This is a genomic window from Micromonospora inositola (genome assembly GCF_900090285.1).
GTDB lineage: Bacteria > Actinomycetota > Actinomycetes > Mycobacteriales > Micromonosporaceae > Micromonospora > Micromonospora inositola.
Genome location: NZ_LT607754.1, coordinates 2,699,517 through 2,755,632, shown reverse-complemented (window position 1 = coordinate 2,755,632; position 56,116 = coordinate 2,699,517). Strand labels below are relative to the sequence as shown.

The following is a 56,116-nucleotide window of genomic DNA, read 5'->3' as shown; positions in this document are numbered from 1 at the left end:
AGACGCTCTCCAGGTAGTCGGCCACCTCGACGGACCGGTCGATCGACCGGTCCGGGGCGCCCTTCGCCACCTTGGTGGTGACCGCGCTGAACACCGGCCGTCCCTTGTGTTCCCCCGTGGTGACCCGGAACTTCCCGATCACCACCGTGCTGAGGTAGCTGGCCATCGGCGCGCCCTCGGACCACATCCAGGTGGTCCAGCCACCCTGGGTGCTCCGCCCCTTCGGCACGCCGTTGCTGACCGCCGTCAGTCCCTTCGGCACGGTGATCTCGAAGTCGTAGGTGGCCTTGTCCGACGGGTGGTCGTTGACCGGGAACCAGGTGCTCGCCGACTCCGGCTGGCCGAGCGCGATCGCACCGTCCGAGGTGTGCAGCCAGCCGCTCTCGCCGAGCACGTCGTTGTCCAACGCGGCCGGCTTGCCGTCGTACCGGATCTCCGCGACGAAGCCATTGCCGGAGCTGAGGCCGGTCGCCGGGGTGACGATCAGCTCATTGTCGGCGCGGGCGTGGGCGGCGCTGACGCCGTCCACCGTCGCCGAGCGCACGGTCAGCCCCGCCAGGTCCAGGTGGAACGCAGAGAGGTTCTCGGTGGCGGTGGCCCGCACCATGGTGGTTCCGGTCAGCCGGTCCTGCGCCGGGTCGTACCGCACCTGGACGGTGTAGTGGGCGACGTCGTAGCCGCCGTTGCCGTAACTGGGGAAGTAGGGATCGCCGGCGCCGGCCGCACCGGGCGCGAACGTCCGGGCGGCCGTCGGCGAGGCCTGCGCCGGCGCCAGTGACGTCCGTTCCGGGCCGGCCGAGTCGCAGCCGACGAGCGCCAACGTCCCCACCACCAGCAGCCCGAGGCCCCGTCGCACGCCCCGCCGCGTCAGCGTCATCGTCTCGACCCTCCCCGGGAACGACCGCGGCGGCCCCGCCCGGCCGCTCCGCCCGCGGCAGCCTACCGAGCGGCCTGCGGGTCCGCATCACGGCAGGGCCGGGGCGGTGCCGCCGACGAGCCAGGCGTCGAGGAGCGCGCGCAGCGGCCGCCCGCCGACCCGTTCGGCGTACCCGACGAAGTCGGCGGTGGTGGCGGCGCCGTCCCGACGCTCGGCCGTCCAGCCGCGCAGGATGCGGAAGAAGGTGTCGTCGCCGACCGCGCGGCGCAGGGCGTGCACGGCCAGCGCCCCCCGCCGGTAGACGGCGTCGCCGAACATCGCCGGCCGGCCCGGGTCGAGCGACGGGCGGGTCCAGTCGGTGGCCGCGTACTCGGTGGCGAAGGCCCGCCCCACGGTGCGGCCGCCGTCGTGCTCGGTCCAGAGCCATTCCGCGTACGTCGCGAAGCCCTCGTTCAGCCAGATGTCGCTCCACCGGGCCACCGAGACGCTGTCGCCGAACCACTGGTGGGCCAGCTCGTGCGCGACCACCCGGGTGTCGGGCCGGCCGGCGCGGAAGAAGCCCGGACCGTAGACCGGCCGGGACTGGGTCTCCAGGGCGTACCGGATGCGGTCGTCGGCGACCGCGATGCCGCCGTACGCGTCGAACGGGTACGGGCCGAAGCGGCCGGCCAGGAAGTCGGCGATCTCGCCGGTGCGGGCGAGCGAGGCGGCTGCCGGCCCGTCCGCCGGCAGCCCGGCGGCCACCGCGGTGACCATCGGCTTCCCGGCATGGGTGCCGGTCGACACGCGGTAGTTCCCGATCACCAGGGTGGTCAGGTAGCTGGCCATCGGCGAGCCCTCGGACCAGCTCCAGGTGGTCCAGCCGTCCCGGCCCGCCCGGGACCGCAGCACCCCGTTGCTCAGCGCGGCGAGCCCGTCCGGGACGGTCACCTCGACGTCGTAGGTGGCCTTGTCGGAGGGGTGGTCGTCGACCGGGAACCAGGTGCTCGCCGACTCCGGCTGGCCGAGCGCGATCGCGCCGTCCCCGGTGGCCTGGAAGCCGCCGCTGCCCAGCTCACCGATGGGCAGCGGCTGCGGCACCCCGGCGTACGCCACGTCGACCGTGAACCGTCGTCCGGCCGGCAACCCGTGCGCCGGGGTGACGATCAGCTCGGCGTCATCCCGGCGGTGCTTCGCCGGGGCGCCGTCGACGTCAACCCGGTCGACGGTGAGGCCGGCGAGGTCGAGGTTGAACCGGGACAGGCCGGCGGTCGCGGTGGCGGTGATCGTCGCCTCACCGGTGAGCCGGTCACTGCCCGGGTCGTAGCGGACCTTCAGCCGGTAGTGCTCGACGTCGTACCCGCCGTTCCCGGCCCCCGGCACGTACGGGTCGCCCGCGTCGACCGCGCCGGGGCGGAACCGGTCGTCGTCGCCGCCGGTGCAGCCGCCCAGCAGCAGCGCCACGACCTGCGCCGCCGCGTACCACCGCCCGCGCGTCACCCGCCGAGCCTAGATGCGCGACGGCGCGGGTGGGACCGGAATCCACACCCGCGCCGTCGGTCGCTCGCGTCGCCTCAGCGGTCGAGGACGAGGCCGACCTTCTGGAACTCCTTGAGGTCGCGGTAGCCGCACTTGGCCATTGCGCGGCGCAGGCCGCCGAAGAGGTTGAGCTGGCCGTCCGGCTCGTCGGCCGGGCCGAAGAGGAGCCGCTCCATCGAGCCGAGCGGCTCGCCGGCCACCTCGAACGCGCCACGGGGCAGCGACGGGTGGCTGGCGGCGGAGTGCCACCAGGCGCCACCGGCGGGGGCCTCCTCGCAGAGCGAGAGCGCCTCGCCGAGCATCACCGCGTCCGCGCCGCAGCCGAGCGCCTTGGCGATGTCGCCGGAGGTCTGGATGTCGCCGTCGGCGATCAGGTGCACGTACCGGCCACCGGTCTCGTCGAGGTAGTCCCGGCGGGCCGCCGCCGCGTCGGCGATCGCGGTGGCCATCGGCACCCGGATGCCGAGCACCGACTCGGTGGTCGACCAGTCGTCGCCGCCGATGCCGACGATCACGCCGGCCGCGCCGGTGCGCATCAGGTGCAGCGCGGTCTTGTAGTCGGTGCAACCGCCGACGATGACCGGCAGGTCGAGGTCGGCGATGAACTCCTTGAGGTTGAGCGGCTCGTCGGTGGTGGAGACGTGCTCGGCGGACACGATGGTGCCCTGGATGACCAGGATGTCCACGCCGGCGTCGAGGATCACCGGGGCGAGCGCCAGGGTGTGCTGCGGGGAGACCCGGACGGCCACCGTGCCGCCGCCGGCCCGCAGCTCACGGACCCGCTCGGCGATCAGGTCGGGGCGGATCGGCTCGGCGTACACCTCCTGGAGCCGCTTGGTGGCGCGGGCGTCCTCGTCGAGGCCGGCGAGCTCCTCCAGCACCTTGGTCGGGTTCTCGTACCGGGTCCAGAGGCCCTCGACGTTGAGCACGCCGAGCCCGCCGAGCTGGCCGAGCCGGACGGCGGACGAGGGGCTCATCGTCGCGTCGGAGGGGTGCCCGAGGCAGGGGATGCCGAACTGGTACGCGTCGAGCTGCCAGGCGGTGGAGACGTCGTCGACGTCCCGGGTCCGGCGGCTCGGCACGATGGCGATGTCGTCCAGGTGGTAGCCGCGCTGCGCGGTCTTGCCCAGCCCGATCTCGACCACGTCACGCATGGGGACTCCAGTTGTTTGGGGGTGATGGTCAGCGGGAGTGGTAGTTCGGCGCCTCGACCGTCATCTGGATGTCGTGCGGGTGGCTCTCCTTGAGCCCGGCCGCGGTGATCCGGATGAGCTGGCCCCGCCGGTGCAGCTCGGGGATGCTCTCCGCGCCGACGTAGCCCATCGCGGCCCGCAGCCCGCCGATGAGCTGGTGGGCGACCGCGGAGAGCGGGCCACGGTAGGGCACCTGGCCCTCGACGCCCTCGGGGACCAGCTTGTCCTCGGCGAGCACGTCCTGCTGGAAGTAGCGGTCCTTGGAGTAGGACTTGGCCTGGCCGCGGGACTGCATCGCGCCGAGCGAGCCCATCCCCCGGTACGCCTTGTACTGCTTGCCGTTGATGAAGATCAGCTCACCGGGGCTCTCCTCGCAGCCGGCCAGCAGGCTGCCGAGCATCACCGTGTCGGCGCCGGCCACGAGCGCCTTGGCGATGTCGCCGGAGTACTGGATGCCGCCGTCGCCGATGACCGGCACGCCGGCCGGCCGGGCGGCCCGCGCGGCCTCCATGATCGCGGTGATCTGCGGTACGCCGACCCCGGCGACGATCCGGGTGGTGCAGATCGCGCCCGGGCCGACACCCACCTTGATGCCGTCGGCGCCCGCATCGACCAGCGCCTTCGCGCCGGCGTACGTGGCCACGTTGCCGCCGACGATGTCGATGGCGACGTCGGACTTGAGCTGGCGGACCATGTCCAGCACGGCCCGCTGGTGCCCGTGCGCGGTGTCCACGATGAGCACGTCCACGCCCGCGTCGACCAGAGTGCGGGCCCGCTTGTACGCGTCCTCGCCGACGCCGACCGCGGCGGCGACCCGGAGCCGGCCGGCGGCGTCCTTGGTGGCGTTCGGGTACTGCTCGCTCTTGGTGAAGTCCTTGACGGTGATCAGGCCGCGCAGCCGGCCCGACTCGTCGACGATCGGCAGCTTCTCCACCTTGTGCCGGCGCAGCAGGTCGAGCGCGTCGTCCTTGCTCACCCCGACCGGGGCGGTGATCAGCGGGGGCCGGGTCATGATCGAGTGGACCGGGGTGGCCGGGTCGGAGACGAAGCGCATGTCGCGGTTGGTGACGATGCCGACCAGCTGGCCGTCGGCGTCGACCACCGGCACGCCGGAGATCCGGTACCGCCCGCAGAGCTCGTCGACCTCCCGGAGGGTGTCGTCCGGGCTGGCGGTGACCGGGTTGGTGATCATGCCCGACTCGGAGCGCTTCACCAGGTCGACCTGGAGCGCCTGGTCCTCCAGGGAGAGGTTGCGGTGCAGCACGCCGATGCCACCCTGCCGGGCCATGGCGATCGCCATCCGCGCCTCGGTGACGGTGTCCATCGCGCTGGAGAGCAGCGGCACGGTCAGCTCGACGTTGCGGGTGAGCCTCGTGCGGGTGTTGACCCGGCTGGGCACGACGTCCGACTCGCCCGGCTGGAGCAGCACGTCGTCGAAGGTCAGCCCGAGCGGCACCACCCGCGCCGAGCCGGCGGGCAGCTCCGGCAGGTGACCGCCCAGCTCGCCGTTGTCGGCGCCGGCCGGAAGATCGGTGCTGGGCGAATTTTCCACGATTGCTCTCCTGAGCTGGTCGGACGGGCTTCAGCGAGGCGGCGCGTGCGGGCACCGGCGCACGCCGGGGCGACGGCGCGTCGCTTCATCGTACCCATTGAGCTGGGCCGGCCCCGGCAGTGGCGGCGGGGATGAGCGGCGCCACCGTGAGCGTCGGGGGCGGACTTCCCTCGCCGGTTGGGACTACGGTGAGGGGGTGCACGACGAGCCCATCGACCCGTTCAACGGCGACCCGGCCGATCCGACCGCCGGCTTGCAGGATCCGCGCGAGGATGACCCGCTGGACCCGCTGACCGAGGTCGAGCGTCAGGACGTCCTGGAGGATCTCGCCGACCTGGAGATCTACCAGGCCCTGCTGGCGCCGATCGGGGTGCGCGGGCTGGTCATCGAGTGCGAGGACTGCCGCGAGCCGCACTACTTCGACTGGGACCTGCTCCGGGGCAACCTGCGCCACCTGCTCAGCTCCGGTCGGCCGCGGGTGCACGAGCCGGCCTACGACCCGGACCCGGACCACTACGTCACCTGGGACTACGCCCGCGGCTACGCCGACGGGGTGCACGACACACTGACCGAGGGCACCGAGGAGGACGACTCCTCGGACGCCTGACCCGCCGGGCCCGGCCCGCGGGTGGCACGGTCGCCGGCGGTGGGGCGGCTCAGGCGACCAGTCCGGCGCGGAAGCCGGCGGCCACGGCGTGCGCCCGGTCCCGGGCGCCGAGCTTGCGGAACAGCCGCCGGGCGTGGGTCTTGACGGTGTCCTCGGAGACGAACAACTCCCGGCCGATCTCCGCGTTGCTCTTCCCCTCGGCCATGCCGAGCAGCACCTGGAGCTCCCGTTCGGTCAGGCCGACGGGGTTCCGGCCGGTTCGCGCGCCGGCGCGCTGCTGGCCACTCGGCGGCGCGGGTTCCGGCTCACCGGCGGCCGGCTCGGGCTCGTCGTCGCCGCGCTGCACCGGCACCACCGTCGGCACCCCGCCCGTTCCCTCCCCGGGGACGGTCGCCCAGCCGGGCGCCGGCCGCCCCGGCGCCGCGGGCCGTACCGGCCCGCCGACGGCCGCGGCGTCCCGGGCCGGGTCGGTGACCCGGTGCCGGGCCGGCCGTCCGGGCGCGGCGAGCAGCAGCAGCGCCTTCGCCACCGCGCTGGTGAGGTCGTGGTCGGCGCCCTGGATCAACCCCCGCGCCCCGGCGCTGATGGTGGCCGCGGCCGCCTCGGACTCCTCGGTGCCGAGCAGCAGCACCGCGGCCTGGGGCGCCCGGGCGAGCACCCGGCGTACGAAGCCGGCGCTGTCGGGCCGGGTGAGGGCGGTGTCGGCGAGCACGACGTCCACCGGACGCTCGGCGAGCCGCAGCATCACCTCGGGATCGGAGACGGCGGTCCGGACGATCGCGGACAGCCCGAGTCGGGCCGCCGCGGAGGTCAGCTGCTGGGCCGCGGTCGGTGTCCGAACGCACACGAGAACGGTACGCACAGTGGTCTCCTCTCCGCCTCAGAGCAGACCACGGTCGGGTCGCGTCGCGAGGAGGTTCCGGGCAAACATCCGAACTTTTCCGGCAGATGGGGCATATGCCGCTAGTTGTCCGAGGTTTTCGATCACAGATGTGTGAGCGCGGGAAAGCCCGGGTACCGAGACGCCAGGCCGGAAACGGTGCGCCTGCGCGGACCGCCGCCCGGTAGCTGGCCATGAAGGATTCTCCGCGGTGCCGCGCGGGAGGAGGGGTGCTGATGTCGAACGTACGTAGACTGCCCGGACCCATCGTCGATCTCTGGGACTGGCAGCGGCTCGGTGCCTGCCGGGGCCGGGACAGCGCCCAGTTCTTCCACCCGGACGGCGAGCGCGGCTCGTCGCGGCTGCGCCGCGAGTCCGGCGCCAAGGCCGTCTGCCGGGCCTGCCCGGTGCGCGCCGAGTGCGCCGCGCACGCCCTCGCGGTCCGCGAGCCGTACGGCGTGTGGGGCGGATTCAGCGAGTCCGAGCGGCTCCGGCTGCTCGCCCTCGGCTGGGAGGACCTGGCCGACCGCCGGCAGAGCCGGGTCGACGTCGCCCGACTGGAGGCCCGCCTCGGCCGGCCGCACAAGTCGACCGTGCCGGACCAGCGGAAGATCGCCTGACCCCGGCCGCCCAGACGCACCGGCGCCGCGTCCCCACCCTCGGGGGCGCGGCGCCGTCGTCACAACGCAGGCGCCGGAGCCGCCGAGTCGGAACTCCGGTGCGGTCGGTACGAGGCTGATGACGCGAATGGATCGGCACGACGACCGATTCATCGACGACATCAGCTTCGTAGCGTCCGACAGCCACTCTCCCTTCCGCTCCGTCACCCCGGCGCCATCGCCGGGCGCGGTACGGAACCAGGCGGCGACCGCGCGGATCAGCGGATCAGCGGACCGTGACCTTCACGCTGTGCCAGCCGGTGGCGCCGTCCGGCTCGACCGGCCGGCGCTCCGGCGTCTGGGTGACGCCGTCGGCGTCCGTGGCCCGCACCTGGAGGGTGTGCTCGCCCGGGGTGGCCGCCCAGCGCCAGGACCACTGCACCCAGGTGTCCACCGAGACCGTCGGGGCGAGCGTCGCCTCCCGCCAGGGGCCGCCGTCGACGCGTACCTCGACCTTGCGGATGCCCCGGTGCTGGGCCCAGGCCACCCCGGCGACCATCACCGGACCGGCGGTGAGCCGGTTGCGCGACCGGGGCGTGTCGATCCGCGACTCGGTCTTGATCGGCCCCTGCGCCGACCAACCGCGCGGCACCCAGTACGCGTCGAAGTCGGCGAAGCTGGTCAGCTCCAGCTCGGTCACCCACTTGCAGGCCGAGACGTAGCCGTACAGCCCCGGCACCACCATCCGCACCGGGAAGCCGTGCTCGACCGGCAGCGGCTCCCCGTTCATCCCGACCGCGAGCAGCGCGTCCCGCCCGTCCCGCAGCACCGCGGTCGGGGTGCCGCAGGTCCAGCCGTCGACCGAACGGCCGACCACCTGGTCGGCGTCCTCCTCCGGTTCGGCCTCGTCGAGCAGCTCCTTGATCGGCACGCCCAGCCAGCGCGCGTTGCCGATCAGGTCCCCGCCCACGTCGTTGGAGACGCAGGCCAGGGTGACGTACCGCTCCACCATCGGCCGGGCGAGCAGGTCGGCGAAGCTCAGCTCGATCTCCCGGCGCACCCGGCCGTGGATGCGCAGCCGCCAGGTCGCCGGGTCCACCTGCGGCACCACCAGGGCGGTGTCGATCCGGTAGAACCCCGAGTTCGGGGTCACGTACGGGGCGAGCTGGGCCAGCGAGAGGTCGGCGCCGGCCGGTACCGCCGGCCCGGCGGCCAACGGGGTCGGCAACGCGACGGCCCGCCGGGCCGCCGACACGCCCCGCCGCCCGGCCAGCCAGTGCCCGCCGATCCCGGCCACCGCGGCCACGCCCATCAGCGTCCCGACCCCGGTCAGGAAGCGCCGCCGCCCGTCGGGGTCGACCTCGTCGCCACCGGCTGCGGGTCGCACCGCCGGCTCGACGGGCCGGTCCTCGGCCTCGGCCGGCTCGCCGGGCCGGGCAGCCGCCGCGGTCTCCGCGCCCGGGCCCGGAGCCGGTTCCCGGCCGGGTGGGACCGGCGGCGCCGGGGCGGCCGGTGGCGACCACGACCAGAGCTCGGGTTGCAGCGGCCCGGCCAGGAGCAGCCAGAGTGCCATCGCGCCGAGCGCACCGCCGATCAGCGAGGGGAGCGCGTCGAAGACGTTCGCGCCGGCCCGGGTCAGCGCGGCGGCCACCCCGAGGGCGGCGAAGGCCGCGATGCCGGCCAGCCCGATCCAGAGCCGGCGGGCGGCCAGCACCCCCAGCACCGCGGCGAACCCGGCCAGCAGCACCGCCGTCCCGACCAGCAGGGCGATCTTGTCGTACGTGCCGAAGAGCGAGATGGCGAACTGCTTCAGGGTCTCGGGGACCACGTCGACGATCAGCCCGCCGACCGCGATCAGCGGCGCGGAACGGGCGCCGGTGAGGACGGCCACCGGTTCGGCGGCGCCGATCGCCACGGCGGCGGCGGTGATCCCGGCCAGCGCGGCGTACCCGCGGGACGTGGTGGTCATCGGACCAGTCTTGTCGATCACGGCGCCGGACCGGTAGCGGCGTCAGCGTTCCGTAACCAGATACGGGTCAGGGCACACCGTCGGCGTGACGGTGTGCCCTGACGTCGTCCGTACGGCGTCGGGTCAGAAGCCCGGGCCGTGCTGGTGACCGTGGCCGTGGCCGTGGCCACCGGCGGCGGCCGGCTCGGCCTTCTCCGGCTTCTCCACCACGAGGCTCTCGGTGGTGAGCAGCAGGCCGGCGATCGACGCGGCGTTGGTGACCGCGTTGCGGGTCACCTTCACCGGGTCGATGATGCCGGACTTGACCAGGTCGACGTACTGGCCGGCGGCGGCGTCGAGGCCGTTGCCCCATTCCTTGCCGGCGACCTTCTGCACCACCACGTAGCCGTCGTGGCCCGCGTTCTGGGCGATCCAGCGCAGCGGCTCGACCAGCGCCTTGCGCACGATCGAGACGCCGGTCTTCTCGTCACCGGTGAAGCCCAGGTCGTCGTCGAGCACCGGCAGGATCTGGGCCAGGGCGGCGCCGCCGCCGGGGACCGTACCCTCCTCGACCGCGGCCTTGGTCGCCGCGATGGCGTCCTCGATGCGGTGCTTGCGCTCCTTCATCTCGACCTCGGTCGCCGCGCCCACCTTGATGACCGCGATGCCGCCGGAGAGCTTCGCCAGCCGCTCGGCCAGCTTCTCCCGGTCCCACTCGGAGTCCGAGGCCTCGATCTCCTTGCGGATCTGGGCGATCCGGTCGGCGACCTCGGAGGCCTGGCCGCCACCGTCGACGACGGTGGTGTTCTCCTTGTCGACCACCACGCGCCGGGCGGTGCCCAGCACCTCGAGGCCGACCTGGTCGAGCTTGTAGCCGAGCTCGGGCGCGACCAGCTCGGCGCCGGTCAGGATCGCCATGTCCTGGAGCATCGCCTTGCGACGGTCACCGAAGCCGGGGGCCTTCACCGCGCAGACCTTGAGGGTCTTGCGGATGGCGTTGACCACCAGCGTGGACAGGGCCTGGCCCTCGACGTCCTCGGCGATGATCAGGAGCGGCTTGTTGTTCTGGAGGACCTTCTCCAGCAGCGGCAGCAGCTCCTCGATCGCCGAGATCTTCTGCGTGGTGATCAGGATGTACGGGTCCTCCAGGACCGACTCCTGCCCCTCCACGTCGGTGACGAAGTTCGGGGAGATGAAGCCCTTGTCGAACTGGAGACCCTCGGTCACCTCCAGCTCGGTGGTGAGCGCGGAGCCCTCCTCGACGGTGATGACACCGTCGCGGCCGACCTTCTCCATCGCCTCGGCGATCAGCTCGCCGATGGTGGCATCCTGCGCGGAGATCGTCGCGACGTGCGCGACGGACTCCTTGTCGGCCACCTCGACGGCCCGGCCGAGCAGCGCCTCGGAGACCTTGGCGGCCGCCGCGTCGATGCCCCGCTTGAGGCCGGCCGGGTTGGCGCCGGCGGTCACGTTGCGCAAGCCCTCGCGGACCATCGCCTGGGCCAGCACTGTCGCGGTGGTGGTCCCGTCGCCGGCGACGTCGTTGGTCTTGGTCGCCACCTCCTTGACCAGCTGCGCGCCGAGGTTCTCGTACGGGTTGGTGAGCTCGATCTCCTTGGCGATGGTCACGCCATCGTTGGTGATCGTCGGCGCACCGAATTTCTTGTCCAGGACGACGTTGCGCCCGCGCGGGCCGAGGGTGACCTTGACCGTGTCCGCGAGGGCGTTGACACCGTGCTCGAGCAGGTGTCGGGCGTCGTCCGAGAAGCTCAGGATCTTCGCCATGAATGTCCCTTCGAAGCGACGTTGCCCCGGCCCGGCGAGCCGGACCGGGGCAACGACACTGATCGGTTGCTTACTTCTCGATGACCGCGAGGACGTCGCGGGCGGAGAGCACCAGGTACTCCTCGCCGGCGTACTTGACCTCGGTGCCGCCGTACTTCGAGTAGATGACGGTGTCGCCGACCTTGACGTCAACCGGGATCCGGTTGCCCTTGTCGTCGACTCGGCCCGGGCCGACAGCGAGGACGGTGCCCTCCTGCGGCTTCTCCTTGGCGGTGTCGGGGATCACGATGCCCGACGCCGTGGTGGTCTCAGCCTCGTTCGCCTGGACCAGGATCCGGTCCTCGAGCGGCTTGATCGCAACCTTGGTCGCGGTAGTCACGGGCATACCCTCCTGGGGTACTGGTTTCGTTGCCGGACGGCAAGCCGAACGGCGTCAATCTGCCACATGCCACCGGGCGGGGCCGTCGTCGCGGGTGCCGGTCCGCCTGGCGTTCAGCGCCCGGGCCGAGGCCCGGAAGCTGGCACCCTCGATGGGAGAGTGCTAATCGCAGGTTATTCCTCGGCTAGCACTCCGTCAAGGAGAGTGCCAATCCACCGCCCGGCGCGTCGCCCCGACTAGCATGATCGACTCCGCTTGCGGAAGGACGCGGCATCCCGGCGGCCGACACCCCGACCTGCCGCACCCGGGCCCCCGCCCGGCCGGCCCGTGCGCGCGGACGGGGAGAATGGCGCGGTGGATCTCGACCAGCTGGCCGCGCTGCGTACCGCCGAGGGGTCGGCCGCGCTCGCCGCGGCCACCGAGGTGGCCGGCGGCGACCCGCTGGCCGCGGCCGCCGCGCTCCGCTCGGCCGGCGTGCCGGCCGGGCTGGCCGCCGCCGCGCTCACCCAGGCCGAGCTGCGCCGCCGCGCCGCCGGCAAGTTCGGACCGGCCGCCGCCGGGATGTTCCTCACCCGGGCCGGGCTGGAACAGGCCACCCGCCGGGTGGTCGCCGACCGGCGGGCCGCGCGGCTGCGCGCCGCCGGGGTGCGCACCCTGGCCGACCTGGGCTGCGGCCTCGGCGCGGACGCGCTCGCCGCCGCCCGCGCCGGGATCCGGGTGTACGGCGTGGAGGCCGACCCGGTGACCGCCGCGATGGCCGCCGCCAACGCCGAGGCGGCGGGGCTCGCCGAGTCGTTCACGGTGGAGTGCGGCGACGCGACCGCCTTCGACGTCAGCCGGGTGGACGGGGTGTTCTGCGACCCGGCCCGGCGCAAGGCCGGCACCGGGCGGCGGATCTTCGACCCGAACTCCTACTCACCGCCGTGGGACTTCGTGACCGGACTCGCCGAGCGGGTGCCGCACACCGTGGTCAAGGTGGCCCCGGGACTGGACCACGCGCTGATCCCGGCCGGCGCCGAGGCGGAATGGGTCAGCGTGGACGGCGACCTGGTCGAGGCCGCGCTCTGGTGCGGCCGGCTCGCCGAGGTCCCCCGCCGGGCCACCCTGCTGCGCGGCGACACCCCGCACGTGCTGACCGGATCCGGCGCGGCGGAGGCCCCGGTCGGACCGGCCCGCCGGTTCCTGTACGACCCGGATTCGGCGGTGGTCCGCGCGCACCTGGTCGCCGAGCTGGCCGGGGAGCTGGACGCGACCCTGGCCGACCCGAGCATTGCCTACCTGTACGCCGACTCCCCGGTCCGCACCCCGTACGCCCGCTGCCTGGAGGTGACCGACGTGCTGCCGTTCTCGCTCAAGCGGCTGCGCGCCCTGCTCCGGGACCGCCGGGTGGGCCGGGTGGAGATCCTCAAGCGCGGCTCGGCGCTGGAGCCGGAGAAGCTGCGCCGGGACCTGCGGCTCTCCGGCGAGGCGGCGGCGAGCCTGGTGCTGACCCGGGTGGCCGGCGCGCCCACCGTGCTCGTCGGCCACCCGGTGCCCGCCTGAATTTCGGCTCGCCCGGCGGCCGGGTCCGGGTTAGCTTGGCGGCATGGCGGGACAGGGCACTCCGGCGACCGCGCTGCTCGCGAAGCAGAAGATCACCCACAGCACCCACCCATACGACGTCTCCCCCGCGGCGCCGAACTACGGCGCCCTGGTCGCGGCGGCGCTCGGGGTGCCGCCGGAGCGGGTGTTCAAGTCGCTGGTCACCGAGGTGGACGGCGGGCTCACCGTGGCGGTCGTGCCGGTCACCGGGGAGCTGGACCTCAAGGCCCTGGCCGCCGCGGTCGGCGGCAAGCGGGCGACCATGGCCGACCGCACGGTGGCCGAGCGGGCCACCGGGTACGTCCGCGGCGGCATCAGTCCCCTCGGCCAGCGCAGGCGCCTCCCGACGGTGGTCGACGCCTCGGCGCTGGACCACCCGACCGTGTACGTCTCGGCGGGGCGCCGCGGGCTCCAGCTCCAACTGAACCCCACGGACCTGATCGCCCTGACCGCCGCGGTGACCGCCCCGCTCGCCGTCCGCTGACCGCGGGGCGCGACGGCGGGCCGGCGACTGCCGGATGGGAACCGGTGTCCGGCAACCCGGGAGGAACCGGAGGTCAGTTGCGTTGCCGAATTGTTACTGGCGGCAACAAACCGCTGACCAGTACGGTCTTGTGCGCCCGTGCGGCGAACAATAGGTTGCCCGGAACAACAAACCGCTGGCGGCGCGGCAGCGGCTCACCGGCGCACCCTCACCCACCACGCCCCCTCGAGTTCCGTCCCCCTTGAAAGGAACCGTGCAGAATGCGCAGAGGGATCCTCACCGTCGCCGCAGTCGGCCTGCTGGCCGCGGGAAACCTCACCGCCTGCGGTAACGACGCCGCTGAGGATGCCGCGAGCCGCCCCAAGCCGAAGATCGGCGTCATCCTGCCAGACAGCGCCTCGTCGAACCGGTGGGAGACCGCGGACCGCAGATACCTGGAGGCCGCGTTCAAGGCGGCCGGGGTGGACTACGACATCCAGAACGCCCAGAACGACAAGGCGCGATTCGTGACCATCGCCGAACAGATGATCACGAATGGGGTGACCGCCCTCATGATCACCAATCTCGATTCGGGTACCGGGAAGGCGGTCCTGGACAAGGCGACCCAGAAGGGCGTCGCCACCATCGACTACGACCGGCCCACCCTGGGCGGTTCCGCGCAGTACTACGTCAGCTTCGACAACGTCGCGGTCGGCAGACTGCAGGGCGAGGGCCTGGTCAAGTGCCTCACCGACAAGGGCGTGCAGAATCCGGTGGTCGCCGAGCTGAACGGCTCGCCGACCGACAACAACGCGGCCCAGTTCAAGGAGGGCTACGACTCGGTCCTGGCGCCGAGGTACGACGCGAAGGAGTACCTCAAGGGCCCCGACCAGTCGGTGCCCGAGTGGAACAACACCACCGGCGGCACGATCTTCGAGCAGATGCTGACCCAGACGAACGGCCGGATCGACGCCGTCGTCGCCGCCAACGACGGGCTGGCCAACGCCGTCATCTCCGTGCTGACGAAGAACAAGGTCAACGGCAAGGTCCCCGTCACCGGCCAGGACGCCGACGCCCAGGCCCTGCAGCACATCCTCTCCGGAGACCAGTGCATGACCGTGTACAAGCCGGTCAAGACGGAGGCCGAGGCGGCGGCCGACCTGGCGATCGCGCTGGCCAGGGGCGAGAAGAAGAAGACCGAGCAGAGCTTCCGCGACCCCAAGGGCAACCGGAACGTCCCCGCCGTGCTGCTGGGCGCCCAGGCCATCACCAGGGAGACGGTGAAGAACGTCATCGCGGACGGCTACGTCGACAAGGCCGACGTGTGCACCGCGAAGTACGCCGACCTGTGCGCCCAGGCCGGCATCGGCTGAGCCGACCGGACCGCGCGGACGGCCGGACACCCACCCGAAGGAGACATCCGTGCCCGAGACACCCCTGTTGGAACTGCGTGGACTCGACAAGAGCTTCGGCCCCGTGCAGGTGCTCCACGATGTCGCCTTCTCGGTGTATCCGGGCCAGGTGACCGCGCTCGTCGGCGACAACGGAGCCGGAAAGTCGACGCTGGTCAAATGCATCAGCGGCATCTACGGCACCGACGCCGGCGAGTTCTTCTTCGAGGGCCGGCCGGTGACCGTCAACGGGCCCCGGGACGCCGCCGCTCTCGGCATCGACGTGGTCTACCAGGACCTCGCGCTCTGCGACAATCTCGACATCGTGCAGAACATGTTCCTCGGCCGGGAGCGGCGCTCCGGCCTCGTGCTCGACGAGCCGGCCATGGAGGAACTGGCGGCCAGGACGCTCGCCGGGCTCTCGATCCGGACGATCAGTTCGCTGCGGCAGCACGTGTCCAGCCTCTCCGGCGGCCAACGCCAGACGGTGGCGATCGCGAAGGCGGTGCTCTGGAACAGCCGGCTGGTCATCCTCGACGAGCCGATGGCGGCCCTCGGCCTGGCCCAGACCGCCCAGGTCCTCGAACTGGTCCGGCGACTCGCCGACAACGGGCTGGCGGTCGTCCTCATCTCGCACAACATGAACGACGTCTTCGCGGTGTCCGACCGGATCGCGACGCTCTACCTCGGTCAGATGGTGGCCCAGGTCCGGACCACCGACGTCACGCACGCCCAGGTGGTCGAGCTGATCACGTCGGGGCGCAGCGGCTCGCTCGGGACAGCCACCACGAACGACAGCGGTTACCGGAGCATCGGGACCAGGGGAGCCGAGAAATGATCACGCAAGCTGACGTGGCCCACCCGAACACGGGGACGGCCGTCCCCCGGGCCACCCTCGGCGTCCACGTACGCGGCTACCTCGCCCGACTGCGGGGCGGCGAGATGGGCGCCCTGCCGGCGATCCTCGGGCTGGTCGTGCTCTGCGTGTTCTTCTCGATCCTCCGGCCCAACTTCCTCACCGCCGGCAACTTCGCGAACCTGTTCACCCAGGGCGCGGCCGTCGTGCTGATCGCGATGGGGCTGGTGTTCGTCCTGCTGGTGGGCGAGATCGACCTCTCCGCCGGCTTCGCGAGCGGGGTCTGCGCGGCCGTGCTGGCCAACCTGCTGACCCTGCAGGGCTACCCGTGGTACGTGGCCACCCTCGCCGCCCTCGCCACCGGCGCGGTCATCGGGCTGGTGCTCGGCTTCCTGGTGGCGAAGGTCGGCATACCGTCCTTCGTGGTCACGCTGGCCGCGTTCCTCGCCTTCCAGGGCATCATGCTGATGCTGATCAAGGGCGGCACCAACGTCTCCGTCCAGGCCGCCCCCATCGTCGCCATCGAGAACCGGAACCTGCCGCCGCTGGTCGGCTGGCTGCTGGCCGCCGCCGCCGTCGGCGGGTACGCCGCCACCCAGTTGCTCCGGTACCGCAACCGCCGGGCCCGTGACCTGGCGACCGATCCGATGTCGATGGTGCTGATCCGGATCGGCAGCCTCGCCGTCGTCGTCGGCGTCGCGGTGTACGTGCTCAACATGGAACGCAGCCTGAACAGCCTGATCAGCTCGAACCGCGGCATGCCGGTCGTCGTGCCGCTGGTCGGGCTGCTGCTCGTCGCGCTGAGCTTCGTCCTGTCCCGCACCGCGTACGGGCGGCACATCTACGCGGTGGGCGGGAACCGGGAGGCCGCGCACCGGGCCGGCATCAGCGTCGACCGGATCCGGATCTCGGTCTTCGTGATCTGCTCCTCGATGGCGGCGGTCGGCGGCATCGTGGCGGCCAGCCGGTTCAGCTCGGTGGACGCCCGAACCGGCGGCAGCGACGTGCTGCTCTACGCGGTCGGCGCGGCGGTGATCGGCGGCACCAGCCTCTTCGGCGGCAAGGGTCGGGTGGTCGACGCGGTGCTCGGTGGCGCGGTGGTGGCGGTCATCGACAACGGCATGGGCCTGATGGATGCGAGCTCCGGGGTGAAGTACCTGTTCACCGGGCTGGTGCTGCTGCTGGCCGCCGGCGTCGACGCGCTGTCCCGGCGCCGGGCCCTCGCGACCGGAAATCGCTGAGCCCGGTCATGCGCGCGGGTCCGAGCCAGGAGGAGATTCGGCGGCAGAATCTCGGCGCGTTGCTGCGCCACGTCCACGTCCACGGAGCGATGTCGCGGGCCGAACTCACCTCCGCCCTCGGGCTCAATCGCAGCACCATCGGCGCGCTGACCGCGGACCTGGCCACCGCCGGCCTGGTCAGCGAGGCGACACCGAAGCAGCGGGGGCGGGCCGGGCGACCCTCGCTGGTCGTCCGGCCCGAGTCCGCCCGGGTCCACGCGTGGGCGTTCAGCGTCGAGGTGGATCGGTTGTCGGCCGCCCGGGTCGGGCTCGGTGGGGTCGTACTCGATCGACGTGAGCTGGGCCGGCCGCGCGGTCTGGTCGCCGCGGAGACCGCGCCGCTGCTGGCCGGGGCGCTCAAGGAGATGCGACAGGCGGTGCCACCGGGGACGATCTGCGTCGGGGCCGGGATCGCGGTCTGCGGCATGGTGCGCCGCGACGACGGCCTCGTCCGGCTCAGCCCCCACACGGGCTGGATCAACGAACCGATCGGCGCCACCCTGGCCACCGAGCTCGGCGCGGAGACGCCCGTCGTGGTGGCCAACGTGGCCGACGTCTGCGCCTTCGCCGAACACGCCCGCGGCGCCGCGGCCGGCCGCGACAACGTCATCTACCTCTACGGGGACGTCGGCGTGGGCGCCGGCATCATCGCCGGCGGGCGCCGGTTGACCGGACACGGCGGCTACGGCGGCGAGGTGGGCCACATGGTGGTCAACCGGAACGGGTCCCGCTGCGAATGCGGGTCGCACGGCTGCTGGGAGACCGAGATCGGCGAGTACGCGCTCCTGCACGCCGCCGGTCGTCCGGCGGCCTCCGGCCGGGAGGCGGTGCTCGCGGTCATCGACGCCGCCGACCGGGGGGACGCGCGGGCCCAGGCGGCGGTGCGGCGGGTCGGCGACTGGCTGGGCTTCGGCGTGGGAAACCTGGTCAACATCTTCAATCCGGAGATGGTGATCTTCGGGGGCACGATGCGGGACCTCTACCTCGCGGCGGCGGCGCAGGTGCGCAGCCGACTCAACTCGGTGGGTCTCTCGGCGTGCCTGGAGCACGTCCGGCTGCGCACCCCGCAGCTGGGGCAGGACGCCGCCCTGGTCGGAGCGGCCGAACTGGCCTTCGAGCGGCTGCTCGCGGATCCGCTGGAGACCTGACGGGGCAGGCCTCGGCCCGCGGGCACCGGGACTCGGGTGAACTGATCGGGTCGATGATCCGTACCAGTGTCCGGACGGGCGGCCGGCGGGGTGCGGCCGTCCGCGACACACGCGTTCGGTCCGGACCGAGGAGGCACCGCAACGATGGCACCGCTGGAATCCGCACGCCGCCGGCCAGCGCACCGGACCCACCGGGTGGCGCTGCTGCTCATCACGCTCGTCGCAGGGCTCGGCGTCCTCCCCGGGGTGGCCGTCGCCGCGCCGGGCGCGCAGCTGAACGCCGCCGACATGACCCTGCTCAACGGCGTACGGCTGGCCGGGCTCTGGGAGATGCCGGCCGGTCAGATGGCCGCCGAGAAGGGCCAGTCGGCACGGGTACGCCAGATCGGGGCGGAGATCTCCCGGCAGCACGGCGTCCTCGACCAGCTCGTGGTGGACGCCGCCAACAAGCTGGGCGCCACCCTGCCGACCGACCCGACCACCGAGCAGAAGGGGTGGCTGGCCGAGATGCAGAACTCGACCGGCGCCCGGTTCGACCAGATCTTCGTCACCCGGCTCCGGGTCGCCCACGGCAAGATCTTTCCGGTCATCGGGGCGATCCGGGCCAGCACCCGCGACGCCACCGTCCGCAAGCTCGCCGACGCGGCCAACAAGTTCGTCTCCGACCACATGGCGATGCTGGAGAGCACCGGACTGGTCCGCTGGCAGCAGCTGCCGCCCGCCGCGCTGCCCCCGGCGCAGAGCGATTCGCTGGTCGCCGCGGCGGCCGCCAACGTCGGCAGCGGCGGCCGCGGCGCCGAGGTCAGCACCACGGTCGTCTGGCTGGTCTTCCTCGTCGCCCTCGGCACCGGCGGCATCGCGACGTACCGCATCCTGCGCCGCAGCTGACGCCCGGCCACCGCGGGCCCCCGCCTCCCCGGGCGGGGGCCCGTCGCATCCGTCAGCCGTGCCAGGAGCGCCACAGGGCCGCGTAGGAGCCGCCCGCCGCGACCAGCTCGTCGTGCGAACCCAGCTCGGTGATCCGGCCGTCCTCGACCACCGCCACCCGGTCCGCGTCGTGCGCGGAGAAGAGCCGGTGCGCGATCGCGATCACCGTCCGCCCGTCGAGCACGGCGGCGAGGGAGCGTTCCAGCTCCCGGGCGGCGTGCGGGTCGATCAGCGAGGTCGCCTCGTCCAGCACCAGGGTGTGCGGGTCGGCGAGGACCAGCCGGGCCAGCGCGAGCTGCTGCGCCTGCGCCGGGGAGAGCGGGTGCCCACCCGAGCCGACCGGCGTCGCCAACCCGTCCGGCAGCGCCTCCGCCCAGCCCAGCGCGTCGACGGCCGCCAGCGCGGCCCGGACCTCGGCGTCGCCCGCGTCCGGCCGGACCATCGCCACGTTCTCCGCCAGGGTGCCGATGAAGACGTGGTGCTCCTGGCTGACCAGCGCGACGTGGGTGCGCAGCTCGGCCAGGGGCAGCTCGGCCAGGGGCCGGCCGTCCACGGTCACCGAACCGGAGCGCGGCGCGTGCACCCCGGCCAGCAGCCGGCCCAGGGTGGACTTCCCGGCGCCGGACGGGCCGACCATGGCCAGCTTCTCGCCCGGCCGCGGCACCAGGGTCACCCCGTGCAGCACGTCGTGCCCCTCCCGGTAGGCGTACCGGACGTCCCGGGCGGCGAGGCGGCGCTCCCCGTCCGTCGGTGCGGACGCGGCGGGCGCCGCCGGCGCCGCCGGCCCGTCGACCGCCACCCCGAGCAGGCGGGCCATCGAGGCGCCACCGACCTGGAGCTCGTCCAGCCAGGAGAGCAGCCGGTCGATCGGGTCGACCAGCTGCTGCACGTACAGGGTGGCAGCGGTGACCTGACCGAGGCTGGCCCAGCCCTTCAGGTGGAACCAGCCGCCGATCACCAGGGTGGCGACCACCGGCACCACGTACCCGATCTCGGCCACCGGGAAGAAGACCGTGCGCAGGTTGAGGGTGTAGCGCTCGGCGGCGTACGACCGGCGGATGTCGGCGTCGCTGCGGGCCCGGCGGCGGGCCTGCTGCCGCAGCGTCTCGGTGGTCCGCGCCCCCTCCACGGTCTCGCTGATCCCGTCGGTGATGTCCGAGTAGGCGGCGTTCTCCCGCAGGTAACCCGCCGGGGCCCGGCGCAGGTACCAGCGAGTGCCGGCCCAGAGCACGGGCACCGCGAGCAGGCAGGGCAGCGCCAGCAGCGGGCCGGTCAGCAGCAGCGCGCCGACGACCAGCGCGACCGTCACCACCGCGATCAGCGTCTCCGGCACCGCGAACCGGACCGTCCGGGACAGCGCCGAGACGTCCCGCGAGGTCCGGGTGAGCAGGTCACCGGTACCCGCCCGCTCCACCGTGGACAGCGGAAGCGCGAGCACCCGGTCCACGAAGTCCTCCCGCAGCTCGGCCAGGACCCGCTCGCCGAGCCGGGCCGAGGCGAGGTGCGCGAACCGGACCAGCACCGACTGGACGACCACGAAAGCCGCGATGGCCAGCGCGACCCGGTCGACGGTGACCGCCGACACGCCGCGCGAGATGCCCTCCACCAGGTCGCCCAGCAGCCGGGGCGCCACCAGGCCGGCCGCTGCGGCGAGGGCGTGCAGGCCGAGCGCCCCGGCCAGGCCACGCGGGTGCCGGCGGACCAGCGTGCGCGCGTACCGGCGGACCTGGTCGGCGTCGGCGACGGGCAGCGCGTTGCTCATCGCGCCTCCTCCCGGCTGACCGTGGCCGCGTAACGCGGCTCGGCGGCCAGCAGCTCGTCGTGCCGGCCCTCGGCCACCACCTTGCCGTCCTCCACGAAGACCACGTGCTCGGCCCGGCCCAGCACCAGCGGGCTGGTGGTGCAGACCAGGGTGGTCCGGTCGCGCCGGGCCGCGCCGAGCCGGTCGGCGATCCGCGCCTCGGTGTGCGCGTCCACCGCGCTGGTCGGCTCCACCAGCACCAGCGTCTCCGGGTCGGCGACCAGCGCCCGGGCCAGCCGCAGCCGCTGCCGCTGCCCGCCGGAGAACTCCCGCCCCCGCTCGGCCACCCGGCCGTCCAGCCCGTCGGGCAGCGCGGCCACGATGTCCGTCGCGCTCGCCGCGACCAGGGCCGCCTCGACCGCCGACCGGTCGGCCGCGTCGTGCGGGTCCAGCTCTGACCGGAGCGGGCCGGTGAAGAGATGTGCGTCGTTGTCGGCCACCAGGATCCGCTCGCGCACCGTCGCCACCGCCAGGTCTCGCAGCGGTACGCCGTGCAGCGTCACGTCCCCGTCCCCGTCCACGTACCGGCCGAGCCGGTCGGCGATCGCGGCCGCGTCCTCCGGGGCGGTGGCCGCCAGCGCGGTGAACCGGCCCGGGCGCAGCACCAACCCGGACTGCACGTCGACCAGCTCACCGGGGCCGGCGGGCAGCGCCGCCGGGCGGACCGTGTCGACCAACTCCGGGGTGAGCCGGAGCAGCCGGACCACCCGCCGGGCGGCGACGTGCCCCCGGGTCAGCTTGTCGGCCGCCTCGGTCAGGTTGCGCAGCGGGCTGACCAGGAAGGCGGTGTAGCCGTAGAAGGCGACGAGCTGGCCGGCGCTGATCTCGCCGCGCAGCGCGAACCGGGCGCCCAGCCAGGTCACCAGCACCACGAACGCGCCGGGAAGCAGCACCTGCGCCGCCTCCAGCAGCGACTCGACCCGGGCCACCCGGAGGCCGTCGGCGCGCAGCGCCTGGGACTGCGTCCGGTACCGGGCGGAGAGCATCGGCTCGCCGCCCACGCCGCGCAGCACCCGCAGCCCGGAGACGATGTCGCCGGCCCGGGCGGTCAGTCGCCCCTCCGAGTCCCGGTACGCGTGCTGCTGCCGGTGCAGCGGCCGGATCAGCAGCCCGACCAGGCCCATCAGGAGCGGCACGCCGAACACCACCACCAGCCCGAGCGGCAGCGAGGCGTCCAGCAGGATCACCGCCACGGTGCCGATGGCGACGATCGAACCGGCACCCCGCGCGGTGATGTCGACGGCGCTGCCGATGTGCTCGATGTCGGCCGTACCGATGCTGACCACCTCGCCGGCGGCGACCCGGCGGGGCAGCGCGGCGCCCAGCCGGTTGGTGGCCTCGACGGTGACCTGCACGGTCCGGTAGGCGGCGGCCAGCCAGTTGTGCACCGCGCAGCGGTGCCGCAGGATCCCGGCCACCGCCTGGAGCACGCCCAGCCCCAGCAGCACGGCGCCCCAGGTCAGCAGGGCGTCCGGGTCGCGGTGAGCGAGGCCGGCGTCGACCGCCCGGCCCACGGCGGCCGGCATCAGCGCCTGGGCGACCATCCAGACGATGCCGAGCGCGATGCCGGAGCCGAAGAGCAACGGGTGCCGGCCGGCCAGCCACACCAGGTAGCGGGTGGCGGACCGGTCGTCGGGGATGCCGGGATCGCCGGCCGGTGAGAAGCGCATGACGACCCGACGCTAGGCGGCCGCGACTTCCCGCCGCATCCGAATTCCCGCCGGCCAGCGCCGATTGCGACGCAGGTCGCACCGCCGGCGAGGACGGCGGGACCACCCCGTTCGCCAGTGGTCGCTACGCTTCCGGCGGGACGCGGCAGGTCCGGGTCCCTCCACAGTCGACCGGGAACGGGGTGGCCACGTGACCGACCAGTACGACCGACCGGACGGCCCGCTGGGCCGCTTCACCGCCGCCCGGGGGTCCGGTGACGCGGCGGGCGGCCTGGTGCACGTCGAGCTGGACGGCACCGGCGACCTGACCGCCCTCGACCTGGACCCGCGGGTCATGCGGCTGCCCGCCGAGGACCTGGCGGCGGCGATCCGCGAGGCGTTCGGCACCGCCCGCGCCGCGCTCCAGGCGGCGCTGCAGGAGCAGCTCGCCGCGCAGCCGGTGACGCTGCCGCAGGGGCTCGGTCCGCTCCTCAACGACCTCGGCTTCGGCGCGCAGCGCCGGCTGGACGACCTGACCGCCGCGGCGCAGCAGATCGCGGACCGGCTGGACCGGATGGGCGGGGCGGCGCCGCGATGATGAAGCCGATGCACACCGAGCCGGAGGTGCTGGCCGGGGCGGCCCAGCAGATCGCCGGGGCGGCGGTGGAGCTGGAGACCGGCCTCGGCGCCCTGGAGGCGACGGTGACCACCCAGAACCCGTGGGGCGCCGACGAGCCGGGGACGGTCTTCGGGGCGGCGTACACCGAGGTGCTGTCGCACGCGCTGGAGACGTACGGCTCGCACGTGCAGCTGCTGATCACCGCCGCCGAGGGGCTGGCCGACTGGGCGCAGCAGGTCGTCGAGGCCGACCAGGAGTCCGACGCGCTCTTCACCTCGCTGCACGGCCGGTTGGGGGCCTGACCCGTGGGGCTCGAACTCCCGGCCGAGCTGACCGAGCCGCTGAGCTGGATCGGTCTGGAGTGGCCGCAGGCCGACGAGGAACTGCTCTTCGCCGCCGGACAGCACTGGCTGTCGTTCGGGATGACGTTGCAGGCCGCCGCGGAACGCGCCAACGGGGCCGCCGAGGCGGTCGGCCGGTACAACACCGGCGACACCGTCGACGCGTTCGAGGCGTGGTGGCGGCGGGACGACGGCCCGCAGCTGCGGCTGCTGGAGGACGCGATCGCGGCGCAGCTGATCGGCGCGGTGCTGATGGTCTTCGCGGCGATGACGTTGGCCATGAAGATCGCGTTCATCGTCCAGCTCATCATCCTGCTGGTGCAGGTCACCATGGCGATCGCCGCCGCGGTCGCCACGTTCGGCGCCTCCACCGCCACCGTGCCGGGCTTCATCGCGGTCACCCGGATGGCCTGCCAACGCCTGATCAAAATGATCGTGCAACAGGTCCGTACGGTGCTCAAACACATTCTCGAGCAGGCCAAGCGGCTGCTCAAGCTGGCCCGCAAGGTCGGGGCCAAGCGGGCCGCCCGCAAGGTCGAGCGGCAGATCGCGCACGACCTCAAGCGGGTCAACCCGAAGTTCAACCCGCCCCACCCGGACTACTCGGCGAACTGCACCCACTGCGTGCAGACGTACGAGCTGCGCCGGCGGGGCATCGACGTCGAGGCGACCGCCCTACCGAAGCAGTTCCACAACTGGGGCGGCCGGTCGATCGGCGACATCGAGAACACCTGGGGCCGCCGGTTCACCGGCGGCGGCCAGGGCGACATCGAGCAGGCCTTCCAGAACTTCGGCCCGGGCTCCCGCGGTGTCGTCGCGATCCGCTGGAACAACGGCGGTGGGCACGTCTTCAACGTGGAGAACGTCGGCGGCAAGGTCCGCTTCATCGACGGCCAGAACGCCGGCCGGGACGTCGCCGACTACTTCGCCAAGGGCCACAGCACCTCGTTCGTCCGGCTGGACGACATCCCCATGCCCGGCGGGCTCACCGAGTTCGTCCGGCCACCCGGTTAGGATCACGCGTCATGGCTGTCACCTACGAGCAGGCCCGGGACATCGTCCGCCGGGCGACCGAGCCGGACTGGCCGGTCGGCACCTACTGCCTGGACGACCGGAAGATCGTCGAGAACGACGCCTTCTACGTGTTCGAGGTGGGCGCCCGGGAGTTCCTGGTGGGCGGCGACATGTCGTACATGATGGCCGGCTCGGTGCCGGTGGTGTACAAGGCGGACGGTCGGCTGGAGTTCGTGCCGTCGTTCCAGATCGGCACCGACCCCTCGGTCCGCAACCGGCCCAACCCGACGCCCACGCTCCGGGACTGACCGACCGTGGGTCGACCGCCGGCCGTCGGGTCAGCGGTCGACCTGGGCGAAGTCCCAGGAGTGCGGGGGCCGGGCCACCAGCCGCATCGGCGGTTCCGGCAGGTCCCGGGGGCTGCTCCGCCACTTGGAGATCACCACCAGCCGGTGGTCGGTGGAGGAGAAGACCTCGCTGGACAGGTGCAGGGGGTCGTGCTCGAATTCGGGCAGGGCGGTGTCGCAGACCCAGGAGATCAGGTCGGCGAACCCGTACGGCTCGGCGCGTGCCTCCCACATCCGTACGATCACGTCGTCCCTCTCGTCAGCGGCCGGCGGCACGTCAGACGCTGACCACGGTCAGCGGCATGGCGGAGTCGGCGGGCAGGTCGAGGCGGCTCGGCGCGACGCCCGAGGCCACCAGGTGTGAGCCGAGCGCGGCGACCATCGCGCCGTTGTCGGTGCAGAGCTTCGGCCGGGGCACCCGGACCCGGATGCCGTGCTTCGCCGCGCGGTGCTCGGCCATCGCCCGCAGCCGGGAGTTGGCGGCCACTCCCCCGCCGATCACCAGCGTCTCGACACCCTTCGTCCGGCAGGCGTCCAGCGCCTTGCTGACCAGCACGTCGCAGACCGCCTCCTGGAAGGACGCGGCCACGTCGGCCACCGGCACCGGCTCACCGGCCCGCTGCCGCGCCTCCACCCAACGGGCCACCGCGGTCTTCAGCCCGGAGAAGGAGAAGTCGTACCGGTGGGCGGCGAGGTCCTTGGCGGCGGTGAGGCCGCGCGGGAAGCCGATGGATCTGGCGTCGCCGGCCCGGGCCTCCCGGTCGATCCACGGCCCGCCCGGGAAGGGCAGCCCGAGCAGCCGGGCCACCTTGTCGAACGCCTCACCGGCGGCGTCGTCGATGGTCGAGCCGAGCGGAGTCACGCCGCGGGCCAGATCGTCGATCAGCAGCAGCGAGGAGTGGCCGCCGGAGACCAGCAGGGCGATCGCCGGCTCGGGCAGCGGCCCGTGTTCCAGGGTGTCCACGGCGACGTGCGCGGCGAGGTGGTTGACCCCGTACACCGGCTTCTCGGCGGCGACGGCGTAGCCCTTGGCCGCCGCCACGCCGACCAGCAGCGCCCCGGCCAGGCCCGGGCCGGAGGTGACCGCGATCGCGTCGATGTCGGCGATGGTCACCCCGGCCTCGGCGAGCGCGCGGTCCATGGTCGGCACGATCGCCTCCAGGTGGGCCCGGCTGGCCACCTCGGGCACCACGCCGCCGAACCGGGCGTGCTCCTCGACGCTGGAGGCCAGCGCGTCGGCGAGCAGGGTGTGCCCGCGCACGATGCCCACGCCGGTCTCGTCGCAGGAGGTCTCGATGCCGAGGATCAGGGGTTCGTCAGCCATGCTCATCAATCCTCGTTGCGCCGCATGACCAGCGCGTCGGTGTTGCTCGGTTGGTAGTAGCCCCGCCGCACCCCGATCGGCTCGAAGCCGTAGGTGGCGTAGAGCCGCTGGGCCGGGCCGTTGTCCGCCGCGACCTCCAGCAGGGTGCTGCGGGCGCCGCGCCGGTCCGCCTCGGCGAGCAGCGCCTCCAGCAGGAGCCGACCGATGCCGCGGCGCTGGGCGTCCCGCCGGACCGCGATGTTCTGCACCCAGGCCTCGTCGGGTGGCACCACGGTGAGCCCTGCGTAGCCCAGCAGCTCACCGTCGTCGGTGGCGACCAGGTAGTGGTGCCCGTTGGCCAGCTCGTTCCAGAACATCGCCGGGGTCCACTGTTCGGCGCCGAAGAGGTCCGCCTCGATCGGCAGCACCTGGTCGATGTGCCACCAGCGGAACCGGCTCAGCCGTACCGCGCTCACGGTGCCACCTCGGTTCGCGACTGCGGGGCTCGCAAACCCAGCTCACTCCTCGCGCTCACGGTAGGACCGGCTTGTGCCCGGTCGCCGCCACCGCGTCCGGGCGGCGCAGGTAGAGCGGGGTGAGCGGTTCGCCGGGGGCGCCCGCCCGGATCCGCTCGGCGGCCAGCGCGGCCAGCACGGTGGCGTCCGGGTAGCGCGGCTCGGCCCGCAGTGGCAGGCCGAGGACGTCCGCGTACCGGTGCGCGCCGTCGCCCACCGCGACGGTGACTGCCAGGTCGCGGGCGCGCTCGGCGGCGACCGCGGGGGCGTCCACGTTCGGCCCGGCGATCCGCTGACCGGCGCCGTCGTAGACGGCCCAGTAGACCTCCCGGCGGCGGGCGTCGCTGGCGGCCAGGACCGGCTCGCCGGCCGCCACCGGGTAACCGAGGCCGTCCAGCGAGCAGACGCCGTACGTGGGAATGCGTAGCACCTGGCCCATGGTGGCGGCGGTGACCAGGCCGACCCGCAACCCGGTGAACGGCCCGGGGCCGAGTCCGGCGACGATCGCGGCCAGGTCGGCCGGCCGGGCGTCGGCGTCGGCCAGCACGGCGTCGACCTGCGGGGCGAGCAGTTCGCCGTGCGCCCGGGCGTCGACCGTGCACCGCTGGGCGCGGGCCGCGACGCCGTCCGCCGTGACCTCGACCAGCGCCGCGGTCACCGCGGGCGTCGAGGAGTCCACCACCAGTACGAGCACGGTATGCCAGCCTAGTCGGCTCCCCGCTCATGCCCGGTCACACCCCGTCCCGGCCGGACGGGGACCGCGACCAGCGACGGCCGTCCCACGTCGGCGCCCGGTCCGGAGCCGCCGCCACCCTTCGCCGGGTGCGGGACACCCGGCTAGTGACCCAGCGGGCGCTGGCCGACCTGGCCGGGGCGAGTCAGGCCGCGGTGGCCCGGGTCGAGCGGGGTGACCGGATGCCCAGCATCCCGCTGGTCGAGCGCCTCCTGGCTGCGCTCGACCTCCAACTTTCCGTCGCCGTCGAGCCGCTGGACGCCCACCTGGACGCCAGGATGGCGGAGCTGGCGGCGCGGTCGTTGGCCGACCAGATCGACGCTCTGGGGGCGACTCGGCCCGGTTCAGCGCCTGGCTGAGAGCCGCGTACGGACAGCGCCGGAACGCCCGGTGGGAGGAGTTCGGCGGTCTCCATCTGGAGCCGGAGGAGCCGGGCGAGCACCGCTGGCGGACCCGGTACGGCGAAATCCGGGCTCAGCTGTGCGACGAGCTGCCCGAGTCTATCGAGGTACGGCACGCCGGCCGTTCCTATCGGGTCGTGCCGCTGCTCCAGGTGGAGCTGACCGATCCGCGCGCCGCCGACCTGCTGCGCCGCCACCGCCAGCGGTCAGCCGGCTGAGCGCTCCCACTCGATGGTGGGCAGGCCGGCGTCGGCGAGCGCCTTGTTGGCCGCGCTGAACGGGCGGCTGCCGAGGAAGCCGCGCGGGTTCATCGGGCTCGGGTGGCCGGCCTCCAGAACCACGTGCCGCGGGTTGGTGACAAGGGCCGCCTTCTTGCGGGCGTACCCGCCCCAGAGCAGGAAGACCACCCGCTGGTCGAGGGCGTCCAGGGCGCGGATGGTGGCGTCGGTGAACTCCTCCCAACCGGAGTTGGCGTGCGAGCCGGGGGTGGCCTGCCGGACGGTGAGCACCGAGTTGAGCAGCAGCACGCCCTGCGCCGCCCAGCCGTTCAGGTTGCCGCTGCCCGGCTTCGGCACGCCCAGGTCCTCGCCCAGTTCCTTGAAGACGTTGCGCAACGACGGCGGCACCGTCACCCCCTCGCGCACGCTGAAGCTCAGCCCGTGCGCCTGCCCCGCCTTGTGGTACGGGTCCTGCCCGAGGATCAGCACCCGGCTTTCCGCCGGCCCGCACAGCCGGTAGGCGGAGAAGAGGTCCTCGACCGGGGGGAAGACGGTCCGGGTGGCGTACTCCCGGGCGACGAACTCGGCCAGCGCCGCGGTGCGGGCCGGGTCGAGGTGCGGGTCGAGCACGGTCCGCCACTCATCGGGGAGGAGCGCCAGCAGGTCGAGGGTGGGGGCGTCGTCGGGCATCGGCAACCTTTCGCAGTCGGTCCCGGGCACTGTAGGCAGCGGGTACGACAGCCGTCAGTCGAGGGTGGCGACGCGCTCCGCCCAGTCACCGCCGACCGATTCCAGGGTCACCACCCGGGTGTCGTCCTCGCGCCGGTCGATGCGGATGCGCAGGTGGGCGTCGACCAGTTGCTCGACCATCCCCTCACCCCACTCGACCACGGTCACCGCCTCGTCCACCGAGGCGTCCAGGTCGAGGTCGTCGATCTCGGCGCGCGGGTCCGCCGACTCCCCCAACCGGTACGCATCGGCGTGCACCAGGGCGACCGTGCCGCCCCGGGCCGGGTCCGGCCGGTGCACCCGGGCGATCACGAAGGTCGGCGAGGTGATGTCGCCGCGCACTCCGAGGCCGGCGCCGATGCCCTGGGTGAGCGCGGTCTTGCCCGCGCCGAGCGGGCCACTGAGCAGCAGCAGGTCACCGGCGCGCAGCACACCGGCCAGCCGGCGGCCGAACTCGTGGGTGTCATCGACCGTCTTCAGCTCGATGACGACGCCGCTCACAACCCCTCCAGGAAGTTCTCGAGCGCCGCGTTGACCTCGTCGGCGTGCTCCAGCATCACCACGTGCCCGCTGTCGTGGATCTTCACGAACTCGGCGTGCGGCAGCCGCCGGACGATCTCCTCGGAGTGGGTCACCGGAGTGAGCATGTCCTTGTCCCCGACGATCACCAGCACCGGCGTGCCGGCCAACGCGGCCAGCGCCGGGAACCGGGAGTGGGTGGCCAGGGTCCGCAGGTAGCGGGTCACCGTGTCGGCCGAGGTCCGCGAGTTCATCGTCTCCACGTACGAGACCAGGGCCGGGCTGGGCTTCGGGGTGCCGAAGCCGTACCTGCGGGTCAGCAGCCAGGCGACGTTGGTGGTGGACTTCCGGGCCTTGTCGATCACCGTGCCGCCGTACCGGGTGGCGTTGCTCATCATGTAGAGCACCGGGGCGCCGACCCGGCCGATCAGGGCGGGCGCCACCAGCTTGGTCTCCGCGAGCAGGCCGCCCGAGGTGGCCATCAGCACCGTGCCGACCACCCGGTCGCCGAACATCTCCGGGTACAGCTCGGCCAGGGCCATGATGGTCATCCCGCCCATCGAGTGGCCGACCAGCACCAGCGGCCCCTCCGGCGCGGTCTCGTCGATCACCCGGCGCAGCGTCCGGCCCAGGGCGACCAGGTCGTACTCCCCGGTCTCCAGCCGGCCCGACCGGCCGTGCCCCGGCTGGTCGTACGCGACGATCCGGTGGTCGCCGCGCGCGGCGAGCATCTTCCGCTGGAAGTGGAAGGTTCCCATGTCCAGGCAGAAGCCGTGCACCAGCACCACGGTCGGGTGCCCGGCGACCGGGCGGGTCGGCTCGACCACCTCCACGTGGATGTCGGTGCCGTCCGGCATCTCGAACCGGTACGACTCGTCGTACCGCTGCTCGCCGAAGACCTCGTGCGCGTACGGATCGGCGGGGTCGTCCTTGAGCCGGCGGATCAGGACCCGCTCGCTCACCACGCCCGCGGCGAGCCCGGCGGCGGCCACGCCGACGGCAGCCCCGACCACGCCCGCGACCTTGCCGGCCGCCGTCCGGGGACGGGGGATGCGGAACCGCTGGCTCACGGTGCCACCTGGGCTCGCGACTGCGGGGCTCGCAACCCCGGCTCACTCCTCGCGCTCACGGTGCTACCTCGGCTCGCGACTGCGGGGCTCGCAACCCCGGCTCACTCCTCGCGCTCACGGTGCTACCTCGGCTCGCGACTGCGGGGCTCGCAACCCCGGCTCACTCCTCGCGCTCACGCCCGCTCGCCGTCGAAGACGCGGGGCACCCGGACCCCGCCGAACCGGGTCACGATCTCGTAGTTGATGGTGCCGACCGCCTCGGCCCAGTCGTCGGCGGTGGGCTCGCCGTCCGCGCCGCTGCCGAAGAGCGTCGCCACGTCACCGGCGGCCACCTCGTCGTCGCCGCAGTCCAGCACGAACTGGTCCATGCAGACCCGGCCGGAGATGGTCCGCCGCTTGCCGCCGAGCTGCACCGGGCCGGTGTTGGAGGCGTGCCGGGGCACCCCGTCGGCGTAGCCGAGCGGCACCACCGCCAGGTTCGCCTCCCGCTCGGTGAGGTAGGTGTGGCCGTACGAGACGCCGGTGCCGGCCGGCACCCGCTTGGTCAGCATCACCCGGGCCCGGGCGGTCATCGCCGGGCGCAGCCCGTACCGCTCGCCTGCCACCGGGGAGAGGCCGTAGATCGCCAGCCCCGGGCGGACCAGGTCGAAGTGGGTGTCCGGGCGGGTCAGCGTGGCGGCGGAGTTGGCCAGGTGCCGGTAGCGCGGGCGCAACCCGGCCCGCTCGACCATGGCCAGCCCCTCGTGGAAGACGGCGAGCTGCCGGTCCGTGGTGGGGTGGCCGGGTGAGTCCGCGTACACGAAGTGGCTCCACACGCCGACCACCTCGACCAGGCCGTCGGCCTGGGCCTTGGCGGCGGCCTCCAGCAGGGTGGGCCAGTCGGCGACGGTGGCCCCGCCCCGGGACAACCCGGTGTCGATCTTCAGGTGCAGGCGGGCCGGGCGGTCCGCGCGCCGGCTCGCCTCGATCATCTCGTCCAGCTGCGGCAGGCTGGCGCAGCCCAGGTCCACGCCGACGGCGACCCCGTCGTGCAGCGGCAGCCCCGGGCTCAGCAGCCAGGCCAGCACCGGCGCGGTGATCCCCTCCCGGCGCAGGGTCAACGCCTCGTCGAGGGTGCAGACACCGAGCCAGTCGGCCCCGGCGTCGAGCGCGGCACGGGCGGCCGGGACCATGCCGTGGCCGTACCCGTCGGCCTTCACCACCGCCATCAGCTCGGCGCTGGTGCCCGACTTCAACCGGGCCACGTTCTCCCGGATCGCGTCCAGGTCGACGCGCACCTCCGACTGCCACATGCCTCCAGCGTACTTCCGTCGGTGATCACGCCGGGTCGCAGCCGCACGGTCCGGCCCGCCGGACGCGGCCCGGCCGGGCGGTCAGGGCAGTCGGGCCAGCACCGGGCGCAGGGCGGCGGCCACGTCGGGCGCGGTCACCGGACCGCCCCGGGCGGCCTCCCGGCCGGCCAGCCCATGCAGGTACGCTGCCGCGGCGGCCGCCCGGTCCGCCGGCACCCCGGCGGCGAGCAGCGAGCCGAGCAGCCCGGCCAGCACGTCGCCGGTGCCCCCGGTGGCCAGCACCGGGGTGCCGGTCGGGTTGACGTACGCCCGGCCGCCCGGCGTGCCGATGATCGTGCGGTCCCCCTTGAGCAGCACCACCGCGTTCATCCAGGCGGCCAGCCGCAGCGCCGCCGCCACCCGGTCCACGCCCGGGCTCTCGCCGCAGAGCCGGGCGTACTCCCGGTCGTGCGGGGTCACCACGATCGGGGCGTCCCGATCGCGCAGCCGGTCGGCCAGCTTGCCGTCCACCAGCAGGGTGAGCGCGTCGGCGTCGAGCACCACCGGCACCGGCGCCGACAGCACCGCCCGCAGCTCGGCGGCCGACTCCTCGCCGATCCCCAGCCCGGAGCCGCAGACCCAGGCCTGCACCCGGCCGGCGTCCGCGACCCGGCCGGTGGCGATCACCGACGGGTGCTGGTGCAGCACCTCCGCGCGCGCCCCGCCGGCGTAGCGGACCATGCCGGTCGGCCCGGCCAACGCGCCACCGACCGAGAGCACGGCCGCCCCCGGGTACGTCGCCGACCCGGTCGCCACCCCGACCACGCCCCGGGTGTACTTCTCCGAGGACGCGCCGAGCCGCGGCCACCAGTCGACCACGTCCGACCACTCGGTCACCCGCAGCGCCGGCGACCCGCGCAGCCACGGCGCCAGCCCGATGTCGACCAGCTCGACGTGCCCGGCCAGCTCGGCCGCCGGGCCGACCACCAGCGCCGGCTTCAGCGCGCCGAAGGCCACCGTCACGTCGGCGCGCACCGCGCTCGGCCCGCCGGACGCGGTCAGCGGCACGTACCCGGTGTCCACGGCGACGCCGCTCGGCACGTCCACCGCCACCACGACGGCCCGGTCGCCGTCCCGCCCGCAGTACCGGAGCAGGCTCGCCGCCAACTGGTCGGCGGTCTCCCGCAGCCCGCCGGTGCCGCCGATCCCGACGATGCCGTCGAGCACCAGGTCGACCACGGCGGGCGGCCGGTCGACCAGCCGGCCGCCGGCGGCGCGGAACGCGGCCAGCCCCTCGGCGTGCGCCCGACCAGGGGCGAGCAGCAGCGCCGACACGGCCGCCCCGCGCCGGGCCAGGCGCTCGCCCGCGTACAGGGCGTCACCGCCGTTGTCACCGGAGCCGACCAGCAGCAGCACCCGGGCCCCGTAGACCCCGCCCCGGTCGGAGAGGAGGAGCGCGCAGCGGCGGGCCAGCCCGGCGGCGGCCCGCTGCATCAGCGTCCCGGGCGGGAGGGTGGCCATCAGCCCCGCCTCCGCCGCGCGTACGTCGCCGACCCGCCACACCGGTTTCATGCCAGCCCGTCCCATCCCCGGCGGGTCGGCCCGCCGGTCAGCTCACCGTTCCGCCACCACCATCGCCGACGCGATCCCGCCGTCGTGCGACAACGACAGATGCCAGCGGTTGATCCCGCGCTCGGCCGAGGCGGCGGCGACCGTGCCGGAGACGGTCAGCCAGGGCCGGCCGTCCGGGTCCGGGACGATCTCGCAGTCGTGCCAGCTCAGCCCGGCGGGGGCGCCGAGCGCCTTGGCCACCGCCTCCTTGGCCGCGAAGCGGGCGGCCATCGACTCCGGCGAGCGCGGGTTGCCGGAACGGGTGTAGCGCTCGGGCTCGGTGAAGAGCCGGTCGGCGAGCAGCGGCGTCCGGGCGAGGGCCCGGGCGAACCGGTCCACCAGCACGACGTCGATGCCGACAGCCACGATCACGGCACTCACCCTACCGGCGGTGGGGGTCGCAGATTAGCCACCGGGTCCGCGATGGGCAACGCCTGTGGACAATCCGCCGGTACGACCACCGCCCGTCGTCCACAGGGCCGGTGCCCGGGGGCGGCCGTTGCCTAACGTCGTCCCCGTTGCCCGCCCGACCCGGACCCGTCGCCGGGGTGGGCGTCGATCCGCCGCCCGACGTCCCGTCGGCGGCAGCCGAGCCGGGGAGCCCGCCGATGACCGAGGTGCCGTTGACCGTCGAGCTCGAACTGCTGCGCGAGGTCGCCCGGTCGCTCGGGGAGGACGCGTACCGGCTGGCCTGCGGGCTGGCCGGCACGCCGGGGCTGGTGGTGCCGGCCGAGGGCTGGCGCGCCGGGGTGGCGCTGGCCGAGTTGGAGTCGGCGGTGCATCGCTGGTGCGGGGCGCTGGCGGCCCGGGTGGCGGGCACCGCCGACGCGATCCGCGTCGCGGCGGAGGGCTACGAGGCGGTCGACGACCGCGCCGCCCGACGCCTGGCCGGAGTGCCCCGGTGAGCCGCCGCCCCGCGCCCTCGGCAGCCCGGCGCGTCGCGCCCCCGGGCGCCGGCCCCGCCGCTCCGCCGGAGGCGGTCGGGTACGCCCAGCTCTGGTCCGTCGACCCGGCCGCCTGGGCCGCCGCCGGGGCGGCCTGGCGTGGGCTGACCCGCCCGATGGGCCGGCGGGCCGACGGGCTGGACGCCCGGGTGGCCGGCCTGCGTCCGGCCTGGTCCGGCGCGGCCGGCGACGCGGCGCGGGAGCGGGTCACCGCGCTGCGCACCGAGCTGACCGACGTGCTGCCCGCGCTGATCGAGGTCGACCAGGTGCTCGCCGAGTTCGCCGCCCGGTTGCGCGGGGCGAAGGCCCGGCTCGCCGCCGCCGTCGCCCTGGCCGACCAGGGCCGGCTGCTGGTCGACCGGGCGGGCCGGGTCCGGGCGGATCCGGCGGTGCCGCGTCCCGCCGAGCGGGTCGGCCCCGGGGTGGCCCAGGTGGCGGCGGCGGTGCGACGGGCGGTGGAGCTGGCCGCGGCGGCGGACCGGGAGGCGACCGCCCGGTTGGCCGAGCTGTCGGCGGCGGCCGGCGTGGGCTGGGTGAGCGTCCCGCCCGGCCGGCGGCCGCCGGCGGGTGCCGGCCCGGCAGAGGTGGGCCGCTGGTGGGCGGGGCTCACGCCGGCCGAGCGCCGGTGGCTGGTGGCGCACGAGCCGGCCCTGGTCGGTCGCCTGGACGGGGTGCCGGTGACCGCTCGGGACCAGGCCAACCGGCTGCTGCTGGCCGCGCGGCGGGCGGCGCTGCTGGCGCGGCAGCGAGGGCTGCTGAGCCGGGCGCCCCTCGGTGCGGTGGAGGTGGCCGGGCTGGCCCGGGTCGCGGCGGCGCTGCGCGGGCTGGACGCGCTCGCCGAGCGGTTGGCCGCGCCGGGGCCACCCCGGGCGTACCTGCTCGGGCTCGACCCGGCCGGCGACGGGCGGGCGATCGTGGCGCTGGGCAACCCGGACCGGGCCGGCGCGGTGCTGACGTACGTGCCGGGGATGACCGCGGACCTGGCCGACGCCCCTGGTGAGCTGGGCCGGGCCGCTCGGGTGCTGGACCGCTGCGCGGCGCTCGCCCCGGCCGAGGAGACGGCGGCGCTGCTCTGGCTGGACTACGACGCCCCGGATTTCCTCCACGAGGCGGCGCGGGGCGGGCAGGCCCGGGACGCGGGGCCGGCGCTGCACCGGTTCCAGGAGGGGCTGCGCGCCTCCCACGACGGGCCGCCGGCCCGGCACACCGTGCTCGGGCACAGCTACGGGTCGGTGGTGGTGGGCACGGCCGCCCGCGACCACGGGTTGAGCGTCGACGCGCTGGTCTTCGTGGGCTCGCCCGGGGTGGGCGTGGCGCACGCCGCCGAGCTGCGGATGCCGGCTGGTCAGGTGTGGGCGAGCACCGCGCCGGACGACGTCATCCGGCTGGCCCGGCCGCCCGACGAGCTGGCCCGCCGGGCGGTGCTCGGCGCGACGCCGCTCGGCCCGGCGGCGGCGCTGCTCGACCGGGCCGGGCACGAGCTGTGGTTCGGGCACGACCCGAGCGATCCGGGTTTCGGCGGCCGACCCTTCCCCAGCGGCCGGTACGGCCACACCGGCTACTGGGACCCCGGCAATCCCGCCCTGGACGGGATGGCCCGGATCGTGCTGGGCCGGTGAACGCGCGGGGCCCCTCCACCGGGCGGTGGAGGGGCCCCGGAGCGGACGGGAGCTGGCTACTCGACGGTGACCGACTTGGCCAGGTTGCGCGGCTGGTCGACGTCGTGCCCGCGCGCGGCGGCGATCTCGGCGGCGAGCACCTGCAGCGGCACCGTGGTGACCAGCGGGGCCAGCAGGGTCGGCGTACGCGGCACGTAGATCAGGTGGTCGGCGTAGCGGACGACCGCCTCGTCGCCCTCCTCCGCGATCACGATGGTCCGGGCGCCACGGGCGCGGACCTCCTGGATGTTGGAGACGACCTTGTCGTGCAGCATGCCCCGGCCGACCGGCGACGGGACGACGCAGATCACCGGCGTGCCCTTGTCGATCAGCGCGATCGGGCCGTGCTTCAGCTCGCCGGCGGCGAAGCCCTCGGCGTGCATGTACGCCAGCTCCTTGAGCTTGAGCGCGCCCTCCAGGGCCACCGGGTAGCCCACGTGCCGGCCGATGAAGAGCACCGTCGGCTCGGACTTCAGCTCGCGGGCCAGCTCACGGACGGGCTCGATCCGGTCGAGCAGCTCGCGCAGCTTGCCCGGCATCTCCTGGAGCTGGGCGACCACCGCGCCCACCTCGTCGGCGAACTTGATCCCGCGCACCTGGGCCAGGTGCAGGCCGATCAGGTAGCAGGCGACGAGCTGGGTGAGGAACGCCTTGGTGGAGGCGACCGCGATCTCCGGGCCGCCGTGGGTGTAGAGCACGGCGTCCGACTCGCGCGGGATCGTGGAGCCGTTGGTGTTGCAGATGGCCAGCACCCGGGCCTTCTGCTCCTTGGCGTGGCGCAGCGCCATCAGAGTGTCCATGGTCTCGCCGGACTGCGAGATCACCACGATCAGGGTGGACCGGTCGAGGACCGGGTCGCGGTAGCGGAACTCGCTGGCCAGCTCGACCTCGCAGGGGATGCGGGTCCAGTGCTCGATGGCGTACTTGGCGGCCAGCCCGGAGTGGTACGAGGTGCCGCAGGCGACGATGAAGATCTTGTCGACGTCGCGCAGGTCCTGCTCGCTGAGGCGGACCTCGTCGAGGGCGATCTCACCGGTCTCGGTGAGCCGGCCGAGCAGCGTGTCGGCGAGCGCCTGCGGCTGCTCCTCGATCTCCTTGAGCATGAACCAGTCGTAACCGCCCTTCTCGGCGGCCGAGGCGTCCCAGTCGATGTGGAAGTCCTTGCCGGTGGCGGGCTGCCCGGCGAAGTCGGTGATCTCGATGCTGTCCGTGGTGATCAGGACGATCTGGTCCTGGCCCAGCTCGACCGCGTCGCGGGTGTGCTCGATGAACGCGGCCACGTCGCTGGCCAGGAAGTTCTCCCCGTCGCCGCGGCCGACCACCAGCGGCGAGTTGCGCCGGGCGCCGACCACCGCGCCGGGGATGCCGGCGTCGGCGGCGAGCAGGGTGAACGCGCCCTCCAGCCGCTGGCAGACCACCCGCATGGCGGAGGCGAGCAGCTGCGGGCTGTCCACCTCGCCGGCCGAGCGCAGGTCGGCCAGCGCGGCGGAGAGCAGATGCGCGGCGCATTCGGTGTCGGTGTCGCTGGCGAACTCGACGCCGTCGGCCTCCAGCTCGGCGCGGAGCTTGGCGAAGTTCTCGATGATGCCGTTGTGGATCACCGCGACCCGGCCGTCGGGGGCGACGTGCGGGTGGGCGTTGCGGTCGGTGGGGCCGCCGTGGGTGGCCCAGCGGGTGTGGCCGATGCCGGTGGTGCCGTCGCCGATGCCGATCGGGCTGGCGGCGCAGGACTCCGGGTCGACGGCGGCCCGCTCGGCGAGCACCTTCTCCAGGTTGGCCAGCTTGCCGGCCTTCTTCTCGATCAGCAGCTCGTCGTCGCACACGATGGCGACGCCGGCCGAGTCGTAGCCGCGGTACTCCAGCCGCCGCAGTCCGTCGAGCACGATGCCAAGCGCCGGGCGCGCGCCCGCGTAACCCACGATTCCACACATGGCCCCGAGCCTAACTCAGTTTCGCTCATCGTGCGTGCGCGGAAGCCCGGTAAACGATCACTGAATTTGAGCGATCAGGTGAACACCGCCGAAGGACCGGACATACCACCCATCACGAACGGTCACCGGCGCGGTGGTCGCGTGGTCGACGGCGGGCTTGCGGCGTCGGCGCCGGCCCGTAGGCTGGCCCGCGTGACGACGACGGACCCCCTGGTTGCCCGGATGCGGCCGTTCGGCACCACCATCTTCGCCGAGATGTCCGCGCTCGCCGTGCGTACCGGCGCGGTCAACCTCGGGCAGGGGTTCCCCGACACCGACGGTCCGCCGGAGATGCTGGCGGCGGCCGCCGAGGCGCTGCGCTCCGGCCACAACCAGTACCCGCCGGGCCCGGGGATCCCGGCGCTGCGCGCGGCCGTCGCCGCCCATCAGCGCCGGTTCTGGGGCCTGGCGTACGACCCGGACCGCGAGATCGTGGTGACGGCGGGCGCCACCGAGGCCATCGCCGCCAGCATCCTCGCGCTCTGCGAGCCGGGCGACGAGGTGGTCTGCTTCGAGCCGTACTACGACTCGTACGCCGCCTCGATCGCGCTGGCCGGCGCGGTCCGCCGCCCGGTCACGCTGCGTCCCGGCGCCCACGGCCGGTACGCCTTCGACCCGGCGGAGCTGCGCGCCGCCTTCGGGCCGCGGACCCGGCTGGTGCTGCTCAACTCCCCGCACAACCCGACCGGCAAGGTGTTCACCCCGGACGAGCTGGCGCTGGTTGCCGAGCTCTGCCGGGCGCACGACGCCTACGCGGTCACCGACGAGGTCTACGAGCACCTGGTCTTCCCCGACGCCGCCGCACCGCACGTGCCACTGGCCACGCTTTCCGGGATGCGGGAGCGGACGCTGCGGATCTCCTCGGCCGGCAAGACGTTCTCCTGCACGGGCTGGAAGGTCGGCTGGGTGAGCGGGCCCGCGCCGCTGGTCTCCGCGGTGCTGCGGGTCAAGCAGTTCCTCACCTTCGTCAACGCCGGCCCGCTGCAACCGGCGGTCGCCGTGGCGCTGGCCCTGCCGGACGCGTACTTCGCGGAGTTCGCCGAGAGCATGCGGCGGCGGCGGGACCAGCTCGTCGACGGGCTCACCGACGCCGGCTTCGAGGTGTACGCCCCGGAGGGGACCTACTTCGTCACCGCCGACGTCACCCCGTTGGGCGGCCGGGACGGGGTGGAGTTCTGCCGGTCGCTGCCCGAGCGCTGCGGCGTGGTGGCGGTCCCGACGCAGGTCTTCTACGACGACGCGGAGGCGGGCCGCCGGCTGGTCCGGTTCGCCTTCTGCAAGCGACCCGAGGTGCTGACCGAGGCGGTGGTCCGGCTGCGCCGACTGAAGGAGAACCGATGACCGACGGGTACGCCGATCGGGTCCGCCGGGTGGCGGCGCTGCGCGCCTGCGACACCGTGCTCGCCGGGGTCCGGCCGGCATCGGTGGCCGAGCAGCTCGACACGATCCGGGCGACCGCGACCGACGAGCTGCTGCCCGACTTCTACGGCGAGGGCGGGGCGGTCGAGGCGGTGGAGCTCCGGGTGGCCGAACTGCTGGGCACGGAGGCGGTCGCGTTCTTCCCCACCGGCACGATGGCCCAGCAGGTCGCCATGCGGTACGGCGCGGAGCTGACCGGCCGGGACGCCGTCGGCCTGCACCCGCTGAGCCACCCGCTGATGCACGAGCGGGACGCGTACGCCGTGCTCGGCGGCCTGCGTGCGGTACGGACCACGGGCGCGCCGCGCAACCCGACCGCCGAGGAGATCGCCGGGCTGGACGAGCCGGTCGGCACCCTGCTGCTGGAGCTGCCGCTGCGGGACGCGGGTTTCGTCCTGCCCAGCTGGGACGAGCTGGTCTCGGTGGTCGGGGCGGCCCGGGACCGTGGCTTCCGGGTGCACCTGGACGGTGCCCGGCTCTGGGAGTCCACCGTCCACCTTGGGCGCTCGCCGGCCGAGGTCGCCGGGCTGGCGGACAGCACCTACGTCTCGTTCTACAAATCCCTCGGCGGCCACTCGGGCGCGGCCCTCGCCGGCACGGCCGAGCTGGTCCGCTACGCCCGGGCCTGGCGGCACCGCTACGGCGGCAACCTGTTCCAGCAGTGGCCGGCGGCGCTGGCCGCCCTGGCCGGCCTGGACCGCGAGCTGCCCCGGCTGCCCGGCTACGTCGCCCACGCGAAGCGCGTGGCGGAGGCGCTGGCCGGGCTGCCGGGCGCCCGGGTCCACCCGGCGCCGCCGCACACCCACCAGTTCCGGCTCTGGCTGCCCCACCCGGCGGACGCCCTGAACGACGCCAACCTCGCGCTCGCCGAGGAGGAGAAGGCCTGGTTCGTCAGCGGCTGGCGCGACACCGAGGTGCCCGGCGTGGCGACGGCCGAGGTGACGGTCGCCGGCCCGGCCCTGGAGCTGGACGCGGACCAGATCACCGACCTGGCGGGCCGCTTCCTGCGCCGGGTGTCCACGGCCTGACCGCCGCCGTCAGACGGTGTCCCCACCGGGCCCGGAGGCACGCTGACCGGCCGTGCCCGAGCGACCGAGCGGCGGCCGGCCGCCCGACCGAGCACGGAGCCGGCCGAGCCGCCGGGTGGTCAGCCGGCTCCCTGCTCGGGCCGGGTGCTCAGCCGGCGACCGCCGGCTGGTCAGCCGGCCGCGCGGGCCGGGCCGGTGCCCTCCGTCGGCGCGGCGGTCCCGGCGCTGCCCGCCAGCGTGCCGAGCACCGCGCCGCCGTCGGCGAGCAGCGCCGACTCGGCGTCGTCGACGAAGGCGAGGTCGGCCTCCACGTGCCGGCTGGCGGCCGAGAGGAGCAGCCGCACCACCGGGTCGTCCGCCCGGCGGCGCAGCCCGTCGAGGTTGCGCAGCTCCCGCATTAGTTGCCCGCGCTGATTACCGAGCACGGTCCGGACGGTCACCGCCTCGCCGGTGCGGGCCGCGGCGGTGACCTTGAGGAAGAAGTCGTCGCGGAAGCCGCCGCTGCGCGGGCTCGGCTCGGCGAGCCAGCGGTCCAGCTCGGCCCGACCGCCGTCGGTGATCTCGTAGACCACCCGGTCGGGCTTGACCGGCTGGGCCTGCCGCTCGGCGACCACCAGGCCCTCCCGGGAGAGCCGGTCGAGGATCTGGTAGAGGTGCCCGATGTTGAGCGGGCCCCACTGCGGGCCGACCGCCTGCTCGAAGGCGCCCTTCAGCTCGTAGCCGTGGCTGCGGCCACGCGCGAGCAGGGCCAGGACCGCGTGCTGGATCGCCACCGTCTCCTCCAATCCGGTCCGGGCGCGTCCGCCCGAAGGGGTCTTGCATTGTCACAATGTATCGCGCACAGTGTGCTCGGCACACGGGGAGGCGCGACATGTTCCGTTTCATCTGGGGGCAGCTACGTGGCCGTGCGGGACGGTCGGTGGCGCTGCTGGCCGGCGTACTGGTGGCGACCACCGGTTTCGTCGTCCTGACCGGCGCCACCACCACCTCCCGGCTGGAGGTCACCGGCACCGTCGAGCGGAACACCCGCGCGGCGTACGACATCCTCGTCCGTCCGCAGGGGACCCGCGCTCCCCTGGAGGCCGAGCGGAAGCTGGTCCGGCCCAACTACCTCTCCGGCCTCTACGGCGGCATCACCCCTGCCCAGTACGAGCAGGTCAGGGCGGTCGCCGGGGTGGACGTGGCCGCTCCGATCGCGATGCTCGGCTACTCGACGACCCCGATCGACATGCCGGTCGACCTGATCGGCGCGGTCGACCGGAGCCTGGACCGCCAGGTCATCCGGGTCGACCGGACCTTCCTCGCCGAACGCGGCCTCACCCATGCCCCGGCCAAGCCGATCTACGTGTACGTGACGAAGCACCGGCTGCTCTACCCCCGGCTGGGCGACAGCTACGAGCCGGCCGCCGTGCGCTACACCGACGGCCGGGCGTACGACACCCAGGAGTGCGGGTTGGTCGCCCGCGAGGTGCTGCCGGACGGCCGGAGCGCGCCGGTCTGCGACCCGTACACCGCCCAGCTCGACACCCTCTTCAGCCTCACCGAGCGGCAGACCCGGCGGGTGGAGACGTTCCGACTACTGCCCGACGGGCGCTTCGAGCGTCCCACGCCGGGCGAAAGGCCGGGCACGCGGACGTCCAGCGCCGAGAGCCGGCTCTTGCTGCACCTGCGCCTCACCGTGCCGTTCCTGCTCGCCGCCGTCGACCCGGACGCCGAGCAGCAGCTGGTCGGTCTCTCCGGCGCGGTGGTGGACGGCCGGCCACTCGCCGTCGACGACCGGGTCGCCGACAACCGCTACCAGGGAGGCCTGCGTTCGCGGACCCTGCCCGTGCTGGCCACCAGCCGGCCCTTCCTCGACGGCACCCTCCGCGCCGGCTACACCCGGATCGTCCCGGACCGCAGCATCGCCGGGGTGCGCCCGGAGGACCTGGCCGGGACGCTGCGCGCCGCACCCGCGACCCCAGCCGGCGGCAGCACCCAGGACGCCGTCTCGGCGTACCGGAGGCAGTTGGCCACCGGGCTCGACGGGCGCACCTGCTGCTTCGGTGAGCTGCAACGGATCCTGCAACCGGGCGAGACCGGGTACGACGAGCGCCCGGACGGCACCCTGCGCGCCCGCACGGCCACCATCGATCCGTCCGTCTACGCCGATCCGAAGCTCGCCACCTGGTTCGCCCGGCCGTGGTTGACCGAGGACGTGTCGTTCCGGCCGCTGACCACGGTGAAGCTGCCGCCCTCCCAGCAGGACGCCCGGCAGTGGAAGGCGGTGGGCGTCTTCGACCCGCAGCAGCTCGCCGGCTTCAGCGACCTGGGCCGGGTCCCCCTGGAGACGTACGAGCCGCCGCGGGCCGAGGGCGCCGACGCGCGCAGCCGGGCCGCGCTCGGCGGGCAGCCGCTGGAGCCGAGCGGCAACCCGGCCGGCTACCTCTCCGCGCCGCCGCTGCTGCTGACCAACCTGGCCAGCGTGCAGACCCTGCTGCAAGGCACCGGCCCGCAGGGCACGGCCCCGATCAGCGCCATCCGGGTGCGGGTGGCCGACGTGGACGGCTACAGCGAACGCTCGGCCGAGCGGGTCCGGTTGATCGCCGAGCAGATCAACCGGGTGACCGGGCTCGACGTGGACATCACCCTCGGCTCGTCCCCCGCCCCGCAGACCGTGGAGCTGCCGGCCGGCGCGTTCGGCCGGCCCGAGCTGCGGCTGACCGAGAACTGGTCCGCCCTCGGGGTGGCCTCGACCATCACGAAGGCGGTGGACCGCAAGAGCGTGGCGCTCTTCGGGCTGGTGCTGGTGGTCTGCATGCTCTTCCTCGGCAACGCGGTCTCCGCCGCGGTCCGGGACCGCCGGCCGGAACTGGCGGTGCTCGCCTGCCTGGGCTGGCCGGCCCGGCGGATCGGCGCGCTGATCCTCGGTGAGGTCGCCCTGCTGGGGCTGGCGGCCGGGCTGCTCGCCGTCGGCCTGGCGTTCCCGTTGGGGTTCGCGTTGGGCATCAACGTCGACTGGCGACGGGCGCTGCTCGCCGTACCGGTGGCCCTGCTGCTGGCGCTGGTCGCGGGCCTGGCACCGGCGCTACGGGCCGCGCGCGCCCACCCGGCCGCCGCGCTCCGGCAGCCGGTGGCGACGGCCCGCTGGGTACGCCGACCGCGCGCCCTGCCCGGCCTGGCCCTGGTCAACCTGGTCCGCACGCCCGGGCGCACACTGCTCGGCGCGGGCGTGCTGGCCATCGGGGTGGCCGCGCTGACCCTGGTCACCGCCGCCGCGTACGCCTTCCGCGGCGCGATCGTCGGCAGCCTGCTCGGCGACACCGTCTCGCTGAGCGTGCGCGGCGCGGACACCATGGCCGCGGTCGCCACCGTGCTGCTCGGCGCCGCCGCCGTCGCCGACGTGCTCTACCTGAACATCAGGGACCGGGCGCCCGAGCTGGCCACCCTGCGCGCGGTCGGCTGGACCGACGCCGCGCTGGGCCGCCTGATCGGGTACGAGGGAATCGCCCTCGGTCTGCTCGGCGCCCTCACCGGCGCGGCGCTCGGCCTCGGCGGCGCGGCCTGGCTGGTCGGTGACCTGCCCCGGCCGCTGTTGCTGGTCGCCGCCGCGGTGGCGCTGGCCGGGGTGCTGGTCACCTCGCTGGCCGCGCTCGTCCCGGCTGCGCTGCTGCGCCGCCTCCCCACCGCACGACTGCTCGCAGAGGAGTGACCATGGACGCGACCACGGGCAGTACGGTCCGGACGGCCGGGCTGGTCCGGCAGTTCCGCACCGGCGCCGAGCGGCTCACCGCGATCGACGACGTGTCGCTCGAGATCGGGGCGGGCTCGGTGGTGGCGCTGACCGGCCCGAGCGGTTCGGGCAAGTCGACGCTGCTGCACATGATCGGAGCGATCGAGCAGGCCGACCGGGGCACCGTGACGGTGGACGACGTCGAGGTGACCGGCCTGCGCCGGGCGGCCCTGGCCCGGTACCGGCAGCGGGTCGGCTTCGTCTTCCAGCGCTATCACCTGCTGCCGGCGCTCACCGTGCTGGACAACGTGATCGCGCCGGTGCTGCCGCGCCGCGGGCGGGCCGACCACGCGGCGCGGGCCCGGGAGCTGCTCGGCGCGGTCGGCCTGGCCGGCCGGGAACGGGCCCTGCCTGCCCAGCTCTCCGGTGGCCAGCAGCAGCGGGTGGCGATCGCCCGGGCGCTGATGGGCGAACCGCGGCTGCTGCTCGCCGACGAGCCGACCGGCAACCTCGACTCGACCACCGGCGGGCAGATCCTCGACCTGCTGCTCGAACTGCGCGACCGGCACGGCATGACGATCCTGCTGGCCACCCACGAACGGGCCATCGCCGCCCGCTGCGACCGGCTGGTCCGGCTCGGCGACGGCAGGGTCGTGGAGGATCTCGACCTCACCGACGGCGAGGATCCGGCCGAGACCTTCGACCGGGCCTCCCGCCTGCGGTTGTAGGCGGCAGGGCGGCGGTTGGCGGCGTCCGCCCTGACGGGCGGCATCTGACGGAGAGGCGGTGCGACATGCTCGGTTTCATCTGGCGCCAGCTACGCGGCCGGGCCGGACGGTCGGTGGCTCTGCTGGTCGGCGCGCTCGTCGCGACCACCGGCTTCATCGTGCTCACCGGCACCACGACCGCGTCCCGTCTGCAGGTGATCGGGGCGGTGGAGCGCAACAGCGCGGCCGCGTACGACATCCTGGTCCGGCCGAAGGGCAGCCGGACCGCGCAGGAGGCCGCGCGCGGGCTGGTGCAGCCCAACTACCTCTCCGGGCTCTTCGGTGGCATCACCATGTCCCAGTACCGACAGGTCGCGGCCATCGACGGCGTGCGGGTCGCGGCGCCGATCGCCATGCTGGGCTACTCCACCAGGGGGGTGCCGGTAAAGATGGATTTGACCGCCGCGGTGGACCGGAACGCCGAGCGCCAGGTCATCCGGATCGATCCGACCTTCTCCGCCGAGCGGGGGCTGAGCCACGCTTCGGCCCACCCGCACTACGCCTACGTGACGCGAAACGAGGTGGTCTACCCGGACTTCGGCGGGGAAGACGGGTCGGGGCCCGTCCGGTACAGCAACGGCAAGACCTATCGGGTGGGGGTGTGCGAGGGGGGCCACGGGGTTCCCCTGGAGGTCCTCCCCGACGGGCGGGCCGAACCGATCTGCGGGCCACCCGAGGTCGGCGGCGAGGCCGGCACCACGCGCTCCGACCTGGAGGAGAGCAGTTTCCTGGCATTCCGGCTGCTCCCCGACGGGCGGTTCGAGGACATGGAGGTCGTGCGCGGCGAGCGGCGTGTGAGGGTCGTCAACCGCCTGGTCGTCTCCATCGGCTGGTACGTGCCGTTCCTGATCGCGGCCGTCGACCCACCCGCCGAGGAGCGCCTGGTCGGGCTGAACGCCGCCGTCGCGGAAGGCCGGACGCTCCGTACCGACGACCTGCCGGTGGACCTGCCCGGGACACAGAACACGCAGTTCCCGGTGCTCGTCACCAGCCGCCCGTACGTGGACGGGACCGTCTCGGTCTCCTACTCCCGGCTCCGCCCCGAGCGGGTGGCCGGTCTCTCCGCCGCGGCAGTGGCCCGGGCGCTGGCGACGGCCGACCGGACACCCGCCGGATCCGCGAGGCTGGACGTCGAGACCGCGCACAGCGCACAGATGACGGCCGAGGTCCAGGGCGGCGGCGACTGCTGCTACGCCGCACTGTGGCCCCTGGTGCAGGCGGGGCAGACCGGCTACGACGAGCTTCCCGACGGCGTGCTGCGGGCCCGGACGGTCGACCCCGACCCGGGGGCGTACGCGCTGCCCAACGAGCCGACAGCGGTGCCCTGGCTCAGCGCCGACGTCTCGTTCCGCCCGCTCCGACAGTTGGAGATCCGCGAGACCCCGGTGACGCGCTATCCCGGGTGGCGGCCGGTCGGTGTCTTCGACCCGGAGCGGCTGGCCAGGTTCGGTGACCTGTCAAGGGTGCCGCTGGAGACGTACGAGCCGCCCACGGCCGAGGGGGCGGACGCCCGCAGCCGGGCGGCGCTCGGCGGTCAGCCACTGCTGCCCAGCGGCAACCCCGGCGGCTACCTGGGCACCCCGCCGTTCCTGCTGACGAACCTCGCCGCCCTGCCGAAGCTGCTGGAGGAGGCGGCCGGCCCGCAGCGCTCCGCGCCGATCAGCGCGATCCGGGTACGGGTCGCCGACGTCGACGGCTACAGCGAGCGTTCCGCGGAACGGGTCCGCCTGGTGGCCGAGCAGATCGCCGCGGCCACCGGCCTGGACGTGGACATCACCCTCGGCTCCTCCCCCGCCCCGCAGACCGTCGAGCTGCCCGCCGGATCGTTCGGCCGGCCCGCGCTCCGGCTGGCCGAGAACTGGTCCGCCCTCGGTGTCGCGTCGGTCATCGTGCAGGCCGTCGACCGTAAGAGCGTGCTGCTCTTCCTGCTCGTCCTGGTCGTGTGCGCGCTCTTCCTGGGCAACGCGGTCGCCGCGGCGGTCCGGGACCGCAGGTCGGAGCTGGCCCTGCTCAGCTGCCTCGGCTGGCCGGCGCGGCGGATCACCATGCTCGTCCTCGGCGAGGTGGCCACGCTCGGCCTCGCCGCCGGCCTGCTGTCCCTCGCCCTCGCGACACCGGTCTCCGCCGCGCTCGGGATCGACGTCGGCTGGCGCCGGGCCGTCCTCGCCGTCCCGGTGGCGCTGCTGCTGGCGTTGGTCGCGGGTCTGGCGCCGGCACTGCGCGCCGGTCGCGCGCATCCGGCCGCCGCCCTGCGGCCGCCCGTCGCGGCGGCCCGCCGGGCGGGGCGGCCCCGCACCGTGCTCCGGTTGGCCGTCACGAACCTCGCCCGGACGCCGGGGCGGAGCCTGCTCGGCGCGGGAGCCCTGGCTATCGGGGTCGCCGCGCTGACCTTGGTGGGTGCCGTCTCGTACGCGTTCCGGGGCGCGGTCGTCGGCAGCCTGCTGGGGGACGCGATCTCGCTGAGCGTGCGCGGCCCGGACGTCGTCGCCGCGGCCGCGACCGTGCTGCTCGGCACGGCCGCCGTGGCCGACGTGCTCTATCTCGGCATCCGCGACCGGGCCGCCGAGCTGGCCACCTTGCGGGCGATCGGCTGGACCGACGCGGCGCTCGGCCGGCTGATTGGCTACGAAGGTCTCGCGCTCGGTGGGCTCGGCGCCGTCACCGGGGCCCTGTTGGGCCTGCTCGGCGCGGTGGGCCTGATCGGTTCGCTGCCCGGCAGCCTGCTGCTGGTGGCTGTCGTCACGGCGGTCGCCGGCCTCGTCGTCAGCTGCCTGGCGGCGCTCCTGCCGGCGGCCCTGCTGCGCCGGCTCCCGACCGCACGGCTGCTCGCCGAGGAGTGACGAGCAGCCGACGCGCCGGCAGGTCCGGCCCGTGCCGGGTCGGTCAGGCGGTGGGGCTGGCGGTGCGGACGTGGGCGGCGATGCGCTCGGCGACCTCGCGGGCTGTCGCCTCGGTGGCCGCCTCGACCATCACCCGGACCAGCGGCTCGGTGCCCGACGGGCGCAGCAGCACCCGGCCGGTCTCGCCCAGCTCGGCCTCGGCCCGCTCCACCTCGGCGCGGACGGCCGGCGCGGCGGCGCCCACGGTACGGTCGCCGACCGGCACGTTGATCAGCACCTGGGGCAGCTTGGTTACCACCGAGCCGAGCTCGGCGAGGGACTTGCCGGTGGCGGCCATCCGGGACATCAGGTGCAGCCCGGTCAGCACCCCGTCGCCGGTGGTGGCGTACGCCGGCATGACGATGTGGCCGCTCTGCTCGCCGCCGAGCGCGAGGCCGGAGGCGCGCAGCTCCTCCAGGACGTACCGGTCGCCGACCTTGGTCTCGACCAGGCGGATGCCCTGCGCGGACATCGCCAGCCGTAGGCCGAGGTTGCTCATCACCGTCGCGACCAGGGTGTCCTGGGTCAGCTCGCCGGCCTCCCGCATGGCCAGCGCCAGGATGGCCATCAGCTGGTCGCCGTCGACCTCGTCGCCGTCGGCGGTCACCGCGACGCACCGGTCGGCGTCGCCGTCGTGGGCGATGCCCAGGTGCGCGCCGTGCTCGACCACGGCGGCGCGCAGCGTGTCGATGTGGTTGGAGCCGCAGTCGTCGTTGATGTTGAGCCCGTCCGGCTCGGCGTGGATCGCGATCACCTCGGCGCCCGCCTCCCGGTACGCCACCGGGGCGACCTCGGCGGCGGCGCCGTTCGCGCAGTCCACCACGACCTTGATCCCGTCGAGGCGGTGCGGCACCGTGCCGACGAGGTGCTGGACGTAGTGGTCGGCGCCGTCGAGCAGGTCGTGCACCCGCCCGACGCCGGCCCCGATCGGCCGGTCCCAGGCGGTGGTGGCGTTCGCCTCGACGGCCGCCTCGATCCGCATCTCGATCTCGTCCGGCAGCTTGTGCCCACCGGCGGCGAAGAGCTTGATCCCGTTGTCCGGCATCGGGTTGTGCGAGGCGGAGAGCATCACGCCCAGGTCGGCCTTGGCCTCCGCGGTGAGGAACGCCACCGCGGGGGTGGGCAGCACACCGACCCGCACCACGTTGGCGCCGGCGCTGGTGAGGCCGGCCACCACGGCCGCCTCCAACATCTCGCCGCTGGCCCGGGTGTCCCGCCCGACCACCGCGAGCGGCGGATGGCTCTTGTCCGTCTCGGCGAGCGTGTGGGCGGCGGCCACCGCCACCGCGAGCGCCAACTCCGGGGTGAGATCCGCGTTCGCCCGCCCGCGTACCCCGTCCGTGCCGAACAACCGGCCCATACCCGCCAACCTCCGATGGAACTGCCGTTGAGAGGAGAAAGCGGAACGGCCGACCCACCTCCCCGGTCGAGGGGAGGCGGACCGGCCGTCCGTCAGAAGAAGTACAACGCGCTGGTGGTGATCAGCGCTTCGAGTACTGAGGAGCCTTACGGGCCTTCTTGAGGCCGTACTTCTTGCTCTCCTTGACCCGGGCGTCACGGGTCAGGAAGCCGGCCTTCTTCAGGGCCGGGCGGTCGTCCGGCTCGTTGACGATCAGCGCCCGGGCGATGGCCAGCCGCAGCGCACCAGCCTGGCCGGTGGTGCCGCCGCCACGCAGGTTGGCGATGACGTCGAACGCCTCGGGCTTCTCGGCGGTCACCAGCGGGTCCTTGATGAGCTGCTGGTGCACCTTGCTCGGGAAGTAGGCCTCGAGGTCCCGGCCGTTGCAGGTGATCTTGCCGCTGCCGGGGACGATGCGAACCCGGACGATGGCCTCCTTGCGCCGACCCACGGTCTGGATCGGGCGGTCACCGCGAGGCGCGCGGGCGACGGGCGCCGGCGCCTCGGCGGCCTCGGGGGCAACCTCGGTCTCGGTGATGTCGGTCATGCTGCTTCCTTCGCCCGCGCTCACTGCGCGATCTGCTTGATCTCGAACGGCACCGGCTGCTGCGCGCCGTGCGGGTGCTCGGCACCGGCGTAGACCTTCAGCTTCTTGATCAGCTGACGGCCGAGCTTGTTGTGCGGGAGCATGCCCTTCACGGCCAGCTCGACGGCCCGCTCGGGACGCTTGGTCAGCAGCTCGTCGTAGCCGACCTGCTTCAGACCACCCGGGTAACCCGAGTGGCGGTAGGCAATCTTGGTCTGCCGCTTGTTGCCGGTCAGCGCAACCTTGCCCGCGTTCACGATGACGACGAAGTCGCCCGTGTCGACGTGCGGCGCGAAAGTCGGCTTGTGCTTGCCGCGCAGCAGCGTGGCGGCGTGGGTGGCCAGGCGGCCCAGCACGACATCAGAGGCGTCGATAACGTGCCACTGACGCTCGATCTCACCCGGCTTCGGGCTGTACGTACGCACAGGTCTACCTTGTCTCGTCGTCGGTCTGGGGTCGCGCGCCGAGGTGACCAGGCGCGCACGAACGACCAAGCGTACCTGATGCGGCACGCCTCTGGATGTCGTACAACAGCAGGCAACGATACCCGCCGCCCGGTCGGCGGGTCAAAACGGGGGGTCACCCCAGCGCGGCTCGCGACATGGCGATGGTACAGGTCACACGCCGGCCAGTCGGCGTGGCCCCGGCCGGAGGTAGACCGCCCAGGTCACCACGAAGCAGAGCGCGTACCAGCCGATGAAGGCCAGGTAGGCGGCGTCCGCGTTCCCGGAGGTCAGGAACGACTGCCGGAAGGCGACGTTGACCAGCACCCCGCCGGAGGCGCCGACCGCGCCGGCGATGCCGATCAGCGCCCCGGACAGCCGCCGACCCCGGCGCGCGGCCGCCGCCGGGTCGACCCCACGATCGACCTCGGCCGCCGTCCGGGCCCGGAAGATCGCCGGGATCATCTTGTACGTCGAGCCGTTGCCGATCCCGGAGAAGACGAACAGGGACAGGAACCCGGCCAGGTAGAGCGGCAGCGACCGCTCCCGGGCCGCGTACAGCACCAGCCCGGCGCCGGCCGCCATGGCGACGAAGTTCCAGAAGGTCACCCGGGCCCCGCCGAGCCGGTCGGCGAGCTGCCCGCCGAGCGGTCGGATCAGCGAGCCGACCAGGGGTCCGAGGAAGGTCAGCCAGGCCGCGTCGACCGGGGTCGGGAACTCCTCGTGGAACTGGAGCTGGAGCACCTGCCCGAAGGCGAAGCCGAACCCGATGAACGAGCCGAAGGTGCCGACGTAGAGCAGCGACATCACCCAGGTGTGCGGTTCCCGGGCGGCCTCGCGCAGTGCACCGGGCTCGTTTCGGGCCCCGGGGAGGTTGTCCAGCCAGCGCGCCGCGGCCAGCGCCGCGAGGACGATCAGCGGCAGGTAGACCGCGGGCACCAGCCGGGGGTACGCGGCCCCGGCGGTGGCCAGCACCGCCAGCCCGACCAACTGCACCGCCGGTACCCCGAGGTTGCCGCCACCGGCGTTGAGGCCGAGCGCCCGTCCCTTGAGCCGGTCCGGGTAGAAGAGGTTGATGTTCGCCATCGAGGAGGCGAAGTTGCCCCCGCCCACCCCGGTCAGGCAGGCCAGCACCATCAGCGTGGGGTACGACACGCCCGGCTCGATCACCAGCGCCATCGGCACCGCCGGCACCAGCAGCAGCAGCGCGCTGACGATGGTCCAGTTCCGGCCGCCGAAGCGGGCCACCGCCAGGGTGTACGGCAGCCGCAGCACCGCGCCCAGCGCGGCCGGTACGGCGGTGAGCAGGAACTTCCCGGCCGGGTCGATGCCGTACTGCGGGCCGAGGAAGAGCACCATCACCGACCAGAGGCTCCACACCGAGAAGCCGACGTGCTCGGCGAAGATGGAGACGTACAGGTTGCGCCTCGCGATCGGGGCGCCCGTCTTACGCCAGAAGTCCGGGTCCTCGGGGCGCCAGTCGGTGATCGCCTGCCGGCGCCCGGCGGCGGTCGGGGTCAGGGTTGGGGCGGGGGCCAGTGTGCTCACGGCGACTCCTCCTCGTCGATGCGACGAGGAGGACGCTAGGAACGGGCGGTTTCCCGACGGTGCCCGTCGGGGGTCGTTCCGGAAACGGGGATCGCACGTCCGCCCCGGACCGGTGGTGAGGCGGTCAGATCTCCTGGAGGATGCGCAGCGCCCGGCCGACCCGCTGCATGGTCTCCGTGTCGGCCACGTCCACGCACTCGGTGAACCACTTCTTCATCGGTGCGGAGAGCCGGTCGGGCATCACCACCCAGCGGCCCATCGACACCGCGAGGGGCGAGTCCCGCAACAGCGACTCGTCGACCACCTCGGCCACGATCACGATGGGCACGTCGGTGGAGTTGTAGACGTCGGAGCTGATCACCAGCCCGAGCCGTTCCCGGGCGCCCTCGATGCGCCAGACCTCTCCCCTACGCAGCACTCGGGCGCCCGCCGAAGAGCACGTCGTCGACCATGGCGACCTCGTGGGCGTCGGCGAGGGCGGCGGACTCCAGATCCAGGCCGGCGCGACCGACGGCGGCGGCGTGCGCGGTGAAGACCTCGCGCAGCGCCTTCTCCCGGGCGGCCCGGTCCATCCAGGCGGAGAGCGACAGTCCCTCCCGCTTGGCGAACCGGCGCGCCTCCTCGATCGTCTCGTCCGAGAACGAGAGAGTCACCTTGGCAGTCATGCCCGAAAGATTACCGCTGGGTATGACCAGCGTTCATCCCGGTCGTCGTCGGCTCGGCCCACGACGCCACAACGCCCACCGCCGACATTCCCGGCGAACCGGCTCCGATAGCAATGAGGCGCCGACGCGGTCAGGCCGCCCGGCCGCCGAAGACCGCGAAGCGCCACTCCTTGAAAAAGCAGTCCACGTCGACCAGCCCCGCCTCGGTGAGCCAGCCGCACTGGTCGGCCACCGTCGTCGGCCGGTCGTGCCGCATCCGCTCCCGGGCGGCGGCGATCTCTTCCCCGTCCGAGCCCAGCTCGGTGATCCGCGCGGTCCAGACCTCGTCGTAGCGGCGGTCGAGGGCGGGTGTCGGGCCGGCCACCTGCTCGGCGTTGACGAACACTCCGCCGGGGACGAGCGCCGCCGCGGCCCGGCGGTAGAGGGCCCGCTTGCCGGCGTCGGCCAGGTGATGGATGGCGAGCGCGGAGATCACCGCGTCGTACCGGCCGGGCGGCAGCGGGTCGGCCAGGTCCGCCCGGACCACTCGGTGCGGCACGGCCCGGGCGCGGAGCTGGTCGGTCGCGACGGCGAGCATCGCGGGCGCGGCGTCGACCAGGGTCAGCCGGACCCCCGGCACGGCGGCGGAGATCAGCAGGGAGAGCAGGCCGGTGCCCGCACCCAGGTCCAGCACCTCCGGGGTACGCCCCGCCGCCAGCGCCGCCCGCAGCGGCGGGGCGGCCACCTCGACGGCGGTGCCGTAGAAGGCGTCGAAGCAGGGCACCAGCCGTCGCCGGGCCTCGTCGTACGTCCCCGCCACAGCATCGAACGCGTCCGCCACGGTCATGCCAGCCTCCCAAAATGCAGGAATTCTGTCTTACATTCTAAACGCGAGGGCCCGGCCCGGTGACCCCGTGCGGTGTGAGGCGCTCTTGACAGGACCGAAACAGAAGGGACCCGGACCGGAAACCGCCCGGCGGCACGCTTTCCCGACATGACAGACGGTGCACGGGTGGCGACGCGACCGGGAGTGGGATCCCGGGAGGCGGCGACCCACTGCCCCTACTGCGCGCTCCAGTGCGGGATGACGCTGCGCGAGACCGACGGGCGGATCGAGGTGCTCCCCCGGCAGTTCCCCACCAACCGCGGCGGGCTCTGCCAGAAGGGCTGGACCGCCGCCGATCTGCTGGACCACCCCGAGCGGTTGACCACGCCGCTGGTACGCGACCCGGCGACCGGCGAGCAGCGCCCGGCGAGCTGGGACGAGGCGCTGGACCGGATCGCCGCTGGCATCCGCACCGTCCAGACCGGACACGGCCGGGACGCCGTGGCGGTCTTCGGCGGCGGCGGGCTGACCAACGAGAAGGCGTACGCGCTCGGCAAGTTCGCCCGGGTGGCCCTGCGGACCCGGCACATCGACTACAACGGCCGCTGGTGCATGTCCTCGGCCGCGGCGGCCGGCATCCGGGCCTTCGGCGTCGACCGGGGGCTGCCCTTCCCCCTCGCGGACCTCGGCCGGGCGGAGACCCTGCTGCTGGTCGGCGCCAACCCGGCGGAGACCATGCCGCCACTGCTGCGCCACCTGGCCGACCAGCGGCAACGCGGCGGGCGGCTGATCGTGATCGACCCCCGGGTCACCGCGACCGCCCGCCAGGCCGACCTGCACCTGCAACCGCTCCCCGGCACCGACCTGGCGGTGGCCAACGCGCTGCTGCACATCGCGCTCACCGAGGGCTGGCTCGACCGCGACTACGTGGCCGCCCGCACCACCGGCTTCGACGCCGTCCGTTGCACCGTGGCCGGCTACTGGCCGGCCGAGGTGGAACGGCTCTCCGGGGTGCCGGTGGCCGACCTGGAGGCGACCGCGCGGGCGCTCGCCACCGCCGGCAGCGCGATCATCCTCACCGCGCGGGGCGCCGAGCAGCACGCCAAGGGCGTCGATACGGTCACCGCCTTCGTCAACCTGGCGCTCGCCCTCGGCCTGCCCGGTCGCCCCGGCTCCGGGTACGGCTGCCTCACCGGGCAGGGCAACGGCCAGGGCGGCCGGGAGCACGGGCAGAAGGCCGACCAGCTCCCCGGCTACCGGCGGATCGACGACCCGGCGGCCCGGGAGCACGTGGCGCGGGTCTGGGGCGTACCGGCCGACGACCTGCCCGAGCCGGGGGTGCCGGCGTACCGGCTGCTGGACTCGCTCGGCACGCCGGACGGCCCCAGGGCGCTGCTGGTCTTCGGCTCCAACCCGGTGGTGTCGGCGCCCCGGGCGGCCCGGATCGAGTCCCGGCTGCGCGACCTGGACCTGCTGGTCGTCGCCGATTTCCTGCGCTCGGAGACGGCCGCCCTGGCCGACGTGGTGCTGCCGGTCGCGCAGTGGGCCGAGGAGGACGGCACGATGACCAACCTGGAGGGTCGGGTGCTGCGCCGGCGGGCGCTGCGCGAGCCGCCACCCGGCGTCCGCACCGACCTGGCGGTCCTCGCCGACCTGGCCACCCGGCTCGGCGCCCCGGTGGGCTTCCCGACCGACCCGCGTGCGGTCTTCACTGAGCTGCGGCGGGCCTCGGCCGGCGGGCCGGCGGACTACGCCGGCGTGACCTGGGCACGGATCGACGCCGATACCGGCGTCTTCTGGCCCTGCCCCGACCCGGACGGCCCGGACACCCCCCGGCTCTTCGCCGACCGGTTCCCCACCCCGAGCGGGCGGGCCCGGTTCCACCCGGTGACCCACCGGCCGGCCGCCGAGGAGGTCTGCGCCGACTACCCGCTGCACCTCACCACCGGGCGGGTGCTGGCCCAGTACCAGTCCGGCACCCAGACCCGGCGGGTCGCCGCGCTGCGCCGGGCCGCGCCCGGCGCCTTCGTCGAGCTGCACCCGGACCTGGCCGCCCGGCTCGGCGTCACCGACGGCGAGGAGGTGCGGGTCGTCTCCCGCCGCGGCGAGCTGCGCGCCCCCGCCCGGGTCAGCCCCACGATCCGGCCGGACACCGTCTTCGCGCCGTTCCACTGGCCCGGCGCGGCCCGCGCCAACTCGGTCACCAACGACGCTGTCGACCCGATCTCCGGGATGCCCGAATTCAAGATCTGCGCGGTACGGGTGGAGAGGGTCCAGTCGTGAACGACCGGGTGATCATCGTCGGGTACGGGATGGCCGGGTCCCGGCTCGCCGCCGAGCTGCACGCCCGGGGCGGGTACCAAAAGGTCACCGTGCTCGGGGCGGAGCCGCACCGGGCGTACAACCGGATCATGCTCTCCACCCTGCTGGCCGGGAAGATCGCCGAGCCGGACGTGGAGCTGGCCGAGGTCGCCGGGCAGGGCGTGGACGTGCGTACCGGGGTCGCGGTCACCGCGATCGACCGGGCCGCCCGGGAGGTGCGCACGGACGACGGTGACCAGCACGGCTACGACCACCTGGTCCTCGCCACCGGCAGCCGGGCCGTGGTGCCGCCGCTGCCCGGGCTCGACCCGCTGCCGGAGCGGGTGGTGCCGTTCCGGACGCTGGACGACTGCCGGCGCATCCTGGCCGCCGCCCGGGGCGCCCGCCGCGCCCTGGTGCTGGGTGGCGGCCTGCTCGGGCTGGAGGCGGCCCGCGGGCTGGTCGCCCGGGGGCTGGACGTGACGGTGGTGCACCCCATGGGCCACCTGATGGAGCGGCAGCTCGACCCGACCGCCGGCGCGGTGCTCGCCGGCACCCTCGCCGGACTCGGCGTGCGTACCGTGCTGGCGGTCCCGGCGACCGGGGTGGCCGCGGACGCCGACGGGGTCCGCCTCGGCCTCGCCGACGGCCGGTCCCTCAGCGCCGACCTGCTGGTCCTCTCCTGCGGAGTACGCCCCGACACCGACCTCGCCGCCGCGGCCGGACTGACCGTCGAGCGCGGCGTGGTGGTGGACGACCGGATGCGGTCCAGCGACCGGCGGATCTCGGCGATCGGCGACTGCGCCCAGCACGACGGGGCGTTGACCGGGCTGGTCACCCCGGCCTGGGCCCAGGCCCGGGTGGTGG

Annotated in this window: 52 protein-coding genes (2 of these 52 only partly in view); 23 read left to right on the top strand and 29 right to left on the bottom strand. The window is 74.1% G+C overall.

From position 1 onward, the window contains the following. From GA0070613_RS13275 to guaB, 4 genes are all read right to left on the bottom strand, one after another. Positions 1-877: the 5' portion of a M1 family metallopeptidase gene (locus GA0070613_RS13275; RefSeq protein ID WP_172875810.1), read on the bottom strand. It extends 587 nt beyond the left edge of the window; the window shows 877 of its 1,464 coding nt (coding positions 1-877); its start codon is at positions 875-877; its stop codon lies beyond the left edge, outside the window. 87 nt (positions 878-964) lie between these two features. Further along, a complete protein-coding gene (locus GA0070613_RS13270; protein ID WP_089012580.1) occupies positions 965-2,356 on the bottom strand; it encodes a M1 family metallopeptidase in 1,392 nt (463 codons plus the stop codon). Positions 2,357-2,430: 74 nt separating this feature from the next. Beyond that, complete coding sequence (locus GA0070613_RS13265) at positions 2,431-3,549, bottom strand: GuaB3 family IMP dehydrogenase-related protein (RefSeq protein ID WP_089012579.1); 1,119 nt, start codon at positions 3,547-3,549, stop codon at positions 2,431-2,433. Between the two features lie 28 nt (positions 3,550-3,577). Then, a complete protein-coding gene (gene guaB / locus GA0070613_RS13260) occupies positions 3,578-5,140 on the bottom strand; it encodes an IMP dehydrogenase (protein WP_089012578.1) in 1,563 nt (520 codons plus the stop codon). A 196-nt stretch (positions 5,141-5,336) separates the two neighbouring features. On the opposite strand from guaB, the gene GA0070613_RS13255 reads away from it, so the two are divergent. Next, the gene (locus GA0070613_RS13255) at positions 5,337-5,747 is read left to right on the top strand and encodes a DUF5319 domain-containing protein (RefSeq protein ID WP_089012577.1); all 411 of its coding nucleotides are present in this window, start codon (positions 5,337-5,339) and stop codon (positions 5,745-5,747) included. A 49-nt stretch (positions 5,748-5,796) separates the two neighbouring features. Here GA0070613_RS13255 and GA0070613_RS13250 read toward each other — a convergent pair whose 3' ends face one another. Further along, positions 5,797-6,609, bottom strand: a complete 813-nt coding sequence (locus GA0070613_RS13250; protein ID WP_089012576.1) for a helix-turn-helix transcriptional regulator — start codon at positions 6,607-6,609, stop codon at positions 5,797-5,799. A 254-nt stretch (positions 6,610-6,863) separates the two neighbouring features. On the opposite strand from GA0070613_RS13250, the gene GA0070613_RS13245 reads away from it, so the two are divergent. Beyond that, positions 6,864-7,247 (top strand): WhiB family transcriptional regulator, encoded by a 384-nt coding sequence (locus GA0070613_RS13245; RefSeq protein ID WP_089015921.1) that lies wholly within the window; start codon positions 6,864-6,866, stop codon positions 7,245-7,247. A 265-nt stretch (positions 7,248-7,512) separates the two neighbouring features. On the opposite strand, the gene GA0070613_RS13240 is transcribed toward GA0070613_RS13245, so the two are convergent. From GA0070613_RS13240 to groES, 3 genes are all read right to left on the bottom strand, one after another. Continuing rightward, the gene (locus GA0070613_RS13240) at positions 7,513-9,195 is read right to left on the bottom strand and encodes a molybdopterin-dependent oxidoreductase (RefSeq protein ID WP_089015920.1); all 1,683 of its coding nucleotides are present in this window, start codon (positions 9,193-9,195) and stop codon (positions 7,513-7,515) included. Between the two features lie 123 nt (positions 9,196-9,318). After that, positions 9,319-10,959 (bottom strand): chaperonin GroEL, encoded by a 1,641-nt coding sequence (groL, locus tag GA0070613_RS13235; RefSeq protein ID WP_089012575.1) that lies wholly within the window; start codon positions 10,957-10,959, stop codon positions 9,319-9,321. Between the two features lie 70 nt (positions 10,960-11,029). Further along, entirely contained in the window at positions 11,030-11,344 is a 315-nt protein-coding gene (gene groES, locus GA0070613_RS13230; RefSeq protein ID WP_089012574.1) for a co-chaperone GroES, read from the bottom strand. A gap of 348 nt (positions 11,345-11,692) precedes the next feature. Here groES and GA0070613_RS13225 point away from each other — a divergent pair, with 348 nt between their 5' ends. The 7 genes from GA0070613_RS13225 to GA0070613_RS13195 all read left to right on the top strand — a co-directional run bounded on the left by GA0070613_RS13225 (position 11,693) and on the right by GA0070613_RS13195 (position 18,945). Continuing rightward, positions 11,693-12,880: a THUMP-like domain-containing protein gene (locus GA0070613_RS13225; protein WP_089012573.1), complete on the top strand. Its 1,188-nt coding sequence runs from the start codon at positions 11,693-11,695 to the stop codon at positions 12,878-12,880. Positions 12,881-12,923: 43 nt separating this feature from the next. Next, complete coding sequence (ybaK, locus tag GA0070613_RS13220) at positions 12,924-13,403, top strand: Cys-tRNA(Pro) deacylase (protein ID WP_089012572.1); 480 nt, start codon at positions 12,924-12,926, stop codon at positions 13,401-13,403. Between the two features lie 260 nt (positions 13,404-13,663). Then, on the top strand, positions 13,664-14,755 hold the full coding sequence (locus GA0070613_RS13215; RefSeq protein WP_089012571.1) for a sugar ABC transporter substrate-binding protein: 1,092 nt from the start codon (positions 13,664-13,666) through the stop codon (positions 14,753-14,755). A 49-nt stretch (positions 14,756-14,804) separates the two neighbouring features. Next, on the top strand, positions 14,805-15,611 hold the full coding sequence (locus GA0070613_RS13210; protein WP_089012570.1) for an ATP-binding cassette domain-containing protein: 807 nt from the start codon (positions 14,805-14,807) through the stop codon (positions 15,609-15,611). Next, positions 15,608-16,870: a sugar ABC transporter permease gene (locus GA0070613_RS13205; RefSeq protein WP_089012569.1), complete on the top strand. Its 1,263-nt coding sequence runs from the start codon at positions 15,608-15,610 to the stop codon at positions 16,868-16,870. Before GA0070613_RS13210 ends, GA0070613_RS13205 begins: the two co-directional genes overlap by 4 nt. 8 nt (positions 16,871-16,878) lie before the next feature. Continuing rightward, complete coding sequence (locus GA0070613_RS13200) at positions 16,879-18,057, top strand: ROK family protein (protein WP_089012568.1); 1,179 nt, start codon at positions 16,879-16,881, stop codon at positions 18,055-18,057. Between the two features lie 144 nt (positions 18,058-18,201). Then, positions 18,202-18,945 (top strand): DUF4142 domain-containing protein, encoded by a 744-nt coding sequence (locus tag GA0070613_RS13195; protein ID WP_089012567.1) that lies wholly within the window; start codon positions 18,202-18,204, stop codon positions 18,943-18,945. A 52-nt stretch (positions 18,946-18,997) separates the two neighbouring features. Here the strand turns inward: GA0070613_RS13195 and GA0070613_RS13190 are convergent, their stop codons facing one another. Next, positions 18,998-20,746, bottom strand: a complete 1,749-nt coding sequence (locus tag GA0070613_RS13190; RefSeq protein ID WP_089012566.1) for an ABC transporter ATP-binding protein — start codon at positions 20,744-20,746, stop codon at positions 18,998-19,000. Continuing rightward, a complete protein-coding gene (locus GA0070613_RS13185) occupies positions 20,743-22,455 on the bottom strand; it encodes an ABC transporter ATP-binding protein (protein ID WP_089012565.1) in 1,713 nt (570 codons plus the stop codon). The genes GA0070613_RS13190 and GA0070613_RS13185 overlap by 4 nt, the downstream gene beginning before the upstream one ends. Before the next feature lie 190 nt (positions 22,456-22,645). On the opposite strand from GA0070613_RS13185, the gene GA0070613_RS13180 reads away from it, so the two are divergent. From GA0070613_RS13180 to GA0070613_RS13165, 4 genes are read left to right on the top strand one after another with little or no spacing between them, the layout of a single operon-like run. Beyond that, positions 22,646-23,032 carry a YbaB/EbfC family nucleoid-associated protein gene (locus GA0070613_RS13180; RefSeq protein ID WP_157746351.1) on the top strand — a complete coding sequence of 129 codons (387 nt, stop codon included), beginning with the start codon at positions 22,646-22,648 and terminating at the stop codon, positions 23,030-23,032. Positions 23,033-23,040: 8 nt separating this feature from the next. Next, on the top strand, positions 23,041-23,355 hold the full coding sequence (locus tag GA0070613_RS13175; RefSeq protein WP_157746350.1) for a hypothetical protein: 315 nt from the start codon (positions 23,041-23,043) through the stop codon (positions 23,353-23,355). Positions 23,356-23,358: 3 nt separating this feature from the next. Further along, positions 23,359-24,408, top strand: a complete 1,050-nt coding sequence (locus GA0070613_RS13170; protein WP_157746349.1) for a toxin glutamine deamidase domain-containing protein — start codon at positions 23,359-23,361, stop codon at positions 24,406-24,408. A gap of 11 nt (positions 24,409-24,419) precedes the next feature. Further along, complete coding sequence (locus GA0070613_RS13165; protein WP_089012562.1) at positions 24,420-24,716, top strand: hypothetical protein; 297 nt, start codon at positions 24,420-24,422, stop codon at positions 24,714-24,716. A gap of 30 nt (positions 24,717-24,746) precedes the next feature. On the opposite strand, the gene GA0070613_RS13160 is transcribed toward GA0070613_RS13165, so the two are convergent. From GA0070613_RS13160 to tsaB, 4 genes are read right to left on the bottom strand one after another with little or no spacing between them, the layout of a single operon-like run. After that, positions 24,747-25,001 (bottom strand): hypothetical protein, encoded by a 255-nt coding sequence (locus GA0070613_RS13160; RefSeq protein ID WP_089015918.1) that lies wholly within the window; start codon positions 24,999-25,001, stop codon positions 24,747-24,749. Positions 25,002-25,032: 31 nt separating this feature from the next. Further along, entirely contained in the window at positions 25,033-26,079 is a 1,047-nt protein-coding gene (gene tsaD, locus GA0070613_RS13155) for a tRNA (adenosine(37)-N6)-threonylcarbamoyltransferase complex transferase subunit TsaD (RefSeq protein WP_089015917.1), read from the bottom strand. A gap of 5 nt (positions 26,080-26,084) precedes the next feature. Then, entirely contained in the window at positions 26,085-26,534 is a 450-nt protein-coding gene (gene rimI, locus GA0070613_RS13150; RefSeq protein WP_089012561.1) for a ribosomal protein S18-alanine N-acetyltransferase, read from the bottom strand. Between the two features lie 55 nt (positions 26,535-26,589). Beyond that, a complete protein-coding gene (gene tsaB / locus GA0070613_RS13145) occupies positions 26,590-27,267 on the bottom strand; it encodes a tRNA (adenosine(37)-N6)-threonylcarbamoyltransferase complex dimerization subunit type 1 TsaB (protein ID WP_089012560.1) in 678 nt (225 codons plus the stop codon). A gap of 128 nt (positions 27,268-27,395) precedes the next feature. Between tsaB and GA0070613_RS33395 the strand changes: the two genes are divergently transcribed. Beyond that, positions 27,396-27,665: a helix-turn-helix domain-containing protein gene (locus GA0070613_RS33395; protein WP_231929768.1), complete on the top strand. Its 270-nt coding sequence runs from the start codon at positions 27,396-27,398 to the stop codon at positions 27,663-27,665. 248 nt (positions 27,666-27,913) lie between these two features. Here GA0070613_RS33395 and ung read toward each other — a convergent pair whose 3' ends face one another. The 6 genes from ung to GA0070613_RS13110 form a co-directional block, all read right to left on the bottom strand. Next, positions 27,914-28,615 carry a uracil-DNA glycosylase gene (gene ung, locus GA0070613_RS13135; protein WP_089012559.1) on the bottom strand — a complete coding sequence of 234 codons (702 nt, stop codon included), beginning with the start codon at positions 28,613-28,615 and terminating at the stop codon, positions 27,914-27,916. Between the two features lie 54 nt (positions 28,616-28,669). After that, a complete protein-coding gene (tsaE, locus tag GA0070613_RS13130; protein ID WP_089012558.1) occupies positions 28,670-29,155 on the bottom strand; it encodes a tRNA (adenosine(37)-N6)-threonylcarbamoyltransferase complex ATPase subunit type 1 TsaE in 486 nt (161 codons plus the stop codon). Beyond that, entirely contained in the window at positions 29,152-30,243 is a 1,092-nt protein-coding gene (locus GA0070613_RS13125; protein ID WP_089012557.1) for an alpha/beta fold hydrolase, read from the bottom strand. The genes tsaE and GA0070613_RS13125 overlap by 4 nt, the downstream gene beginning before the upstream one ends. A 173-nt stretch (positions 30,244-30,416) precedes the next feature. After that, positions 30,417-31,535, bottom strand: coding sequence for an alanine racemase (alr, locus tag GA0070613_RS13120; protein WP_089012556.1), 1,119 nt, complete (start codon positions 31,533-31,535; stop codon positions 30,417-30,419). 81 nt (positions 31,536-31,616) lie between these two features. Next, positions 31,617-33,086 (bottom strand): NAD(P)H-hydrate dehydratase, encoded by a 1,470-nt coding sequence (locus tag GA0070613_RS13115; protein WP_089012555.1) that lies wholly within the window; start codon positions 33,084-33,086, stop codon positions 31,617-31,619. A 42-nt stretch (positions 33,087-33,128) separates the two neighbouring features. Next, positions 33,129-33,497 carry a holo-ACP synthase gene (locus tag GA0070613_RS13110; protein ID WP_089012554.1) on the bottom strand — a complete coding sequence of 123 codons (369 nt, stop codon included), beginning with the start codon at positions 33,495-33,497 and terminating at the stop codon, positions 33,129-33,131. A gap of 236 nt (positions 33,498-33,733) precedes the next feature. On the opposite strand from GA0070613_RS13110, the gene GA0070613_RS13105 reads away from it, so the two are divergent. Beyond that, on the top strand, positions 33,734-34,030 hold the full coding sequence (locus GA0070613_RS13105) for a type VII secretion target (protein WP_089015916.1): 297 nt from the start codon (positions 33,734-33,736) through the stop codon (positions 34,028-34,030). Continuing rightward, positions 34,027-35,688: an alpha/beta hydrolase gene (locus GA0070613_RS13100; protein WP_231929767.1), complete on the top strand. Its 1,662-nt coding sequence runs from the start codon at positions 34,027-34,029 to the stop codon at positions 35,686-35,688. Before GA0070613_RS13105 ends, GA0070613_RS13100 begins: the two co-directional genes overlap by 4 nt. Positions 35,689-35,744: 56 nt before the next feature. Here GA0070613_RS13100 and glmS read toward each other — a convergent pair whose 3' ends face one another. Continuing rightward, entirely contained in the window at positions 35,745-37,658 is a 1,914-nt protein-coding gene (glmS, locus tag GA0070613_RS13095; protein WP_089012553.1) for a glutamine--fructose-6-phosphate transaminase (isomerizing), read from the bottom strand. Between the two features lie 192 nt (positions 37,659-37,850). On the opposite strand from glmS, the gene GA0070613_RS13090 reads away from it, so the two are divergent. Together GA0070613_RS13090 and GA0070613_RS13085 are read left to right on the top strand one after the other, a co-directional pair. Further along, positions 37,851-39,038 (top strand): pyridoxal phosphate-dependent aminotransferase, encoded by a 1,188-nt coding sequence (locus tag GA0070613_RS13090; protein WP_089015914.1) that lies wholly within the window; start codon positions 37,851-37,853, stop codon positions 39,036-39,038. Further along, a complete protein-coding gene (locus tag GA0070613_RS13085) occupies positions 39,035-40,144 on the top strand; it encodes a threonine aldolase family protein (protein WP_089012552.1) in 1,110 nt (369 codons plus the stop codon). The genes GA0070613_RS13090 and GA0070613_RS13085 overlap by 4 nt, the downstream gene beginning before the upstream one ends. A gap of 170 nt (positions 40,145-40,314) precedes the next feature. Here GA0070613_RS13085 and GA0070613_RS13080 read toward each other — a convergent pair whose 3' ends face one another. Then, on the bottom strand, positions 40,315-40,917 hold the full coding sequence (locus GA0070613_RS13080; RefSeq protein ID WP_172875809.1) for a PadR family transcriptional regulator: 603 nt from the start codon (positions 40,915-40,917) through the stop codon (positions 40,315-40,317). A 98-nt stretch (positions 40,918-41,015) separates the two neighbouring features. On the opposite strand from GA0070613_RS13080, the gene GA0070613_RS13075 reads away from it, so the two are divergent. From GA0070613_RS13075 to GA0070613_RS13065, 3 genes are all read left to right on the top strand, one after another. After that, positions 41,016-43,835, top strand: coding sequence for an FtsX-like permease family protein (locus GA0070613_RS13075; protein WP_172875808.1), 2,820 nt, complete (start codon positions 41,016-41,018; stop codon positions 43,833-43,835). Positions 43,836-43,837: 2 nt separating this feature from the next. Beyond that, positions 43,838-44,584: an ABC transporter ATP-binding protein gene (locus GA0070613_RS13070; RefSeq protein WP_089012549.1), complete on the top strand. Its 747-nt coding sequence runs from the start codon at positions 43,838-43,840 to the stop codon at positions 44,582-44,584. A 65-nt stretch (positions 44,585-44,649) separates the two neighbouring features. Further along, the gene (locus GA0070613_RS13065) at positions 44,650-47,463 is read left to right on the top strand and encodes an FtsX-like permease family protein (protein WP_089012548.1); all 2,814 of its coding nucleotides are present in this window, start codon (positions 44,650-44,652) and stop codon (positions 47,461-47,463) included. A 43-nt stretch (positions 47,464-47,506) separates the two neighbouring features. Here the strand turns inward: GA0070613_RS13065 and glmM are convergent, their stop codons facing one another. From glmM to GA0070613_RS13030, 7 genes are all read right to left on the bottom strand, one after another. Next, a complete protein-coding gene (gene glmM / locus GA0070613_RS13060) occupies positions 47,507-48,862 on the bottom strand; it encodes a phosphoglucosamine mutase (RefSeq protein WP_089012547.1) in 1,356 nt (451 codons plus the stop codon). 121 nt (positions 48,863-48,983) lie between these two features. Further along, on the bottom strand, positions 48,984-49,448 hold the full coding sequence (gene rpsI / locus GA0070613_RS13055; protein WP_089012546.1) for a 30S ribosomal protein S9: 465 nt from the start codon (positions 49,446-49,448) through the stop codon (positions 48,984-48,986). A 20-nt stretch (positions 49,449-49,468) separates the two neighbouring features. Beyond that, positions 49,469-49,912, bottom strand: a complete 444-nt coding sequence (gene rplM / locus GA0070613_RS13050) for a 50S ribosomal protein L13 (protein ID WP_089012545.1) — start codon at positions 49,910-49,912, stop codon at positions 49,469-49,471. Positions 49,913-50,104: 192 nt separating this feature from the next. Continuing rightward, positions 50,105-51,478, bottom strand: coding sequence for an MFS transporter (locus GA0070613_RS13045; protein WP_089012544.1), 1,374 nt, complete (start codon positions 51,476-51,478; stop codon positions 50,105-50,107). A 124-nt stretch (positions 51,479-51,602) separates the two neighbouring features. Beyond that, positions 51,603-51,896, bottom strand: coding sequence for a hypothetical protein (locus GA0070613_RS13040; RefSeq protein ID WP_089012543.1), 294 nt, complete (start codon positions 51,894-51,896; stop codon positions 51,603-51,605). Next, positions 51,886-52,143, bottom strand: coding sequence for a DUF6364 family protein (locus tag GA0070613_RS13035; RefSeq protein WP_089012542.1), 258 nt, complete (start codon positions 52,141-52,143; stop codon positions 51,886-51,888). Before GA0070613_RS13035 ends, GA0070613_RS13040 begins: the two co-directional genes overlap by 11 nt. 130 nt (positions 52,144-52,273) lie before the next feature. Further along, positions 52,274-52,969: a class I SAM-dependent methyltransferase gene (locus GA0070613_RS13030; RefSeq protein WP_089012541.1), complete on the bottom strand. Its 696-nt coding sequence runs from the start codon at positions 52,967-52,969 to the stop codon at positions 52,274-52,276. Positions 52,970-53,116: 147 nt separating this feature from the next. Between GA0070613_RS13030 and GA0070613_RS13025 the strand changes: the two genes are divergently transcribed. Together GA0070613_RS13025 and GA0070613_RS13020 are read left to right on the top strand one after the other, a co-directional pair. Then, positions 53,117-55,231, top strand: a complete 2,115-nt coding sequence (locus GA0070613_RS13025) for a molybdopterin oxidoreductase family protein (RefSeq protein ID WP_089012540.1) — start codon at positions 53,117-53,119, stop codon at positions 55,229-55,231. Beyond that, positions 55,228-56,116, top strand: partial view of an FAD-dependent oxidoreductase gene (locus GA0070613_RS13020; protein WP_089012539.1) — the 5' portion only. Its footprint extends 554 nt past the window's final position; 889 of the gene's 1,443 nt are visible here — the first part of the coding sequence; it begins with the start codon at positions 55,228-55,230; its stop codon lies off the right edge, out of view. Before GA0070613_RS13025 ends, GA0070613_RS13020 begins: the two co-directional genes overlap by 4 nt.

Bases quoted from the DNA above. Each gene is read 5' to 3' on its own strand.
- GA0070613_RS13265 (WP_089012579.1), bottom strand. From the start codon at position 3,549: ATGCGTGACGTGGTCGAGATCGGGCTGGGCAAGACCGCGCAGCGCGGC.
- GA0070613_RS13245 (WP_089015921.1), top strand. From the start codon at position 6,864: ATGTCGAACGTACGTAGACTGCCCGGACCCATCGTCGATCTCTGGGAC.
- GA0070613_RS13240 (WP_089015920.1), bottom strand. From the start codon at position 9,195: ATGACCACCACGTCCCGCGGGTACGCCGCGCTGGCCGGGATCACCGCC.
- groL (WP_089012575.1), bottom strand. From the start codon at position 10,959: ATGGCGAAGATCCTGAGCTTCTCGGACGACGCCCGACACCTGCTCGAG.
- groES (WP_089012574.1), bottom strand. From the start codon at position 11,344: ATGCCCGTGACTACCGCGACCAAGGTTGCGATCAAGCCGCTCGAGGAC.
- ybaK (WP_089012572.1), top strand. From the start codon at position 12,924: ATGGCGGGACAGGGCACTCCGGCGACCGCGCTGCTCGCGAAGCAGAAG.
- GA0070613_RS13215 (WP_089012571.1), top strand. From the start codon at position 13,664: ATGCGCAGAGGGATCCTCACCGTCGCCGCAGTCGGCCTGCTGGCCGCG.
- GA0070613_RS13205 (WP_089012569.1), top strand. From the start codon at position 15,608: ATGATCACGCAAGCTGACGTGGCCCACCCGAACACGGGGACGGCCGTC.
- GA0070613_RS13200 (WP_089012568.1), top strand. From the start codon at position 16,879: ATGCGCGCGGGTCCGAGCCAGGAGGAGATTCGGCGGCAGAATCTCGGC.
- GA0070613_RS13195 (WP_089012567.1), top strand. From the start codon at position 18,202: ATGGCACCGCTGGAATCCGCACGCCGCCGGCCAGCGCACCGGACCCAC.
- GA0070613_RS13190 (WP_089012566.1), bottom strand. From the start codon at position 20,746: ATGAGCAACGCGCTGCCCGTCGCCGACGCCGACCAGGTCCGCCGGTAC.
- GA0070613_RS13185 (WP_089012565.1), bottom strand. From the start codon at position 22,455: ATGCGCTTCTCACCGGCCGGCGATCCCGGCATCCCCGACGACCGGTCC.
- GA0070613_RS13175 (WP_157746350.1), top strand. From the start codon at position 23,041: ATGCACACCGAGCCGGAGGTGCTGGCCGGGGCGGCCCAGCAGATCGCC.
- GA0070613_RS13165 (WP_089012562.1), top strand. From the start codon at position 24,420: ATGGCTGTCACCTACGAGCAGGCCCGGGACATCGTCCGCCGGGCGACC.
- tsaD (WP_089015917.1), bottom strand. From the start codon at position 26,079: ATGGCTGACGAACCCCTGATCCTCGGCATCGAGACCTCCTGCGACGAG.
- ung (WP_089012559.1), bottom strand. From the start codon at position 28,615: ATGCCCGACGACGCCCCCACCCTCGACCTGCTGGCGCTCCTCCCCGAT.
- alr (WP_089012556.1), bottom strand. From the start codon at position 31,535: ATGTGGCAGTCGGAGGTGCGCGTCGACCTGGACGCGATCCGGGAGAAC.
- GA0070613_RS13115 (WP_089012555.1), bottom strand. From the start codon at position 33,086: ATGAAACCGGTGTGGCGGGTCGGCGACGTACGCGCGGCGGAGGCGGGG.
- GA0070613_RS13105 (WP_089015916.1), top strand. From the start codon at position 33,734: ATGACCGAGGTGCCGTTGACCGTCGAGCTCGAACTGCTGCGCGAGGTC.
- glmS (WP_089012553.1), bottom strand. From the start codon at position 37,658: ATGTGTGGAATCGTGGGTTACGCGGGCGCGCGCCCGGCGCTTGGCATC.
- GA0070613_RS13085 (WP_089012552.1), top strand. From the start codon at position 39,035: ATGACCGACGGGTACGCCGATCGGGTCCGCCGGGTGGCGGCGCTGCGC.
- GA0070613_RS13075 (WP_172875808.1), top strand. From the start codon at position 41,016: ATGTTCCGTTTCATCTGGGGGCAGCTACGTGGCCGTGCGGGACGGTCG.
- GA0070613_RS13070 (WP_089012549.1), top strand. From the start codon at position 43,838: ATGGACGCGACCACGGGCAGTACGGTCCGGACGGCCGGGCTGGTCCGG.
- GA0070613_RS13065 (WP_089012548.1), top strand. From the start codon at position 44,650: ATGCTCGGTTTCATCTGGCGCCAGCTACGCGGCCGGGCCGGACGGTCG.
- glmM (WP_089012547.1), bottom strand. From the start codon at position 48,862: ATGGGCCGGTTGTTCGGCACGGACGGGGTACGCGGGCGGGCGAACGCG.
- rpsI (WP_089012546.1), bottom strand. From the start codon at position 49,448: ATGACCGACATCACCGAGACCGAGGTTGCCCCCGAGGCCGCCGAGGCG.
- GA0070613_RS13035 (WP_089012542.1), bottom strand. From the start codon at position 52,143: ATGACTGCCAAGGTGACTCTCTCGTTCTCGGACGAGACGATCGAGGAG.
- GA0070613_RS13030 (WP_089012541.1), bottom strand. From the start codon at position 52,969: ATGACCGTGGCGGACGCGTTCGATGCTGTGGCGGGGACGTACGACGAG.
- GA0070613_RS13025 (WP_089012540.1), top strand. From the start codon at position 53,117: ATGACAGACGGTGCACGGGTGGCGACGCGACCGGGAGTGGGATCCCGG.